This is a genomic window from Myxococcus virescens, from assembly GCF_900101905.1.
GTDB classification, from domain to species: domain Bacteria; phylum Myxococcota; class Myxococcia; order Myxococcales; family Myxococcaceae; genus Myxococcus; species Myxococcus virescens.
In genome coordinates this window covers 277,197-333,729 of the sequence record NZ_FNAJ01000002.1, presented here as the reverse complement: position 1 = coordinate 333,729, position 56,533 = coordinate 277,197, and the positions used below count along the sequence as shown (strand labels likewise).

50 protein-coding genes (2 of these 50 only partly in view) are annotated in these 56,533 nt (G+C 69.6%); 26 read left to right on the top strand and 24 right to left on the bottom strand.

Annotated elements, in window-relative coordinates; translation table 11 throughout:
- The 6 genes from dapE to BLU09_RS38695 all read right to left on the bottom strand — a co-directional run.
- On the bottom strand, positions 1–946 hold the 5' portion of the coding sequence (gene dapE / locus BLU09_RS08040) for a succinyl-diaminopimelate desuccinylase (RefSeq protein ID WP_090487882.1). It extends 143 nt beyond the left edge of the window; 946 of the gene's 1,089 nt are visible here — the first part of the coding sequence; its start codon is at positions 944–946; its stop codon lies off the left edge, out of view.
- A 25-nt stretch (positions 947–971) separates the two neighbouring features.
- Positions 972–1,622 (bottom strand): cupin domain-containing protein, encoded by a 651-nt coding sequence (locus BLU09_RS08035; protein ID WP_090487880.1) that lies wholly within the window; start codon positions 1,620–1,622, stop codon positions 972–974.
- A 40-nt stretch (positions 1,623–1,662) separates the two neighbouring features.
- A complete protein-coding gene (locus tag BLU09_RS08030; RefSeq protein WP_090487878.1) occupies positions 1,663–2,487 on the bottom strand; it encodes a 2,3,4,5-tetrahydropyridine-2,6-dicarboxylate N-succinyltransferase in 825 nt (274 codons plus the stop codon).
- 53 nt (positions 2,488–2,540) lie between these two features.
- A complete protein-coding gene (locus tag BLU09_RS08025) occupies positions 2,541–2,858 on the bottom strand; it encodes a hypothetical protein (RefSeq protein ID WP_244171522.1) in 318 nt (105 codons plus the stop codon).
- A gap of 224 nt (positions 2,859–3,082) precedes the next feature.
- Positions 3,083–3,445 (bottom strand): hypothetical protein, encoded by a 363-nt coding sequence (locus tag BLU09_RS39295; protein ID WP_244171521.1) that lies wholly within the window; start codon positions 3,443–3,445, stop codon positions 3,083–3,085.
- Between the two features lie 273 nt (positions 3,446–3,718).
- On the bottom strand, positions 3,719–3,955 hold the full coding sequence (locus tag BLU09_RS38695; RefSeq protein ID WP_238539988.1) for a SelT/SelW/SelH family protein: 237 nt from the start codon (positions 3,953–3,955) through the stop codon (positions 3,719–3,721).
- 188 nt (positions 3,956–4,143) lie between these two features.
- Between BLU09_RS38695 and BLU09_RS08015 the strand changes: the two genes are divergently transcribed.
- Positions 4,144–5,586 (top strand): pyridoxal phosphate-dependent decarboxylase family protein, encoded by a 1,443-nt coding sequence (locus BLU09_RS08015; RefSeq protein ID WP_090487875.1) that lies wholly within the window; start codon positions 4,144–4,146, stop codon positions 5,584–5,586.
- A gap of 81 nt (positions 5,587–5,667) precedes the next feature.
- The gene (locus BLU09_RS08010; protein WP_090487873.1) at positions 5,668–6,387 is read left to right on the top strand and encodes a glycosyltransferase family 2 protein; all 720 of its coding nucleotides are present in this window, start codon (positions 5,668–5,670) and stop codon (positions 6,385–6,387) included.
- A gap of 41 nt (positions 6,388–6,428) precedes the next feature.
- Here BLU09_RS08010 and BLU09_RS08005 read toward each other — a convergent pair whose 3' ends face one another.
- Complete coding sequence (locus tag BLU09_RS08005) at positions 6,429–8,528, bottom strand: monovalent cation:proton antiporter family protein (protein WP_090487871.1); 2,100 nt, start codon at positions 8,526–8,528, stop codon at positions 6,429–6,431.
- Between the two features lie 139 nt (positions 8,529–8,667).
- The gene (locus BLU09_RS08000) at positions 8,668–9,117 is read right to left on the bottom strand and encodes a hypothetical protein (protein ID WP_244171520.1); all 450 of its coding nucleotides are present in this window, start codon (positions 9,115–9,117) and stop codon (positions 8,668–8,670) included.
- 387 nt (positions 9,118–9,504) lie between these two features.
- Between BLU09_RS08000 and BLU09_RS07995 the strand changes: the two genes are divergently transcribed.
- The 3 genes from BLU09_RS07995 to BLU09_RS07985 all read left to right on the top strand — a co-directional run bounded on the left by BLU09_RS07995 (position 9,505) and on the right by BLU09_RS07985 (position 13,421).
- Complete coding sequence (locus BLU09_RS07995; RefSeq protein WP_090487867.1) at positions 9,505–11,481, top strand: hypothetical protein; 1,977 nt, start codon at positions 9,505–9,507, stop codon at positions 11,479–11,481.
- Positions 11,482–11,665: 184 nt separating this feature from the next.
- The gene (locus BLU09_RS07990) at positions 11,666–12,217 is read left to right on the top strand and encodes a putative ABC transporter permease (protein WP_090487864.1); all 552 of its coding nucleotides are present in this window, start codon (positions 11,666–11,668) and stop codon (positions 12,215–12,217) included.
- 169 nt (positions 12,218–12,386) lie between these two features.
- Complete coding sequence (locus BLU09_RS07985; protein ID WP_011556714.1) at positions 12,387–13,421, top strand: rod shape-determining protein; 1,035 nt, start codon at positions 12,387–12,389, stop codon at positions 13,419–13,421.
- 94 nt (positions 13,422–13,515) lie between these two features.
- Here BLU09_RS07985 and BLU09_RS07980 read toward each other — a convergent pair whose 3' ends face one another.
- Both BLU09_RS07980 and BLU09_RS07975 read right to left on the bottom strand, forming a co-directional pair.
- Positions 13,516–14,250, bottom strand: a complete 735-nt coding sequence (locus BLU09_RS07980) for a glutathione S-transferase family protein (protein WP_186817863.1) — start codon at positions 14,248–14,250, stop codon at positions 13,516–13,518.
- Positions 14,251–14,459: 209 nt separating this feature from the next.
- A complete protein-coding gene (locus tag BLU09_RS07975; RefSeq protein WP_244171519.1) occupies positions 14,460–15,461 on the bottom strand; it encodes a zinc-dependent alcohol dehydrogenase family protein in 1,002 nt (333 codons plus the stop codon).
- Between the two features lie 130 nt (positions 15,462–15,591).
- Between BLU09_RS07975 and BLU09_RS07970 the strand changes: the two genes are divergently transcribed.
- The 3 genes from BLU09_RS07970 to BLU09_RS07955 all read left to right on the top strand — a co-directional run bounded on the left by BLU09_RS07970 (position 15,592) and on the right by BLU09_RS07955 (position 18,403).
- Positions 15,592–16,509 (top strand): LysR family transcriptional regulator, encoded by a 918-nt coding sequence (locus BLU09_RS07970; protein ID WP_090487857.1) that lies wholly within the window; start codon positions 15,592–15,594, stop codon positions 16,507–16,509.
- 134 nt (positions 16,510–16,643) lie between these two features.
- Positions 16,644–16,949 (top strand): DUF378 domain-containing protein, encoded by a 306-nt coding sequence (locus BLU09_RS07965; RefSeq protein ID WP_090487855.1) that lies wholly within the window; start codon positions 16,644–16,646, stop codon positions 16,947–16,949.
- A gap of 530 nt (positions 16,950–17,479) precedes the next feature.
- Entirely contained in the window at positions 17,480–18,403 is a 924-nt protein-coding gene (locus BLU09_RS07955; protein WP_090487853.1) for a bestrophin family protein, read from the top strand.
- Positions 18,404–18,501: 98 nt separating this feature from the next.
- Here BLU09_RS07955 and BLU09_RS07950 read toward each other — a convergent pair whose 3' ends face one another.
- Together BLU09_RS07950 and BLU09_RS07945 are read right to left on the bottom strand one after the other, a co-directional pair.
- Positions 18,502–18,885, bottom strand: a complete 384-nt coding sequence (locus tag BLU09_RS07950; RefSeq protein ID WP_090487851.1) for a VOC family protein — start codon at positions 18,883–18,885, stop codon at positions 18,502–18,504.
- Between the two features lie 100 nt (positions 18,886–18,985).
- The gene (locus tag BLU09_RS07945; RefSeq protein ID WP_090487849.1) at positions 18,986–19,717 is read right to left on the bottom strand and encodes a helix-turn-helix domain-containing protein; all 732 of its coding nucleotides are present in this window, start codon (positions 19,715–19,717) and stop codon (positions 18,986–18,988) included.
- Positions 19,718–19,843: 126 nt separating this feature from the next.
- On the opposite strand from BLU09_RS07945, the gene BLU09_RS07940 reads away from it, so the two are divergent.
- A complete protein-coding gene (locus BLU09_RS07940; RefSeq protein WP_090487847.1) occupies positions 19,844–20,242 on the top strand; it encodes a hypothetical protein in 399 nt (132 codons plus the stop codon).
- Positions 20,243–20,258: 16 nt separating this feature from the next.
- Here BLU09_RS07940 and BLU09_RS07935 read toward each other — a convergent pair whose 3' ends face one another.
- A complete protein-coding gene (locus BLU09_RS07935) occupies positions 20,259–21,005 on the bottom strand; it encodes a hypothetical protein (protein WP_244171518.1) in 747 nt (248 codons plus the stop codon).
- Between the two features lie 238 nt (positions 21,006–21,243).
- On the opposite strand from BLU09_RS07935, the gene BLU09_RS07930 reads away from it, so the two are divergent.
- On the top strand, positions 21,244–22,137 hold the full coding sequence (locus BLU09_RS07930) for a symporter (RefSeq protein WP_244171517.1): 894 nt from the start codon (positions 21,244–21,246) through the stop codon (positions 22,135–22,137).
- Here BLU09_RS07930 and ppsA read toward each other — a convergent pair.
- Entirely contained in the window at positions 22,134–24,473 is a 2,340-nt protein-coding gene (ppsA, locus tag BLU09_RS07925; protein ID WP_090487841.1) for a phosphoenolpyruvate synthase, read from the bottom strand. The genes BLU09_RS07930 and ppsA overlap by 4 nt on opposite strands.
- 301 nt (positions 24,474–24,774) lie before the next feature.
- On the opposite strand from ppsA, the gene BLU09_RS07920 reads away from it, so the two are divergent.
- From BLU09_RS07920 to rpsD, 3 genes are all read left to right on the top strand, one after another.
- Positions 24,775–25,830: an NAD(P)-dependent alcohol dehydrogenase gene (locus tag BLU09_RS07920; protein ID WP_090487839.1), complete on the top strand. Its 1,056-nt coding sequence runs from the start codon at positions 24,775–24,777 to the stop codon at positions 25,828–25,830.
- Between the two features lie 282 nt (positions 25,831–26,112).
- Positions 26,113–27,453 carry an MATE family efflux transporter gene (locus BLU09_RS07910; RefSeq protein WP_244171516.1) on the top strand — a complete coding sequence of 447 codons (1,341 nt, stop codon included), beginning with the start codon at positions 26,113–26,115 and terminating at the stop codon, positions 27,451–27,453.
- Positions 27,454–27,593: 140 nt separating this feature from the next.
- Positions 27,594–28,226 (top strand): 30S ribosomal protein S4, encoded by a 633-nt coding sequence (rpsD, locus tag BLU09_RS07905; protein WP_090488749.1) that lies wholly within the window; start codon positions 27,594–27,596, stop codon positions 28,224–28,226.
- 63 nt (positions 28,227–28,289) lie between these two features.
- Here rpsD and BLU09_RS07900 read toward each other — a convergent pair whose 3' ends face one another.
- On the bottom strand, positions 28,290–29,291 hold the full coding sequence (locus tag BLU09_RS07900) for an alpha/beta fold hydrolase (RefSeq protein ID WP_186817862.1): 1,002 nt from the start codon (positions 29,289–29,291) through the stop codon (positions 28,290–28,292).
- Between the two features lie 250 nt (positions 29,292–29,541).
- Here BLU09_RS07900 and BLU09_RS07895 point away from each other — a divergent pair, with 250 nt between their 5' ends.
- On the top strand, positions 29,542–31,212 hold the full coding sequence (locus BLU09_RS07895) for a carboxylesterase family protein (RefSeq protein WP_090487833.1): 1,671 nt from the start codon (positions 29,542–29,544) through the stop codon (positions 31,210–31,212).
- A gap of 127 nt (positions 31,213–31,339) precedes the next feature.
- On the opposite strand, the gene BLU09_RS07885 is transcribed toward BLU09_RS07895, so the two are convergent.
- From BLU09_RS07885 to BLU09_RS07870, 4 genes are all read right to left on the bottom strand, one after another.
- A complete protein-coding gene (locus tag BLU09_RS07885) occupies positions 31,340–31,795 on the bottom strand; it encodes a hypothetical protein (protein WP_244171515.1) in 456 nt (151 codons plus the stop codon).
- A 47-nt stretch (positions 31,796–31,842) separates the two neighbouring features.
- The gene (locus BLU09_RS07880; protein WP_090487829.1) at positions 31,843–34,407 is read right to left on the bottom strand and encodes a polynucleotide kinase-phosphatase; all 2,565 of its coding nucleotides are present in this window, start codon (positions 34,405–34,407) and stop codon (positions 31,843–31,845) included.
- A complete protein-coding gene (locus BLU09_RS07875) occupies positions 34,404–35,804 on the bottom strand; it encodes a 3' terminal RNA ribose 2'-O-methyltransferase Hen1 (RefSeq protein ID WP_090487827.1) in 1,401 nt (466 codons plus the stop codon). The genes BLU09_RS07880 and BLU09_RS07875 overlap by 4 nt, the downstream gene beginning before the upstream one ends.
- A 129-nt stretch (positions 35,805–35,933) precedes the next feature.
- Positions 35,934–38,021: a prolyl oligopeptidase family serine peptidase gene (locus BLU09_RS07870; RefSeq protein ID WP_090487825.1), complete on the bottom strand. Its 2,088-nt coding sequence runs from the start codon at positions 38,019–38,021 to the stop codon at positions 35,934–35,936.
- Positions 38,022–38,256: 235 nt separating this feature from the next.
- On the opposite strand from BLU09_RS07870, the gene BLU09_RS07865 reads away from it, so the two are divergent.
- The 3 genes from BLU09_RS07865 (at position 38,257) to BLU09_RS07855 (ending at position 40,418) form a co-directional block, all read left to right on the top strand.
- On the top strand, positions 38,257–38,490 hold the full coding sequence (locus tag BLU09_RS07865) for a hypothetical protein (protein ID WP_090487824.1): 234 nt from the start codon (positions 38,257–38,259) through the stop codon (positions 38,488–38,490).
- Between the two features lie 11 nt (positions 38,491–38,501).
- Entirely contained in the window at positions 38,502–39,233 is a 732-nt protein-coding gene (locus tag BLU09_RS07860) for a 2OG-Fe dioxygenase family protein (protein ID WP_090487822.1), read from the top strand.
- 150 nt (positions 39,234–39,383) lie between these two features.
- Positions 39,384–40,418 carry an acyltransferase family protein gene (locus tag BLU09_RS07855; RefSeq protein ID WP_090488747.1) on the top strand — a complete coding sequence of 345 codons (1,035 nt, stop codon included), beginning with the start codon at positions 39,384–39,386 and terminating at the stop codon, positions 40,416–40,418.
- 6 nt (positions 40,419–40,424) lie between these two features.
- On the opposite strand, the gene BLU09_RS39035 is transcribed toward BLU09_RS07855, so the two are convergent.
- The 3 genes from BLU09_RS39035 to BLU09_RS07840 are packed head-to-tail and all read right to left on the bottom strand — an operon-like array spanning position 40,425 to position 43,707.
- Entirely contained in the window at positions 40,425–41,237 is an 813-nt protein-coding gene (locus BLU09_RS39035; protein ID WP_306440800.1) for a c-type cytochrome, read from the bottom strand.
- Positions 41,238–41,263: 26 nt separating this feature from the next.
- Positions 41,264–42,382, bottom strand: a complete 1,119-nt coding sequence (locus tag BLU09_RS07845; RefSeq protein ID WP_090487820.1) for a metallophosphoesterase family protein — start codon at positions 42,380–42,382, stop codon at positions 41,264–41,266.
- An 11-nt stretch (positions 42,383–42,393) separates the two neighbouring features.
- Positions 42,394–43,707: a cytochrome-c peroxidase gene (locus BLU09_RS07840; protein ID WP_090487817.1), complete on the bottom strand. Its 1,314-nt coding sequence runs from the start codon at positions 43,705–43,707 to the stop codon at positions 42,394–42,396.
- 205 nt (positions 43,708–43,912) lie between these two features.
- Between BLU09_RS07840 and BLU09_RS07835 the strand changes: the two genes are divergently transcribed.
- A complete protein-coding gene (locus BLU09_RS07835; protein WP_020477966.1) occupies positions 43,913–44,161 on the top strand; it encodes a hypothetical protein in 249 nt (82 codons plus the stop codon).
- Between the two features lie 3 nt (positions 44,162–44,164).
- Here the strand turns inward: BLU09_RS07835 and BLU09_RS07830 are convergent, their stop codons facing one another.
- On the bottom strand, positions 44,165–45,553 hold the full coding sequence (locus tag BLU09_RS07830; RefSeq protein ID WP_090488743.1) for a bifunctional lysylphosphatidylglycerol flippase/synthetase MprF: 1,389 nt from the start codon (positions 45,551–45,553) through the stop codon (positions 44,165–44,167).
- Positions 45,554–45,787: 234 nt separating this feature from the next.
- On the opposite strand from BLU09_RS07830, the gene BLU09_RS07825 reads away from it, so the two are divergent.
- Genes BLU09_RS07825 through BLU09_RS07805 form a run of 5 tightly spaced genes read left to right on the top strand, consistent with a single transcriptional unit; the run spans position 45,788 to position 51,632 of the window.
- On the top strand, positions 45,788–46,501 hold the full coding sequence (locus BLU09_RS07825; RefSeq protein ID WP_090487815.1) for a hypothetical protein: 714 nt from the start codon (positions 45,788–45,790) through the stop codon (positions 46,499–46,501).
- The gene (locus tag BLU09_RS07820) at positions 46,498–47,085 is read left to right on the top strand and encodes a hypothetical protein (RefSeq protein WP_244171514.1); all 588 of its coding nucleotides are present in this window, start codon (positions 46,498–46,500) and stop codon (positions 47,083–47,085) included. The genes BLU09_RS07825 and BLU09_RS07820 overlap by 4 nt, the downstream gene beginning before the upstream one ends.
- A gap of 47 nt (positions 47,086–47,132) precedes the next feature.
- Positions 47,133–47,711 (top strand): Wss1p-related putative metallopeptidase, encoded by a 579-nt coding sequence (locus tag BLU09_RS07815; RefSeq protein WP_090487811.1) that lies wholly within the window; start codon positions 47,133–47,135, stop codon positions 47,709–47,711.
- A gap of 13 nt (positions 47,712–47,724) precedes the next feature.
- On the top strand, positions 47,725–50,277 hold the full coding sequence (locus tag BLU09_RS07810; protein ID WP_090487809.1) for a M1 family metallopeptidase: 2,553 nt from the start codon (positions 47,725–47,727) through the stop codon (positions 50,275–50,277).
- On the top strand, positions 50,274–51,632 hold the full coding sequence (locus tag BLU09_RS07805) for a DUF6986 family protein (protein ID WP_186817860.1): 1,359 nt from the start codon (positions 50,274–50,276) through the stop codon (positions 51,630–51,632). The genes BLU09_RS07810 and BLU09_RS07805 overlap by 4 nt, the downstream gene beginning before the upstream one ends.
- A gap of 44 nt (positions 51,633–51,676) precedes the next feature.
- Here BLU09_RS07805 and BLU09_RS07800 read toward each other — a convergent pair whose 3' ends face one another.
- Positions 51,677–52,288, bottom strand: a complete 612-nt coding sequence (locus BLU09_RS07800) for a hypothetical protein (protein WP_143043121.1) — start codon at positions 52,286–52,288, stop codon at positions 51,677–51,679.
- A 283-nt stretch (positions 52,289–52,571) separates the two neighbouring features.
- Here BLU09_RS07800 and BLU09_RS07795 point away from each other — a divergent pair, with 283 nt between their 5' ends.
- The 3 genes in view from BLU09_RS07795 to BLU09_RS07790 are tightly spaced (each overlapping or abutting the next) and all read left to right on the top strand, a layout consistent with a single transcriptional unit that may run on beyond the window.
- Positions 52,572–54,452, top strand: coding sequence for a toxin-antitoxin system YwqK family antitoxin (locus tag BLU09_RS07795; RefSeq protein ID WP_090487802.1), 1,881 nt, complete (start codon positions 52,572–52,574; stop codon positions 54,450–54,452).
- A complete protein-coding gene (locus BLU09_RS38690; RefSeq protein ID WP_167371055.1) occupies positions 54,449–55,747 on the top strand; it encodes a peptidase M16 family protein in 1,299 nt (432 codons plus the stop codon). Before BLU09_RS07795 ends, BLU09_RS38690 begins: the two co-directional genes overlap by 4 nt.
- Positions 55,744–56,533, top strand: the 5' portion of a protein-coding gene (locus BLU09_RS07790; RefSeq protein ID WP_167371054.1) for a M16 family metallopeptidase. The gene runs 515 nt beyond the window's last position; only the first 790 of its 1,305 coding nucleotides appear in the window; it begins with the start codon at positions 55,744–55,746; the stop codon falls past the right edge of the window. The genes BLU09_RS38690 and BLU09_RS07790 overlap by 4 nt, the downstream gene beginning before the upstream one ends.

Here is a 56,533-nt window from a genome sequence, read left to right as displayed (position 1 = left end):
GCGCCACGTCCGTCCAGGCCTGCTTGGAGGCCGCGGGCAGGCCGGTGAGGGCCATCAACTTCTGGAACAGCGGGTTGCCCGCCACCACCGGGCCGCTGGGCGACGCATCGGTGAACTCCACCTCGGCCCGCCCGGCGACGAGCGCGTGCACGTCCGCCTTAGCCTGTTCGATGCTCTTGCCCGGCGCGAAGCGGTAGTTGAGGTTCAGCTCGAAGGCCTCGGGGATGACGTTGCGCGCGCGGCCCCCCTTGGCGAGCGTGGCGTTGATGACCTCGTAGAACGGGAAGCCGGCGACGTTGACCTCCACGCGCTGACGCCCGAGCAACTCCGCGAGGAACGGCCCCGCCTTGTGGATGGCGTTCTCCCCCTGCCACGGCCGAGCGGAGTGCGCGCTGCGCCCGGTGAAGCGCACGGTGACCTGCATGGAGCCGACACAGCCCACCTGCACCACGCTGTCGGTGGGCTCCATGGCGATGCCGAACCGCACCTTCGCCAGGTCCGGCCGCTTCTCGTACAGCGGAATGAGGCCGCTTTCGGCGTAGGCGCCCTCTTCGCGCTCATAGAAGAGGAAGGCCAGATTCACGGGCAGCGTGTCGCGGCGCAAATCCTCCGCGAGCGCCATCATCACCGCCAACCCGCCCTTCATGTCCGAGGCGCCCAGCCCGAAGACACGCTCGCCCTCGATGCGCGCCTCACGGCCCGCGTCGCTGGGGTGCGCGGGCACCGTGTCCAGGTGCCCGATGAGGGCCACCGTGGGGCGCGCATCCTCCAGCTTGCCGAGGAGCAGCGTGTGGCCGACCCGGAACACCTCTTCCCGCGGGAAGTGCTGGAGCGCCCAGCGCTCCACATGGTCGGCGATGGGCCCTTCCTGGGTGATGGGACTGGGGATGCGGCACAGCTCGAGCGTGGTGCGAGCCAGCCGCGTGGCGAGGTCGATGGAAGCCATACGCCTTCCACCATAGCCCCGGGCGTCAGCCGTCCGCGAACGCTTCCTCGAAGCGCGTCACGCCCTCCAGGACGGAGGCACACAGACACGCCGGCCCTTCCGTCAGCGCCGTGAAGCCATGCGCGCTGCCGTCCGTCTTCTCCAGCTCCTCACCGGGCAAGACCTCGTGCCCTTCATCCTCGCGGAAGCCGCCCTCCAGCACCAGGTTCCACTCGCGGCCGTGGTGCGTGTGCCGGGGGTAGCGCGCCCCCGGGTGGAGCCGGAGGATGGCGGCCATCGTCCCTTCGCGCGCGGGGCCCGTCTCCACCGGCATCAGCTCCGAGCCCTCCACCGGTCCGGGCATCCACGCCGCCGGGTCGCTCACGGCGTCCAGCAGCGCCAGCGCTCGCTCGCGCGACAGGTCGAAGAAGGCCGCCACCCGGTCCGCGAAGCGGGCAAGCCGCCCCGGACCTTCCATCCGGTCCATCAACCGCGCCAGCACCGCGGGCGGCGGCACCACCAGCGACGCCAGCGCCGCGTGCGTGGACACCAGCCGGTCCGCCACCTCGCGGCACCTCGCGCACTCCGCGAGGTGCTGCTCGACGGACGCCCGGACTGGGGCCTCCAGCATCCCCAGTGCCCATTCGGGCAGGATGTCGTCCAGATGGTGCGCCATCGTCACGTTCCGTGCCGTCACACGCCTTCTACGGCGCGCGCGGGCTGCTGGATTTCAGCCTTTACACCGCCACCGCGAAGTCGCGCAGCGCCGCATTGAGGCTGGTCTTCTGGTCGGTGGACTTCGTCCGCTGACCGATGATGAGCGCGCACGGCACCATGTACTTGCCGGCCGGGAACTGCTTCTCCCGCATGCCGGGAATCACCACGCTGCGCGCGGGGACGCGGCCCTTGAAGACACGCTCCTCGGGGCCGGTGACGTCGATGATTTGAGTGGACGCGGTGAGCACCACGTTGGCGCCCAGCACCGCCTCCTCCTCCACCACCACGCCCTCGACGACGATGGAGCGGCTGCCCAGGAAGGCACCGTCCTCGATGATGACGGGTGACGCGGAGGGCGGCTCCAGCACCCCGCCCAGCCCCACGCCGCCGGACAGGTGGACGTGCTTGCCCACCTGGGCGCAGCTGCCCACCGTGGCCCACGTGTCCACCATGGTGCCCGCGCCCACGCGCGCGCCGATGTTCACATAGCCCGGCATCACCACCGCGCCCTTCTCCACGAAGGCGCCGTAGCGCACCGTGCCCGGGGGCACCACGCGCACGCCCGCCGCCTCCAGGCCCTTCTTCAGCGGCACCTTGTCGTAGAACTCGAAGGGCCCCACCTCCATCACCTTCATCTCCGACACGGCGAAGAAGAGGAGGATGGCCTCCTTCACCCAGGCGTTCACCTTCCAGCCGTCCACGCCCTTCTCCGCCACGCGGAGCTCACCCGAGTCCAACCGCGCCAGCGTCTCGCGCACGGCGGCCACGTGGGCCGCGTCCTTCAACAACGTCCGATCCGCGAACGCGGCGGACACCCTCTGGGACAGCTCTTCGATAGGGGCCATGGCGCCTCCTTGAAGCACAAAACCCCGCGCGGCGCCGCACCTGGTTGAAGGGCTCAGACGGGAGTGGACGCCTCGTCCAGCTCGGCCAGCGGCAGGGTCTGCGTGGGAATCTCCGCGTGTGCGCCCTTGTCGGCCGCCACCACCCGGCCCGGCATCTGCCCCTCCAGGAACACCGAACCTCGGGAGACATGCCGCACGCGGGCCAGCGGGAACTCCGTCCACTGCCGGCTGAAGGGCCAGCGCCGCGCGTAGAGGTGTTCCCGGCCAATGAGGGCCACGTAGCCCAGCATCGCCCCGCTTTCGTCCCGAACCCGCAGTCCACTGGTGAGGGAGCGCCGCTCGTAGGGCGACGCGACTGTCGGCCACGCCATGAGTGTCACCTCCTGTGCTCTAAAGCTGGGTGCCCCAGGCCATGTCCGGGAGCGGTCCACCGGGGCCTGATTGCCGCCCGCCTGCCCGGCCGCCTGCCCCGCGTAGTACTCGATTTTTCCTGCCTTGCTTGGGTTGTCGACTGGACGCTTGCATACCCACGGCGAGGGAGTCGGAACGTGAGCGAGCCGTGAGTGGTGCCGTTCACATTCTTGTGAGAGGCATGTCAGGGAAAACCGTCGAAGGGGATGATGAGCGAGTCCCCCCCGTGGCCTCCATGCGCAACGGGCGTGTCCCTGCCTTTGACTCCATAGATGACCGATACGTTCATCAACGGGGGACGGCCCTTCTCGAGCTCATACCGAGCGCAGCAGACCTGCAGCCACGCGACACCGAGCCTCCAGTCATGGCAGCGCTTATTCAGCCCGCCATACTGCAGTGGGATATGCGGTTTCAAACTGCGTGGCGCGCCGAAATCCTGCTCCAGGTACTGGCGCACGCTCTCCAGCGCCTCCGGACAACTCCCCTGTCGGAACGTGGCAATCGCGCCGACGCTCTGAAGCGCACCTTCGCTCGTGAACGAGGACATGAGATGCCCCTGGTATGCCCCCAGGGATACCTTGTTCCCGAGCTTCTCGACCTCGGCGCGAGTCATTGCAGGATGCAGTCGTGCAAAGACAGACTTCTCATCCGCCGCCAGGGTCGTAACCCCAAGAAGAGCAGCAACGCCCAGGACTCTCGTGGCACAGCGCCGTGCAGACATTGAAGGCCCCCCTGCTCAACCATGGCGAATCTCGTCCGCGCGAAGTGGGCGCGTCGCTCGCGCCCAGCATCGCACGAAGCGGCCAAGGCATCCTGCCCGCTACCGCCCCAGCACCTTCGCCACCGCGTCCACCACCTCGTGGTCCGTGGGAAATGCGAGCGACGCCTTCCGGATGACGACCTTGCCATCCACGGCGACCTCGTAGCTTCCCGAAGGGCCCGGCAACAGCTCCGCCTCTACCTCCAGCTCATCCTTCAATGCGGCCGCCGCACGGGCGGCCCGAGGCCTGTAGCCTCAAGCGGTACAGTAGGTAATCGTCACCTTCGGGTCGGCCATGGCCATCCTCCTCACGTGAGCAGGGCACACGGCATGCGCGCCCCATGCGCCAGACTTAGTGCGCGCCGCCACCACACGCCACCCCGCCTGCTCACTCGCCCCTTCTTACCAAGGGTTCTCCGTACACCCGGTAACGGACGAAGGGACCATTCCGCCCTCGAACCGGCACCGCTAGGGTCCGCCGAGCCATGACGGACTTTCGAGCGCGAATCGCCGCCGCCTACGACGCTGACACCTTCCGCCGTGAATCCCACCAGCTGATGGACATGCTCTCCGACTACCTCGCGCGCACCACCCGCGCCGAAGGTCCCGTGCTCCCCTGGGCTGCCCCCGCGGTGAACGTGGACCGCTTCGCCGCGGCCTTCCCCGAAGCGCCCACGGGCGACTTCGCGGACCTCATCACCCGCGTGCTCTCCGGCTCCAACCACCTGCACCACCCACGCTACGTGGGACACCAGGTGACGGCCCCCGTGCCGCTGGCCGCCCTGTGCGACGCGGTGTCCTCCCTGCTCAACAACGGCATGGCCGTATACGAGATGGGCCCCGTCTCCACCGCCATGGAGCGCAACGTCCTGCGCTGGATGGCCGCGCGGCTCGGCCTGCCCGAAACAACCGACGGCGTGCTCACCTCCGGCGGCTCCCTGGGCAACCTCACCGCCCTGCTCGCCGCGCGGCAGGCCAAGGCCGGCTACGACGCATGGAACAGCGGCGCCCACGCCGGCCCGCCCCTCACCGTGCTGGCCGCCCAGACGACGCACTACAGCCTCGCCCGCGCCACCCGCATCATGGGCTTCGGCGAAGGCGGCGTGACGCCCGTCCCCGTGGACGAACACTTCCGCCTGCGCCCCGAAGCACTCGACGCCGCGCTCGATTCCGCCACGCGCGCGGGACGCAAGCCCATCGCCGTGGTGGCCAACGCCGGCTCCACCGCCACCGGCGCCTTCGACCCACTGGAACCCGTGGCCGACTTCTGCGAACGCCACGGCCTCTGGTTCCACGTCGACGGCGCGCACGGCGCCTCCGCCGTCCTCAGCCCCGCCCACCGGCACCTCGTGCGCGGCATCGACCGGGCGGACTCCGTGGTGTGGGACGCCCACAAGGGGCTGCTGATGCCCGCGCTGGTGACGGCCGTCCTCTTCCGCGATGGCGCCCGCTCCTTCGAGTCCTTCTCCCAGGAGGCCAGCTACATCTTCCACGGCGACGCGGAGCGCCCCTGGAGCGACGTGGCCCTGCGCACCCTGGAGTGCACCAAGGAGATGATGGCCCTCAAGGTGTACGCCTGCCTCGCCGTGCTGGGCACCCGGCTCTTCTCCGACGCGGTGACGGAGTCCTACGAGCAGACCCGCCGCTTCGCCCAGCGCCTCGCCGCCGCCAGCGACTTCGAGGTCGCCGTGCCGCCCGAGTGCAACATCCTCTGCTTCCGCCACACGCCCGCGCACGTCCCCGCCGAGCAGTGGGACACCCTCCAGACGAAGCTGCGCGAGCGCCTGGTGACTCGCGGAGATTTCTACCTGGTGCAGACAAAGCTGCCCCGAGGCGTCTATCTCCGTGTCACCCTCATCAACCCGCTCACCACCGACGCGGACCTGGACGCCCTCATGGACACGCTCCGGGCCGCGGCGCTCCGCTGAACGCCGCGCCCCACCCGGCCCACACCTTCCGTGCCAGAAGGTCGCCCCGTGACGCAAAATGCGGTACAGCCGCAAAACGCCATGCTCGTCTCACTCGTCATCCCCGTCTACAACGAGATTCCCACCCTCGCCGAACTGCTGCGCCGCTGCGTCGCCGTCGACTTCCCGAAGGAGCTCGTCCTCATCGACGACTGCTCCAAGGACGGCAGCCGCGAATTCCTGCGCCAGCTTCAGGAGCAGGGCGTGGGCCTGTTGGGCGGTACACCGCGCAATCGCAACGAGGTGCGCGTCCTCTTCCAGGAGAAGAACCAGGGCAAGGGCGCGGCGCTGCGGCGAGGCTTCACCGAAGCCACGGGTGACATCATCATCGTCCAGGACGCGGACCTGGAATACGACCCGCGCGACATCCCCAACGTCATCCAGCCCATCATCGACGGGGTCGCGGACGTCGTCTTCGGCAGCCGCTTCACCGGCACGCCCCGGCGCGTCCTCTATTACTGGCACACCGTGCTGAACAACGTGCTCACCACGCTGTCCAACATGACCAGCGGCCTGAACCTCACCGACATGGAGACCTGCTACAAGGCCTTCCGCGCCGAGGTGCTGCGCTCCGTGCAGGTGGAGGAGGACCGCTTCGGCTTCGAGCCGGAAATCACCGCCAAGGTGGCCCGTGGCCGCTGGCGCGTCTTCGAGGTGCCCATCAGCTACCACGGGCGCACTTACGAAGAGGGCAAGAAGATTGGCTGGAAGGACGGCGTCCGCGCCCTCTACGCCATCGCCAAGTACAGCGTGAAGCGGTAGGCCCCGGGGGCGGAGCGTACGCCGCCCCCAGGCCCGTGTCCCTACACCTGGGCGCCCGTCGGCTCCGGCTCCGAGGCGGGCGCCGGTGCGCCGGTGAGCAGGCTCTTGGCGGCCTCCACCGCGTCCTGCGTGCCCGTCAGCGCCAGCACGTCACCCGGCTGCAGCACCTCCTGCGCGGACGGCACGGACACGCTCGAGTCCCCGCGCCGGATGGCCAGCACCGTGGCCCCCGTGAGGCCGCGGAGGTTCACCTCGGCCAGCGTCTTCCCCGCCGCGGGACTGGAGGCCTCCAGCCGCACGGGCACGGGCTCGCCCAGGCCCGGGAGCACCTTGGAGACGTGGTCCAGCGCGTGCTCATCCGCGCCCGGCTCTCGCGAGTGGGACTGCGCCGCCAGCGCCTCCACGATGACCTGCGCGCCCGCGCGGACGTGGCCGTGCAGGTTGGTGGCGCCTCGCCAGAACGTCACGCCCAGCGCACCAATCAGGGCCAGCACGACGAGCGGGCCCATGGCGCCCCGGAGGAAGGGCTGCGTAATCGCCACCACGGGCACGCTCACCAGCAGGATGATGCCCAGTTGCAGCGTCACCAGCAGCACGCGCCGGGGCGCCGCCGCCAGGTCCACCCGCCCGTCCTTCCGCCCGGGCAGCGCCGCCTCCGCCAGCTCCTCGCCCAACCGGCGCGCCACCTGCACCACGCCCACCAGGAACGGGATGGAGAGCAGCACCGCGCCGCCCAGGATGATGTAGCGGGACAGGTTCTCATCGATGCCCAGCCGCTGCTCGATGAGGGAGCCCAGCTTGCCCGCCGTCAACGACGTGCCAATCACCAGGACAATCAGCAGCACGGCGTCCAGCACCATCAACCGCGCCAGCCGCCGCACCGAGGCCCCGAACGTCTGGCGCCGGGGCGCGTCGCGCAGCCGCTCGACCCAGGTGCCGTACAACGTCGCGAACGTCTGCAGCGGCTTGGGCAGCTTGCGGTCCACATAGCTGGCCACCGGCCCCGACACGCGAATCAGCAGGGGCGTCGTGAGCGTCGTAATCGCGGAGACGGCCACCGCCACCGGGTAGATGAAGTTGCCCGTGGCCTTCAGCGACAGGCCCAGGCCCGCGATGATGAAGGAGAACTCGCCAATCTGCGCCAGGCTCATGCCCGCCTGCACGGAGGTCCGGGTGCTGTGCCCCGTGAGGAACGCGCCCAGCGTCACGCTGAAGAGCTTGCCAACGATGACCACGACCGTGAGCACCAGGATGGCGGCCCAGTGCTCCGCGATGAGCGCCGGGTTGATGAGCATGCCCACGGACACGAAGAAGATGGCCGCGAAGATGTCCTTCACCGGCTGCACCAGGTGCTCCACCACCTTCTCCTCGCCGGACTCCGCCACCAGCGAGCCCGCCAGGAAGGCCCCCAGCGCCACCGAATACCCGAAGGCCTGCGCCAGCAGCGCCACCGCGAAGCAGATGCCCACGCTGGCGACCAGGGTCGTCTCCGGCTTGTTGAGCTTCACCACGTAGCGCACCGCGCGGGGGATGATGAACAGCCCCACCACCACCAGCCCGACGAGGAACGCCACCAGGCGGCCCGTCGTCAACGACAGCTCCCCCACGGACAGGCCGGTGCCGGAGGAGATGGCCGTCAGCGTCGCCATCAGGAGGACGGCGATGAGGTCCTCGACGATGAGGACGCCCACCACCAGCTCCCGCAGCCGGCCCCGGATGTTCTGCTCGTCGAAGGCCTTGGCGATGATGGTGGTGCTGGACACGGAGATGAGCGCGCCCGTGAAGAGGCTCTCCAGGGTGGTCCACCCGAAGGCGCGCCCCACCACGAAGCCCAGCCAAATCATGATGCTGCATTGGATGACGGCGGTGACACCCGCCGTGGGGCCCACGGCGAACAGCTTGCGGAGGCTGAACTCCAACCCCAACGAGAACATCAGGAGGATGACGCCCAGCTCCGAGAGCGTCGTCACCACCTCCGGGTTGGCGACGAGCGGAATCGGCAGGTACGGGCCGACGACGAGGCCGGCCAGGATGTAGCCCAGCACCACGGGCTGGCGAAGCTTCTGGAAGAGGACCGTCGTCACTGCCGCGACGCACAGGACGACGGCAATGGCTTGGAGGACCTCGTGGGCTCCATGCATCGGTACACCTCGAAAAAAACAACCTAGCGGAAGATTGAGGTTCGGCCCGGCCCGGCGGTATGCGTCGGACCGCGCATCATGCGGGAGGAAACAAAGAAGGCAGGCGCGTTACCCGCCGGCCCGACTCCGAGCGAAGTCTTCAGCCGCGCCCGGGAGGCCCGCGCAACGACTGGGTGACGAGCGTCGGCCGGTCACCGGCGTTGCCTGCTCGCACCATCCGGGCCGCGGAGCGCAGCAGCCGGACGGTGTCGGTGGCAACGGCCCGCCGCCGTTCTCGAGCCTGACGGTGGGCTTCATGGAAGCCCGGCTGGAAGGACTCTCGTACCCGGCCCAGGGTCGGTTTCGTCTTCACCCCGGCCGAGGCGCTCATCACCGCGGCCCAGGTGTCGCTCCCCACCCCAGCCAGGCGCCCACAGCGCAACTGGCGGGTGCGCTTGCCCACGAAGGCCACGCCGCGCCGGTCCACCCGCGCGCCGTTTCTCTCAGAGGGCCCGTACTCGGCGTGGGCCTCGGCGGCCACCACCCATTCCAGCGCGTTGATCCCCGGCACGGACGCAAGCGCCGTGCCCAGGGCGATGGCCAGCAGCATCCCGCGCGCGCGTCGCCCGGGTGGGGATAGCGGGGCTGTCGGGCTCGCGGGGCACATCCGCTTCTCCTGTATTACGCGGGTGCCACCCAGTAAAGCGCTCCCCCGCGGCGGGAAAACGCCAATCCAGCGCTCGGCGGCCAGGTTTCTGCCGCGCCGACGAAACTCTTCCGCCTCATTTCCTGAGAATCCCCGCAGCCCTCACAGCGTACCCGCTCTTTCTAAAGGGCAGGAATCGTCCATGCCTGCTTTCAAGACTCGACACTGCTGAGGGCTTCGGCTGGCCCGCCACAAGGCCCCAGCCGGCACCACACCCTGAAGCGCGCACGCGCCGCGTCCCGCCCCCGCGAGACGACCCACGGCCGTGACAGCCTGGAGAAGGAAGCCCCCATGGGAATCGGAAAACTGATTGGCGGAGCGGCGGACGCGGCGAAGCGGGCCGCCGAGGCCGCGGCGAAGCGTGCGGCGGAGGCGGCCCGGCGCGCGGCGGAGGCGGCGGCGCGCAAGGCCGCGGAGGCCGCGGAGCAGGCGGCGGCCAAGGCGCAGGAGGCCAAGGAGAAGGTCTCCAACGCGGCCCAGGAGCGGGCCCGGGACGTCTTCGAGGGCGCCAAGGACAAGGCCGGTGACGCCGTGGGCGGCGTGGCCAACGCCACCAAGAACGTCGTGGGTGGCGTGGCCAACGCGACGCAGAACGTCGTCGAGGGCGCCAAGGACAAGGCCGGTGACGCCGTGGGCGGCGTGGCCAACGCCACCAAGAACGTCGTGGGCGGCGTGGCCAACGCGACGCAGAACGTCGTCGAAGGAACCAAGGACCGGGTGCAGGACGCGGCGGGCAACGTGCGCAACGCCGCCGGTGACGTGTTCGAGGCGGGCCGCACCGCGACCCAGCGCACGCTGAGCGCCACGGGCACCGCGGCCGCCGTCACCGCGAATGGCCTGGGCAATGTCCTCAAGGATGCGGCGGAGCGGGCGGGCCCGGTGCTCGACAAGGCGACCGACATCGCCGCGGACGGCCTGGACGTGGCGGGCCGGGCCATCCAGGACGCGCCCACGCTCAACCCCCTGCAGGGCATCACCAACGACATCATCGGCGGGGCGCTCCAGGGCACCGCGGACGTGGTGCGGGACCCGGTGGACACGGCCCGGGCCATTGGCGACGCGGTCAACCTCAACCGGCAGGTGGACCAGCTCAAGCCGGGTGAGAGCACCTCCATCAGCCTCTACGCCGAGGCCAACGGCGCCACGCTGGCCGGCAAGGTGAAGGGCACCCTGGGCGTCAGCCGCAGTGAGGAAGAGGGCGGCGGCTACACGGTGTCCGTCACCGGCGAGGTGGGCGCGGGCGTCGCGGCCAAGCTGGGCGCCAAGGGCGCGGCGGACGCGGGCGCGGAGGCCTTCGGCACCGCCGGGGCCACGGTGGAGTTCAAGTTCGACACGGCCGAGGAGGCCAAGAACGCCACCCGCATCATCGCGGCCTCCACCGCCACCGCGGGCGCCACCGCGAGCAACCCCGTGCTGGGCGCCGGCGTGAACCACGTCCTTGGGGATCCGCTGTCGGACCTGGCGGGCCTGACGAAGAACATGAGCGCCGTGGAGTTCAAGCTGGGCGCCGAGGCCAGCGTCAACGCCGAGCTGGGCATGAAGGGCCTGCCGGAGGCCATCAGCGCGGGCGCCGGCGCGAGTGCCGGAGTCAACCAGAGCACCACGGCCCGCATCGAGATGGAGGGCGGCAAGCCCCAGAAGCTGACCCTCAAGCAGAGCCTCGAAATCAACGCCAACGCCAGCGCGTCCGCGGGCGTGGGCATCCCCACCGGTGGCGGGGACTCCGTGTCGCTGCCCACCAACGCATCCGCGGGGGTGTCCGGTTCGCTCGGCGTGGAGCTGGAGCAGAGCGTGGAGCTGCCCGAGGGCTTCAACCCGACCGACTTCATCAAGGACCCGAAGGGCACCGCTCGCGAGATTGGCGCCAGCGTGCGTGACACCCATGAGGCCAAGCTGACGCTGACCGACTCGCGTCAGGCCAACGCGTCCGCGCTGGGCCTGGGCGGCGCGACGGGCCGCGAGGTGAAGGCGGAAATCAGCGGCAACATCAACGACATCGCCACCAGCGGCGCCTTCGGCAGCATCGCCCGGGGCGACGTGGGCCAGGCGCTGAACCAGCTCAAGGACAAGGTCGAAATCAAGGCCACCGTCCAGGACAAGCACAAGGTCACCGGCGACTTTGGCGTGGGCGTCCACGCGGGCGTGGGCGGCGGCGAGGTGGGCCTGTCCACCGAGCGCACCTACGCGGGCGAGTCGCAGGACCTCAACGCGGCCCAGCTCGCCGAGCTGTACCTCACGCAGCGCTGGTCGGCCGGCATCCCGGGCTGAGCCGGCGCTGTCGGGGGCCCGCCCGCCCTGGGCGGGCTCCTGGGCGTGTGGGCCCGTGTCGTCCGAGTTGGAGTCCCCCTGGGGACAGGCACACCGTCCGCCATGGCACAGCCGAGGCAGGCGGCCAGCACCGACCCCAGGGGGCGGGAGTGCCCCTTCTGCGGGGCAGCCTTAGCTTTCCGAAGTGCTTTCAAGATTCCTCGTCTATGGGTGCGTGGGCTGGGTGCTCGAGGTGATGTTCACCGGCACGGGGGCCGCGCTGAAGAAGGACCGGAACGCCACGGCGCGCACCTACCTGTGGATGCACCCCATCTACGGAGGCACGGCGCTGGCGCTGGAAGAGGTCTCCGCCCGGCTCAAGCCCCTGCCCCGGCCGCTGCGGGCCCTGGTCTACACGGGGCTCATCTTCGGCGCGGAGTACGGCACGGGCTGGTTGCTCAAGCGCCTGCTCGGCCGCTGCCCGTGGGACTACGCGCCGCACAGGTGGAGCGTACACGGCCTCATCCGCCTGGATTACGCCCCGGCCTGGTACCTTACCGCCCTGCTGTTCGAGCCCGTGCGTGACACGCTGCTCCACGTCACCAGCGAGGCCCTGCGCCAGACGCCGGAGTACCGCGACGCCGAGGCCCAGGGGACGCTGCCGCCCACGGCGCTCCCCGAGGAGAAGCCGCTGGAGGCGGGGCTGGTGGCGGCGCGCTTCGAGTCGGCGCAGGCCGAGCCCACCCCCATCCCCTGAGCGCTGGAAGCGCCGCGCCTGCGTCCGCTGGCCGACTGCCCCCCAGGCGGATGTGAACGCCGCTACCGGCTTTTCTTCCTCCGTGCTGCGTCGCGTAGTACCTTGGCCCGCGCCTGCCCCCGCGATGACGGGGAAATTCCGCCGACCCCCCGAAAGTTCCCGCCCCCGTATGTTTGACTGGCTTCACACCCTCTTCTCGCGTGACCTCGCCATCGACCTCGGCACGGCGAACACGCTCATCTACATCCGCGGCCAGGGCATCGTCTCCAACGAGCCCTCGGTGGTGGCCGTCCAGCAGGACGCGCGCGGGGGCAAGAAGGTCCTCGCGGTGGGCAAGGAAGCCAAGGAAATGCTCGGGCGCACCCCGGGCAACATCGTGGCCATCCGTCCGATGAAGGACGGCGTCATCGCGGACTTTGAAATCACGGCCGCGATGCTGCGCTACTTCATCCAGAGCGCGCACAACCGCAAGACGCTCGTCAATCCGCGCATCATCATCGGCATCCCCTCCGGCATCACCGAGGTGGAGCGCCGCGCGGTGCGCGAGGCGGCGGCCAACGCGGGCGCCCGCGAGGTCTACCTCATCGAGCAGCCCATGGCGGCGGCCATTGGCGCGGGCCTTCCGGTGACGGAGCCCAGCGGCAACATGATAGTGGACATCGGCGGTGGCACGTCCGACGTCGCGGTCATCAGCCTCGCCGGCATCGTGTTCGCCAAGAGCGTGCGCATCGGCGGCGACAAGCTGGACGAGGCCATCATCCAGTACGTCAAGCGCAAGTACAACCTGCTCATCGGTGAGCGCACGGCGGAGCTCATCAAGATGGGCATTGGCACCGCGTACCCGACGGACGAGGTCATGACCATGGAGATCAAGGGTCGCGACCTGGTGGCCGGCGTGCCGCGCACGCTGACGGTGTCCAGCGACGAAGTGCGTGACGCGCTGGCGGAGCCCGTCAACGGCATCGTCGAGGCGGTGAAGCTCACGCTGGAGCGCACCCCGCCCGAGCTCGCCGGCGACATCGCCGACCGCGGCATCGTCCTGGCCGGTGGCGGCGCGCTGCTGAAGAACCTGGACACGCTGCTGCGCGAGGAGACGGGCCTGCCCGTGTTCCTGGCCGAGGACCCGCTCTCCGCCGTCGTGATTGGCGCGGGCAAGGCGCTGGAGTCGCTCGACATCCTCCGGCAGGTCTGCCAGCCGGGCTGAGCCTCCGGGCTTCGGCTCCACGGCGCCACCTCTCACGAGGCTGGCGCCGTTTCGCGTTTCAGGGTGCTGTCTGGCAGGTCCGCGCGCGCGTGGTTCAGGGGCGGCGGTGCTTCGCGTAGAGGCCGTCCCGCCACTCGAGCAGGTCCGGGAAGCGGGCGGCGAGCGCCGCGTCGCTCCACACCGCTCGCGTCCCAGGCCCCAGGGGAAGGTAGCCGTCGTCCACCGCCCTCACGAACTGGAGCATCAGCGCGGCCGTGATGTCCGCGTAGCTGAAGCGCGACAGCAGGTAGTCCCGGCCGCCCAGGGCTTCACGCAGGCGCTCCAGCGTGGGGATGACCTTCTCATGGACGGCGGCGGCGATGTCCACGGGAGCCTGGTGCTTGCGGGCCACGAAGCGCGCGCCCAGCCTCGCGGACGGTGCCAGGACCGACCGGAGCCCCGCGGGCAGGAAGGCGGGAAGGCTCTCCACCTGGGCCTGACGACTCTCCAGCAACGCCGCTACCACCTTGGCGCGCGCCGCGGAGAGCACCTGCTCGCTGTCGTCCTCCCAGCGCTGAATCACCGGGAGGTCCGCGGCGGGAAAGAGTGGCTCCCCCTGCCCCAGCTCCTCCGCGCGCCGCGCGATGACGAACGAGCCGGGAAAGGCCTCGCCCTCGTCGATGAGCAAGGGAACGGCGGGCCGCACGCCACGCGGCGTACGCCAGCGCAGCAGCGGCTCGCCGATGAGCGGCAGGTGTTCGCGGTAGCGATAGGCGACACGGTGGTGGTCCAACGCCCAACGGGTCTTCTCCGTCCAGGGCGAGTAACTGAGTCCATGGAGTGTGCGCATGCCGCCCGGGACAGTACGCCCGGGCGCCTGCGCCACTCCAGGCCCGCTGACGCTTCAACCCCTCGCAGCGCCGCCTGAACCCATCGTTATGTCTTCCACCAACGCATGGCGTGGTCTTTCACCCTCGCACGCGTCTGTCTTTCGTCCTGGAGCACCACCACCGGCCCCCCCCGGTCGCGTCGGGGCGCACGATTCGCCGTGGGTCCAGGTCAAGCCGTGATGACCAGCTTGCCAAACGGTCCGCGGTCCAGGTGTTCGAGCGCCGTGGGCAGCGCATCGAGTGAATAGACAGTGTCGACCACGGGCTTCAATGCCAGCCGGTCCACCGCGCGCACCAGGTTCTCCAGCCCGCGCCGGTGTCCGACGAAGATGCCCTGGATGACGCCGGAGCTCAGGAACAAGGGCTGCACCGGGAAGCGGCTCTCGAAGCCCTCGAACACGCCGATGAGCGAGACGCGCCCATCCGACGCGAGCGCCTTCACCGACCGGCCCAGGTTCTCCCCGCCCACCAACTCCAGGATGTGGTCGGCCCCCGCGCCTCGCGTCAGCTCGAGCACCGCCGTATGCCACTCCGGAGTGTGGCGACGATGGATGCCGTGCGCGGCGCCCAGGGCCTTCACGCGGGCCAGCTTGTCCTCGTCCCCCGAGAGCACGATGACCTCCGCGCCCATGGCGGCGGCAAGCTGCACCGCGAACAGGGACACGCCGCCCGTGCCCTGCGTCACCACCGTGTGCCCCGGACGCAGCCCGCCCAGCTCCACCAGGGACGTCCACGCGGTGAGGCCGGCGCACGGCAACGTGCTCGCCTGCACGTCATCGAGTGTTTCGGGAGACGCCACCAGCCACTGCTCCGGCATGACGACGTACTCGGCCAGCACGCCCGGCGCGTTTCCGCCCAGGCTGCGCACCGTCCCACGCGGCACGGGCCCGTCCACCCAATCCGTCTGGAAGTTGGCGATGACGCGCGCCCCTTCCTTGAAGCGCTGCACGCCCGCGCCCGCCGCGACCACCACGCCCGCCATGTCCGAAGCCGGCGTGAAGGGCTGGTGCGCCGTCAGGGAGCCACCTCCGTCGAGCATCAGCTTCTCGCGGTAGTTGAGGGAGACCGCCGACACGCGAATCAACACCTCACCAGCACCCGGAGAGGGAATCGCCACCTCCGCCAGTTCCAGGTGCGCCCGTCCCGCCTGCTTCGCCTGCCAACGCTTCATCGTCGCGCCCATCGTCCGCTCCGCGTCCTGCATGAAAGTGATGCGGGAGCTATACGGACGAGGCAGCGTCGTCAGTGGCGACACTTTGTCGAGTCACTGGAGACGCGCAGGCACCAATAGGAGCAGCGTCATGAGGGACCGCCTTGGGGGCGTCTTCGCCTTCGTCCAGGCCGTGGAGGCAGGGAGCTTCGCGCTCGCCGCGGAGCGCATGGGGCTCTCACGCTCGGCCGTGGGGAAGAGCATCGCGCGGCTGGAGGAGCGTCTGGAGACCCGGCTGTTCCAGCGCACCACGCGTCGGCAGAGCCTCACCGAGGACGGCCAGGCCTTCTACGAGCGCTGCGTGCGCGCATTGGCGGAGCTCGAGGCGGCGGAGACGGCGCTGGACTCCGGACGGCGCGCGCCCACGGGCCGCCTGCGCGTCAGCGCGCCCGTGATGTTCGGCCGGCACTGCGCCGCGCCGCTGCTGCGCGAGCTGGTCCTCCAGCATCCGGGACTGGAGCTGGAAATCGCCTTCAGCGACCGGATGGTCGACCTCGTCGAGGAAGGCTACGACCTGGCCCTCCGCGTCGCGCCGCTGGCGGACCACGCGGGACTGACGGCGCGCCGGCTGGGCGTCCAGACGATGTCCGTCTGCGCCGCGCCCGGCTACCTGAAGCGCCACGGCCGCCCGAAGACACTGGAAGACCTGGGCGAGCACGACGCGGTCGTCTACGGCCGCAACGGCGTCAACAAGCCCTGGCGATTCCCGGACGGACAGGGCGGCGAGCAGCGCATCGCCGTCCAGGCGCGCCTGCGCTTCGACGACGTGGAGACCATCATGGACGCCGCGGTGCAGGGGGCCGGGCTGGCGTGGCTTCCTCGCTGGCTCATCGCCGAGCACCTGAGCAGCGGCAGGCTCGTCGAGGTGCTGGAGACTCAGCGCCCCTATGGCAACGAAATCTACGCGGTGTGGCCTCAGAGCAAACACCTGACCTCGAAGGTGCGCGCGGCCATCGACCTCCTCGTCGCGCGCATTCCCGAGCGACTGGTGGATACCCACTCCCGCTGAGCCGCATGGCGTCCGGAGCACCGAGCCGGACAATCGGTGCCGGAGGAGTAGCCAGGACGCGTCCGGGCAACACCTTATCCGGGAGGCATCACCCACCTGCACGGGTGGAACACACCTAGCCAAGGATACGAGCCATGGAACGAGCGGATGCGGACCGAACCAGAGGAGGGCTCGCCAAGGTGATGGCCGTCCTGGCCATCATCGGCGCCATCAACTGGGGCCTGATTGGCTTCTTCAATTGGAACCTCGTGAACGCGCTTTTCGGCGGCGAGACACGGACGGCGATGAGCGCGCTCAGTCGCCTCATCTACTCCATCGTGGGTCTGTCGGGCGTCGCGCTGGCGCTCACCTTCCCGTGGAAGAAGAGCATTGGAACCACCACGACCACCACGCCGAGAACGGACGTGGGGCTCCACCGCAGAACCGAAGTGCGTCCCTGACGCTGGAGGGCCCGCGGTACCCACGGCCCCCTGAGTCCACCTCGGGCGATACGTTCGGCGCCCCGCAACGCAGCGGTTCCGCCTCGGCCCACCAGGACAGGGCCGGGGCCTCCGCACGAGGAAGCCGTCACCATCGAAGACCTCGCCGGCAACAGCCGCGAGGACTTCATCGCGGTGGCCTCCGATGGATACGCCGCCCCCTTCAATACGCCGCTCGACGGAGCGCGTGACTCCTGGGGCATCGCGGCGCACCAGGGGATGCTCTACGTCGCGCATGTGGCTGGCATCGACCATGCGTCCGGGCAGACGCTGCGCGCCTGGAACTCCCGAAAGAAGCGCCGTTGCAGTTCACCGTCCTGCGAGGTGCCTGCGACGGCGTCTGATCGTTCGCGGACCACACCATCGAGCGGATTCACGACGGACCGTGGCACACGCTTACCAGCGGGCCCCGCTCCCCCTAATCGCCTGAACAGGCCCCCAAGAGGAGCGCTTGCGACCCGGAGGCATTTGGCGCAGGAAGGTCCCTGCTCGTGATTGTCCGTCCTCGCCTCAGCTCGCTTCGGCTCCTCTTCGTTGTGCGCGGGACCATCCTCCCGCGCGTCCTGCCCCACGTCCTGGGCATCGCGGCGCTCTCCGCGCTCGTCGTCTGGGCGTACCGGCAAGGCTATCTGGATCTGCAGATCTCCTCACCGGCGCCGCTGTCCCTGCTGGGCATCGCGCTCTCCATCTTCCTCGGCTTCCGGAACAACGCCTGCTACGACCGGTGGTGGGAGGCCCGGAAGCACTGGGGCGCGCTCATCATCGAACTGCGTTCATTCTCCCATGAGGCCATCGCGCTCCTGGGGGACGACGGCAGCGGAGCGCAACAGGCGATGCGCAGGCTGGTGAGGCGGAACATCGCCTTCGCCCACGCGATGGCCGCACACCTGCGCGGGCATGACGCCCGGGAGGACATCAGCCGCCTGCTGCCAGAGCCGGAGGCCGCGCGCGTACTGGCCAGCCAGAACCGCCCCAACGCCCTGCTTCGGGAGCACGACCGGGAGCTGGCCTCGCTCCTCCGGGAGAAGCATCTCACCGACATCACCTGGAGCGAGCTGCGGACGCACGTCCATGGCTTGATGAACGTGCTCTCCGCGTGTGAGCGCATCCGCTTCACGCCCCTGCCCTTCACGTACACGGTGCTGCTGCACCGCACCGCCTACCTGTTCTGCCTGCTGCTGCCCTTTGGTCTCGCGGAGGCGCTGGGCTGGTTCACGCCCTGGCTCGCGGCGATGATTGCCTACACCTTCTTCGGGCTCGACCGGCTGAGCGACGAACTGGAGGAGCCCTTCGGCACGGAGCCCAACGACCTCTCCTTGCTGGCGATGGCGCGCAGCGTGGAGATGAACTTGATGGAGGCGCTGGGCGAACCGCAGCCCGAGCCGCTGAAGCCACGCGACTTCGTCCTCCCATGACGGGCCCGCGTCACGCGTCCATCACATCGGCTCCGTAGGGTGGCTTTCGCAGTCCTTCCTCGATTGCTCGCCCCAGAGTCCCCAGGACAGCACACTGCTCAGGCCGGGCCCTGGCCCTGCAAGACGGACAGCACGTTGCCTGAAGGGTCCTTGAACCAGGCAATGGGCGGCCCCGCGTCACCCCGGACGATGCCCTTCGCATCCGCGTCGAAGCCGTCGTACCGCTCGAAACGCACGCCGCGTTGGGACAGCGCGTCCACCGCCTTGTCGATGTCCTCCACGGGGAAGTTGAGAATCGTGAACGACGCCGGGGTGTGGTTGTCCTTGGGATAGACGAGGATGTCCCTGCCGCCCGCGATGTGCAGCGTCAACATGCCGTCCGACTCGGACGTCTTCAGGCCCAGCGTCTCGCCGTAGAACTTCCGGGCCGCCGCCACGTCTCGCACTGAGAAGCCGCTGAACGCCTTCGTATCTCCGAACATGCCTGACTCCCTGACTGGATGGCCGCCGTACCCGGCGCTCTCCTTCAGGTGGACATGGACCGAGCCCGACGCAACGACGCGGCCCGCGGGGAATAATCCATCACATCGGGTGGAACTGCTCGATGGTGATTTCCTCCACCAGGGCATCCTGGGGGGCGCCGAAGCTGGTGAGCGTGGTGTACCAGTGCGTCGTCGCGCCATCGCGGGTGAAGGTCAAGGGCACCAGCACCGAGCCGGCGTTGGCGGGCCGCAGCGCGGTCAACGCCTCGACACCTGGCTGAGCCAGGACACGGGCCAGGACCGATGCCACGGGTGAGCGGGGGCCCCGCATGCGAGCGCCCTCCCGCAGCCGGTGGAGCAGATACCCGGCAATCTCCTCCCAGTTGCCAATGGCCGAGCGCACGGGTCCGGGCACGAAGACGAGGTCCATCAGGTTGACCTGTCCGAGCGCCTCACGCGGCTGCCCCATCATCGCGAGCGCGCCCGCATTGGCCTCGAGCACCGTCGAGGACGAATCCACCACGATGGCGGGATACGGCTCATGCGACGCGAGGATGAGCCCCGCGGCCCGCCGGACCTCCGCCAGCTCCGCGCTGTGCCAGCCGCGCTCGCCGAACTGAGGCGCGAACCCCGCCGCCACCAGCAGGGCGTTGCGGTCCCTCAGCCCCAGCCCCAGGGCCTCCGCCAGCCGCAGCACCAGTTCCTGGCTGGCCCCGGAGCGGCCCGACTCCAGGAATGACAGGTGACGCGCCGATACCTGCGCCTCCAGCGACAGGGCCAGCTGGCTCTTGCCGCGCAGCGTTCTCCATTCCTTGAGCAGGGGTCCAATCATCGCCGTGTCCCTTTCCGAGCCCAGACTGCCCCAGGCCGTGACGCGGGACGATGACCTTCGAGGTAATTGAGAACATTCCCTGCCAGGAACACTGTGCTCCCGTTCCCAGCCACCCGGAGAGCCCAGATGATGCCCCAGCTGCTTCGCAATCCCCGCTTCGTCTACCGCTTCGACGCCGCCGCCTCACTCCTCATGGGCGCGGCCTTGTTGCTCCTTGCTCCCACCCTCACCCAGCTCGCGGGCTGGCCCCTGCCGTCCACCTTCCTGTTCAGCGTGGGCCTCTTCCTGCTGCCGTGGTCGGCCTTCAACCTCTGGGTCGGGTTCAAGCAGCCCGTCCTGGGAGCAGCCCTGGTGCATGTCCTGGTGGACGCCGCATGGGTGGTGGGCAGCGTGCTGCTCATCGTCATGCACGCCCAGGAGCTCACGCCCCTGGGGACCGCGCTGCTCGCCGGGCAGGCCTTCGCCGTGGCGGGCGTGCTGGCGCTCAAGGCCGTGGGTCTCACGTCGCTTCGCGCGGCGGCGTGAGCACCGCGGCGGAGCGTCAGCCCGTGATGACCTTGAGGGCGGGCTTCCCGTCCTCGTGTGTGGCACCGTCTGAAGACGGTGACTCGTCACGCACCGTCTTGGACACTTCCAGGCTCCGGGTCACCAGCGTCTTCAGCGCCCAGACCTGGGGCACCGATTCGATGAAGACGCGGCTGGTGCCCAAACCCGCGGGCGCCGCCTCCACCTCGAAGCCCGCGGCAATGGCGCGGGCCTCGTCCACCGGCACCCAGGTGACGATGCTCTTGCGCTTGCCATTGCTGAAGAACCGGGCGAACCACTTCGTGGGCCGCTTGAAGGACACGTTGAAGTAGGACGCCGTGTCCCGGTAGAGGATATCCTCGACGGCGGCGCCGTTCTTGACGCAGATGTCCCGCACCACGCCGAAGAACTCCAACTCCGTCTCGGTGGTCTCCGCGGCGGCGCGGCCCTTCTCATCGGGCGCGGCACGGCCATCCGCCTCGAAGGGCCTGGCCGAATCCGGCTTCACCCCATTGGCGCCCTCCTGCGCCACCGCGGGCTCCGCGCCCTCGTTGAGCCGCTGGATGCGCTCCTTGAGCTTGTTCAGGAAGTCGTCGCCCATGACCCGCAGCAGCGTCGGCTCGATGGCCTCCTTCGCGACGTCCGCGAGCCGCTCCATCACCGCGGTGGTCCGCTTTCCCTTGTAGATGTCCTCCGTGAGCCACTTGAGGAAGGCTTCGTGCTCACCGGGCGCCTTCAGGGCGGACGCGAGCTTGTCGATCATCCCCTGCCGGTAGTTTGACCAACTCCAGCAGATGGTTCGCGTCCATGGCACGTCCCCTTGCCCGGGCATGCGAGGCGTCCGGGCGCGAAGGTGATTTCAAGGCGCGGGGGCCTTGGCGGCCATCCCCCCAGGGGTGAGTGAGGCCCGACCCTGTCACGCCGCGACCGCTTCGAGGAACGCGCGCACGGCTGGCCGCCCCAACGTGCCCGACGAGGCGCTCCGTGCGCATCCTCCATCCATGGACGCCGAGGTGACCGCCGCGCTGAGCGTGCGGGACGGAGTCGAGTTCGCGGTCCGGCACCTCGTCGTGCTCATGGGGTTCGTCCTCGGGCTCGCCGTCGACGTGAGCGCCGTGAAGCACGCCATGCGGCTGCCTGCCTACGCGCGAGGTCTTCCCCTCATCCTGTTGGGAGTCCCGCTGCTCGCCCTGCTCGTGGTGAACCTCCTGCCCCTGCCCCCCATCGCCGCCGGCATCCTGCTGTTGATGGCCGTCAGCCCTGGCGTGCCCAGCGTCGCGGTCGCGGCCTACCGGCAGCGCGGCGACTTGAGCCTCACGGTGGCGCTGTCTCTCACCCTGTCCCTGGCGGCCATCGTGTGCCTGCCGCTCTCACTCCGGTTGCTCAGCGACTTCTTCCCCGCCGTGTTCAAGGCCCCCACCACCGTCCAGCTCCTCGAGCGGGTCATGCTGCCCTTCCTCGTGCCGCTCGCGGCGGGCTGGGCACTGCGCGCCTGGCGGCCAATGCTGGCCAGGCGACTGCTGCATCCCATGCTGTGGCTCTTCAAGGTGGTGTTCGTCGTCGCCATCCTGCTCCTGCTGTTCATCAGCGGCCCGAGGCTGCGCGACGTGGACGGCTGGATGGTGCTGGGCATGCTGGTGATGACCCTGGGCTCCGCGCTACTGGGCCATGTGGCGGGAGGGCCTCGGCCTGAAGACAGGACCGCGCTCGCGCTCGCGGCGGTCTTCGGCAATCCCTCCATCGCGCTGGCCGTCGCGACGGCCACCTACCAGGACTTGCGGCTGACGCCCTTCCTGGCGGTCTATCTGATGCTGCGCACGTTGGCGCTGCTCCCCTACCTGCTCTGGAACAAGCACCACCTCCGGCACGGAATGCCCCACCCTGGCAGGACCTAACAGCCCTGGAGCGTCGCCCGCTTCGAGGCCGCCAGCAGCAGCCGCTGCTCCGCGGCGGCAATCACCCGCTGCGTCGCGAGCACCGCCGCCGGGTCCACGGAGATGGACGTAATCCCCGCGCGCACCAAGTGCTCCGCGAAGTCCGGCCGGTTCGACGGCGCCTGTCCACACAGCGAGGACGTCAGGCCCGCTTCCTCGCACCCGCGAATGATGTCGCCAATGGCGGCCAGCACCGCGGCGTCCGCTTCGTCGAACAGCTCGGCGCATGACTCGGAGTCCCGGTCCACGCCCAGCATGAGCTGCGTCAAATCATTCGAGCCGATGGACACGCCATCAATCCCACACTTCGCATAGTCGTGGAGGCGGTAGACGATGGAAGGCACCTCCGCCATCACCCACGTCTTCAACCCCCGCTGCCGCCCCAGCGGGCTGCGGGCGATGAGCTCCAGACACGCCTCCAGCTCCCAGAGCGTGCGGACGAAGGGCAGCATCACCTGGAGATTGGGCGTCTGCTCACGAACCCGCGCGAGCACCTCCAGCTCCAGGTTGAACACGTCGGGCTCGCGCAGGTACCGGTAGGCGCCCCGGAAGCCAATCATCGGGTTGGACTCCTCGGGCTCGAACTCAGCGCCGCCTTCCAGTCCGCGGAACTCGTTCGTCCGGAAGTCCGTCGTCCGGTACACCACAGGGCGCGGATGGAAGGCTCGCGTCGTCTGGAGCAGGGCCCCCGCCATGCGCTCGACGAACTCACCCCGCCGGCCCTCCGCAATCAGCTTGCGTGGATGCACGCCCCCCAGGGCCTCCGTGAGCATGAACTCGGCGCGCAGCAGGCCCACACCATCCACCGGGAGCGCCGCGGCCTCGCGAGCCTGCGCGGGCAGGGCCAGGTTGACGTAGAGGCGCGTGGCCAGCACCGGGGCCGTTCCCACCGTGGATGCGGTGGCCGTGGCCTCCACCGCGCGTGGACGTGGCGCCTCCTGTCCCTCCCGGACTTCTCCCGTCGAGCCATCCACCGTCACCGGCTCGCCGGCTCGCAGCGTGCGTGTGGCGGTGCGTGTGCCCACCACGCAGGGTTTGCGCAGCTCCCGGCTGACGATGGCGGCGTGGCACGTCATGCCGCCCCGGTCCGTGACAATGGCGGCGGCCCGCCGCATGGTGGGGACCCAGTCCGGCGACGTCATCTCAGCCACCAGCACCTCGCCCGGCTGGAGCTGCCGTCCCTCCGCCGGTGACGCCAGCACCCGCACGCGGCCGGCCGCCACACCGGGCGACGCCCCCAGGCCCTGCACCAGCGCCTTGCCCGCATGGCCTTCCTCTGACGGAGGCACGGCGGACTTTCCCAGCGTGGTAATCGGGCGCGTCTGCACCAGGAACAAACGTCCGCGCTCCTCCGCCCACTCGATGTCCTGCGGCGCACCGTAGTGCTGCTCCACCCGCAATCCCAACCGCGCCAGCTCCAGCACCGCCACGTCGCTCAGCACGCGCTCATGGGCCTGTTCCGGACCCAGTGTCTCGCGCTGCGTGTGTCCTTCGGCATCGCGCACCAGACGGACACTCTTGTCGCCCACCCGGACCTCGCACACGCGAGGCTCCTTCTTGGAGACACTGTACGTATCCGGCTCCACCTGCCCGCCCACCACGACTTCTCCCAGCCCCCAGGCCGCCTCGATGACGATGCGGCCGGTATCTCCCGAAGACGGGTCCGCGGTGAACATGACGCCCGCGCAAGCCGCATCCACCATGGCCTGAACCACCACGGCGATGGCGGGTTCCTCGGTGAGCCCTTCCGCCTTGCGGTAGGCCACCACGCGCTCGCCGTAGGCCGAAGCCCAACATGCCCGGAGCGCGTCCATCAAGGCGTCATCACCCAACACGTGGGTGAAGGATTCGTGCATGCCCGCGAAGGACGTGGCCGCCGAGTCCTCCGAGGTCGCCGAGGAACGCACCGCCACGGCCCGGTCCGCGCCCAATTGCTGATACGCCTCCAGGATGGCGGCGCGCAGCCGCTCCGGGACGGGCGCGCTCCGCACGCGCTCACGGAGCTGCTGCGTGACCTGGGTCAGCGACGAAGGGTCATCCGGGTCCACCTGCGCCCAGAGGCGGCTCAGTTGGGCACGTACCGGCGCCATGGCCTCCTGGAAGGCGGCGGCGGTGATGACGAAGCCCGGCGGAACAGGCAGCCCCGCCCGCGTCATCTCGCCCAGGTTCGCGCCCTTGCCCCCCGCCAGCGCGACGTCCTCGCGGGACAGCTCGCTGAACCAGAGCAGACGCGGCGCGGCGGCCACCTCCGGATGCTCGGCTTCCCGTGGCTTCTCCGTGTCCGGTGAGACGTTCATGGTACCGCCCCCTGAAGCAAACGCCTGATTGCGCGGACGCTGCGCACCGGCGCTCGCGCACGAGGTCCTCATTCCCGCGTGAAGCGGGCGCGACTCACCGAGGACGATGCGGCCGGTGCGAGGTGATGACATCCATCCGGGCCCGGAGCGCGCGGGCCCGAGCCGCCGTTACGGCCACATGCGCCCGAGCATGCGCTCGGCATGAACTCCACCGCCGCCGCTCCACGCCCGCGCGGATGACGCCCTCCGACACCGTGCCGAGACTTCACGAGTGGACACCCACGAACCCCCGGGAGGGAGCATGCGAGCCAATGTCTTTCAGGCTGTGAACCGCTTCGGCATCGAAGAGGTGGAGCGCCCACGCGCGGGAGCCGGCGAGGCGGTCATCCGGATGACGATGACCACGGTCTGCGGCACGGACCTGCACATCGTCCGTGGCGAGTACCCGGTCCGCCCGGGGCTCGTCATCGGTCACGAGCCCGTGGGTGTCATCGAGGAGCTTGGCCCCGGCGTGACGGACTACCGCCTGGGACAGCGTGTCCTCGTGGGTGCCATCACCCCGTGTGGACAATGCGGGGCCTGCCTGTCCGGTCACCTTCCACAGTGCGGCCACGGCGGTGGCTATAAAGCCCTGGGAGGCTGGCGCATGGGCAACACCCAGGATGGAGCCCAGGCCGAGTACATCCGCATTCCCGCCGCGCAGGCCAACCTCGCGCCCATTCCAGATGGACTCACCGACGAGCAGGTCGTCCTCCTGTCGGACATCGCCTCCACGGGCTTCAGCGGCGCGGAGGCAGGCGGCGTACGCATCGGCGATGCCGTGGTCGTCTTCGCGCAGGGACCCATCGGCCTGTGCGCCTCCATTGGTGCGCGGTTGATGGGCGCCTCGCTCGTGGTCGGCGTGGACGGCGATGAGGCGCGGCTGAAGCTGGCGCGGAAGATGGGTGTGGACGTGGTGCTCGACCACCGTCAGCAGGACGTCGTCGCCGAGGTGAAACGGCTCACGGGCGGCGGCGCCGACGTGGCCATCGAGGCGCTGGGCACCCAGCAGACTTTCGAGAGCGCGCTGCGCTGCCTGCGGCCCGCGGGCACGCTGTCCAGCCTGGGGGTGTACTCGGGCAAGCTCCAGTTGCCCTACGACGCGTTCGCCGCCGGCCTGGGGGACTACCGCATCGTCACCACCCTGTGCCCAGGAGGCAAGGAGCGCATGCGCCGCCTCATGGACCTGGTGCACCACAAGCGCATCGACCTGTCGCCGCTCATCACCCATCGCTTCAAGCTCGCGGACATCCAGGAGGCCTACGCCCTCTTCGGCGAGCGCCGTGACGGCGTCTTCAAGGTGGCCATCCAACCGTGAGCCCCGCCCCACTCCGTGGGGCAGCCACGCGAAGGCGAATCCTACAGACGTGGTGAGTCTCACGCTGGCTGCGCTGAATGCCAGCAAGGAGGAAGTGCTCGCCGATGCCGTGAGCCGCATGGCCAAACAAGGCTTGTCCTCCGGTGGCGTTCCTGGTGCGCTGAGCGCGTGAGGTGACGTCCCATGGGTGACGCAGCCAGCAGCGACGCAACCCCGGTACAGGATGCAGCGCCCGGGTCCACACCTTCCGCGCTCCCCGGACGCGCATCACTTCAAGACGCGATGCTGCGGGGCCCTCTGCTGAAGCCCCTGCTCCAGCTCGCCGTGCCCACCACGCTGGTCCTGATTGCCCAATCGTTGGTGGGCGTGGCGGAGAACTGGTACGCGAGCTTCCTGGGCACGGAGGCGCTGGCGGGCGTCTCCCTCGTCTTTCCCGTCGTGATGTTGATGACGATGATGTCCAACGGAGGCGTTGGCAGCGGCGTGGCCTCCGCGGTGGCGCGAGCCCTGGGCGCGAACCGGCGGGACGATGCGAATGCCCTGGTCTGGCATGCCGTGGTGCTGGCGTTGGCCATTGGCCTTGTCTTCAGCGTCCTCGCCTGGATGACCGGCCCCGCGTTGTACACGGCGCTGGGTGGACAGGCGGGCGCGTTGGACGCCGCGCTCCAGTATTCGAACTACGTGTTCGCGGGCTCGATTCCCTTCTGGCTGGTGAACCTGCTCGCGGCGGCGCTGCGCGGCGCGGGCGAAGTGCGCGTCCCGGCGCTGGTGACCCTGGTGGGCGCCGCTGTCTTCCTCGTCGTGACGCCAGGGGTCATCTTCGGCTTCGGCCCGGTGCCCGCGATGGGGCTGGCGGGCGCTGGGCTCGCGATGACGTTGTTCTACGTGGGCGCGGCGCTCTGGCTGCTGCGCTACATGGCGTCCGGACGGGCCGCGGTCCGCCTCACGAAAGGGCCGCTGGAGCCGCGGCTGCTTCGCGACATCCTGCGCGTGGGCCTGATGACGGCGTTGAGCTCGCTACAGCCCAACCTGATGGTGATGGTCATCACCGGTGCCGTGGGCCTGTTCGGCGTGGAGGCGCTGGCCGGCTATGGCATGGCGTCGCGCCTGGACTACCTCATCATCCCGATTCTCTTTGGCCTGGGCACGGCCGTGCTGACGCTGGTGGGCACCAACGTGGGTGCGGGACAGCACGAGCGCGCCCGGCGCATCGCCTGGTTGGGCGGAGGGCTGGGCTTCGTGGCCGCGGGAGCCATTGGACTGGCCGCGGCGCTGGCGCCCGAAGTCTGGCTCCATGCCTTCAGCCGCGAGCCCGCTGTCGTGGCGCCGGGCCTGGACTACCTGCGAATCGTGGCGCCGTTCTACGGACTGCTGGGCCTGGGCTTCGTGCTCGCGTTCGCCGCACAGGGCGCGGGCCACGTGCTGTGGCCCTTCCTGGCGGGCACCTCGCGTCTGGTCATCAGCGCGGGCGTCGGATGGTTCGTCGCCGCGCGGCTCGATGCGGGGCTCTCCGCCTTGTTCGCCATGGTGGCCGCGGGACTGGTGGCCTATGCCGGCGTCACCGTCGTGGCGGTGCTCGCAGGCGCCATCTTCCGACGAGAGGCGGCGCCGCGCGGCACCTGAGCAGCGCCGTCCATCCCACGCCCGCATCCCCCACTTCGAATTCCGGACTTGACCGCCGGCCCGACCTGGAGATATTGAAATTGATACTGATTATCAACTTCATCTCCATTTCAGGCACCGGGAGATGGTCGGAGGAACACGTGGCACGCGACTTGGGACCGCGGGGGAAGATGTGTCGTCGGCTGGGGATTCCGCTTTCGCGCATCACCGCGAAGGACCCGGACAAGGACCCGGTGCTGCGCCGGCCCTATCCCCCTGGCCAGCACGGTGCCACCGCGCGCACCAGCGTGAGCGACTTCGCGCGCCGCCTGCGAGAGAAGCAGAAGCTGAAGCTGTACTACGGCCTGATGGAGAAGCAGTGCCGCGCGGCCTTCCAGGAAGCGAGCCGGGCGCCGGGCAACACCGGCACGGTGCTGCTGCAACTCCTGGAGAGCCGGTTGGACTCGCTGGTGCTTCGCGCCGGTCTGGCGACCAGCATCCGCCAGGCCCGGCAGTTCGTGCGCCACGGCTACCTTCATGTGGACGGCAAGCGGGCGGACATCCCGAGCTTCCGCGTCAAGCCTGGCAGCGAAGTCCGCTTCCACACGGCGCAACTGAAGCTCGCCGTGGTGCAGGAGTCCTTCAGCCGGATGAAGTCGCGGTCCGTGCCCGCCTACGTCCAGGTACTGGGTGAGGGGGAAGGGCTGCGCTACGTGCGCCTGCCGGAGCGGGAGGAAATCCCCGTGGACGTGAACGAGCCCTTCATCGTGGAGTACTACGCGCAGCGGAGCTGAGCTGTTCTCCGCGGCTGTCTGTCCGGGCATGTGGCTCGGACAGACAACGCTGGCGGGGGCGTGCTACGGCGCGGCGGTGGCGGCGAAGAAGTCGCGCATCCGCGTCACCACCTCCGCCCGGTTCGTCAGCCAGATGTAGTGCCCCGCGCCTTCCAGTTGCAGGTGCCTCCAGCCGGGATGACGCCGCAGCGCGTCCTCCAGGTCCGTCTCGTGCTGCTGGATGTCGGGCAGGAAGTCGCGGGCTTTCTCCCGGAACTCCAGCGGCAGCGACTCGGCCGCCACCAGGGCCTCTACCCAACCCGCGAAACCCTGCCCATCCGACAGGGACAACACGGGCCCCTGCACGCGCCCGAGGTCCATGATGGCCGCGCCCCGGACGGACTGCTCCGTGGCACCAGGATGGCGGCGCTCGCGCAGGTAGGCCCCTGTCGCGGCGTCAAACACATACGCCTGTTCGACTTCGTGCGCGGGAAGCCCTCCGCCCAAATCTCGCGCCAGCCGCTCCGCTACCGCCTGCCGCGAAGGAAGGCCGTCGAGCACGGAGAACGGCAGCGGCGGCAACGGCTCGCCCTCCAGGAACGCGGCAATCTCGCCCCGGCTGTCGGTGGCGTCCAGGTAGACGAGTGCCTCCACGCGCTCGGGGTGGTGGAGCGCCAGCCACGTCAGCTCGTCCCCCGCCAGGGAGTGGCCCGCGAACGACGCCTTCGACAGCCCCAGCGTGTCCAGCGCCCCCAGGACGTCCGTGGCCAGCGTGGCGGTGTCATAGCCGGTGTCGGGCCAATCCGAGGCGCCGTAGCCACGGCGGGTGAGCGCGTAGACGTGGTGCGTGTCCCGGAACTCGAGCGCCAGTTCGTCGAAGATGTGGGCCGTGCTGCCCATGCCCGCGAGGAACATGAGCGCCGGGCCCTTGCCGCCATAGTCGAGCACCTCCAGCTCGACGCCCCGGGCGGCCTCCACACGCGTCACCTGGTGCAGGGAGGGCGTGTCATCGGGCCCAGGGGCCAACGGAGCGGAATCACAACCAGCCCACAAGAGAAGCGCGGCACCCACGAGGTTCGTTCGCATGCGCTTGGGAATACTGACGAGCGCCTTCGCCAAGCACCAGCGCACGCCGGGGCTACCTCTCCCCTTGCCCGCATGGGGCGGGTGATGGTGCCGCCATGCCTTCTGGCCTTGCGGGGATGAGCCCCCCTCAAGGTGCGGAGCCAGGCTCACACCCCAGAAACACAGATATACGAGTATTCCAAGATTTCAGCTTTGACACTACCATTGCTCCGGCCAACGGTTCCCACTCACAGCCGCCATTGGATTTTTCATGCATATTCATGACCGCATCAAAAAGGCAGTCTTCGCGCTCGCAATGATTGCCGGGTGTGGCAGTCCCGAAGCCGTGGACCCTTCCGGCGACACCACCGCGACGGCGCCGCTCCTCACGAGCAGCAAGCTGACCCTCACCGCGTCCATGGTGCAGCCCGACGGCGTTCGTCCCGTCGCGGGTCCTTACCAGAACCTCTTCGATGAGCAGGCGCTCATTGGAGACCCTCGCGCGGGAACGGGCGCCGCGCCCGTCACGACCTGGGGTGACGTCATCTTCGACGATTCCGCGTACCCCATGGGTCTCATCATCGACCTGGGCGCGCTGTATGACATCACGGAGATTGGCGTCTTCGACACCTTCGACAGCGGCAGCGTCTCCTTCGCGGCCGGCGAGCCGGGGGCCTGGACGCCCGTGACGAACATCACCCTGACCCGGTGGCAAGCCTGGTGGGTCGTGCCCGTCACCCAGCGCACGCGGTACCTCCACCTTTCGAGGACCCGCTATGCGGGCATGAACGAAGTCGTCATCTACGGCGCCCCCGTGACGGGCGAGCCGCCCGCCAACCTTCCGCCCACGGTCTCCGCCGGAGCGGACCAGACGGTGATGCTGCCCACGAATGCCGCGCCCCTCACGGGCACCGCGACGGACAGCGATGGAACAGTCGTGACGCGGCAGTGGACCCAGGTGTCCGGTCCCAATACCGCGACCCTGACGGGCGCCACGACGCTCTCCGCGACGGCGTCCGGGCTGGTGCAGGGGCTCTACGAGTTCGAGCTGACGGTGACGGACGATGACGGCGCTACCGCCAGCGACAGAGTGAAGGTCCAGGTGACACCCGCGCCCACGGGCCGTGGCACCACGCAGGAGGTCTACAAGTCACCCTCGACGCCGGGCGGCTACGGCTATGTCGTGTACCTGCCTCCCGGTTACGAAGAAGGCTCGAACTGGCCCGTCGTCTTCTTCCTCCACGGGATGGGCGAGCAGGGAGATGGAGGCGTCAACCAGCTCAAGAAGGTCCGTGCGCACGGGCCTCAGGCGTACATCGATCAGGAGGGGAAGGACTATCCCTTCATCCTGGTCTCTCCGCAGACGAGCACGTCGGGATTCTGGAGCGCCTACGAAGCCCAATACAACCTGGACCCCTTCTTCGAGCACATCCTGGCGACGTTCAAGACAGACAGGAAGCGCGTCTACCTGACGGGCCTCAGCATGGGCGGCGCGGGGACGTTCAACTACGCATCGCTCTTCCCCTCGAAGCTCGCCGCCGCCATCCCCGTCTGCAACGGAGGCTACGGTTCGAGCGCCGCGGATGCCCTGAAGATGGTTCAGGCGAACCTTCCCATCTGGGGCTCACACGGCCTGCTCGACAACGACATCTACTACACCGCGACCGCCGGCTGGTTCACGCACCTGGGACACGCCATGGGCGGCACCGGTGGCGTCATGGATACCTTTCCCTCCCCGGCGCGTACAGCGACGGCGCTCTTCCGGCCCGGGAGCGGGCAGTGGGAATGGATTGATGGACAGACGAACACCGACACCACGGGCGCCGAGCCGGCGAAGCCCGTGCTCTTCACCCTCTTCCACGATGGCAATCACTACATCTGGGACCGGGTCTACAAAGAGCCCAAGGTGTTCGCCTGGATGCTGGCCCAGCAGCGCCCCTGAGGGGCGCACCGCCACGGACTTCAGCGCGGCTCGCGCGGCGTAGGAGGCTCCTCGCGAGCGTCATACGCGGCGCGAGCCTGCTGCACCGCATCCCGGCGGTGCAGTGCCCAGGTCGCCAGAGCAGCTCTCAGACTTCCTCGCAGACATCTGGCGGGAGCCGGGCCAGGAGCACGTCCCGCGCATCCCTGGGCGACTGAGCCCGACGCGCATAGGCAATGCCGCCCACGAGCGCCACCAGGGCCAATCCAAACCAAGGCCACCGGATGAAGTACGAGAACGACGGCTGCCCCTCCATCACCACACAGTGAGGAACGAGCGAGTCGGTCGCCACCATCCCAGCCGTGACGAACACCATGGGGCCGATGAAGGCAGTCGCCATCACGGCCCACGCCACAGCATCCCAAACCCGCCGGAGACGGCCGATGACAGGTGCAGGTGCCACCGTCAGAACATCCCCAGGCTGACGTGGGCCCCACAGCAGCCAGTACCACACGCCCAGCCCGGCGGACATCGCCAGCGCGAGCACCCACCACAGGTTGGACTCCCACCAGAGGAACGGGGATGGCTCGTCGTAGAAGTTCATCCACATCCCTCCAGTGGGCGACTGTCGCTCCCGCCCCCGAGCCTACATCAAAGCCGAGGGTCCACCGGCTCACTCTCCAGGGCGAGGACACCAAAGACACACTCATGTACACGGCGCAGCGGCTCGCCTCGCGCGAACCGCTCCAGTCCTTCGACCCCCAGCGCGAACTCACGCAGCGCCAGGGAGCGCTTCGTGGACAGGCCCCGCTGCCGCAGCCGCTCCAGGTTCGCGGGCGCGGTGTACTCCGGGCCGTAGATGATGCGCAGGTACTCCGGACCTCGTGACTTGATGGCCGGCTGGAGCAGCCCCTTTCGCCCACGCACCGCGAAGTCGAGCGGCTTGACCACCATGCCCTCGCCTCCGCGCGCCGTGAGCTCCTCCCACCAGCGCACGCCCTCCGCCACCGCGGCTTCATCCTCCAGCGCCACCACCCGGAACGGGGTCGCCACCAGCAAGGTCGCATCCGCCTGGCACACCCGGGCGAGCGCCTCCATGTGCCACACATGGTCCTTGTCCATGTGCGCCACCCCTTCCGTCGCCAGCAGGTGGAACGGCGCGAACCGCACGTCCTCCAGCGAATGCACGGGCCAGCAGTAGCGTCGGTATGCCTCCACGTACCGCTCCACGCTGCGCGCCTTCTCGCCGAAGCGTGCGGCCAGCTCCCCTACTTCCAGCCCGCGCCCCACCGCCTGCTCCAGCACCGACACCACGTCCGTGAGCGCCGCGCGTGAAGCCGCCCCCACCGACGCGTATTGGTCGCGCAGCAACTCCTGGGCCTTGAAGGACCAGGGCATCAGCTCCCCGTCGAGGCACGCCCAGTCCGTCTGGTGCGCCTCCCAGAAACCCGACGCGGTGAGCGCCGCGCGCACCCGTTCGAGGAACGCCGCTTCGAGCCCTGTGTCCGAGAAGAAGCGGCGCCCCGTGCGCGTGTAGCAGATGCCCAGCTCGCCCGTCGTGACGCCGAAGCGTCGGCGCGCCGCGGCCTCGTCGCGGGCGACCACGACCACCGCGCGCGAGCCCATGTGCTTCTCCTCGCACACGACCTTCGCCACCCCCTCCTTGCGGTAGTAGGCGAACGCCTCCGCCGGGTGCTCGAGGTAGCCCGGCGCCTTGCTCGTCTCCGAGGGCGACATCGTCGGCGGCAGGTAGATGAGCCACTTCGGGTCGATGGCGAACCGGCTCATCGCCTCCAGCGCCGCCGTGGCGTTCTCCTCGCGCACCGTCACGTTCTGGCTCAGCCGCGTCGTCACCACGCGCTTGCCCCGCACGTCGTCGATGTCCAGCAGGTCGTCATGCACCTGCTGCGCGCTCAGCCCGCCCCCTGGCGTGACGGCACCGCCCAGCGGCCGGATGGACTCCGCGTAGGCGCGCGCCGCGGGCACCGAGACGAGCGCTCGCTCCGGATAACGCAGCGCCGTCAGCTTGCCGCCATACACACAGCCCGTGTCCACGCAGAGCGTGTTGTTGAGCCAGTCCGCCTCCAGCACTGGCGTGTGCCCGTACACCACCGCCGCCTTGCCCCGGTACTCCGCGGCCCAGTTGAAGCGCACGGGCAGACCGAACTCATCCGTCTCGCCCGTCGTCTCCCCGTACAGGGCGAACTCACGCACCCGGCCGGAACCACGGCCCTGCATGGACGCCTTGAGGCCCGCGTGCGCCACCACCAGCCGCCCTTCGTCGAGGACGTAGTGCGAGACGAGCCCATCGATGAAGTCCACCACCGCCTTGTGGAACTCAGCCGGCTCGCGCTCGAGCTGCTCCAGCGACTGGGCAAGCCCGTGGGACACCTTCACGTCCCGGCCGCGCAGCTTGCGCATCAGCTTCACTTCGTGATTGCCCGGGACGCACAGCGCGCTGCCCGCCGCCACCATGTCCATGACGAGCCGGAGCACGCCCGGGGTATCCGGCCCCCGGTCCACCAGGTCTCCCACGAAGATGGCCTTGCGGCCCTCGGGCGGACGCACGTCGAACCCTGGCGTCCCATCCGCCCGTGGACGCACCTCGTAGCCCAGCTTGCCCAGCAGCGCCTCCAACTCCTCCCGGCACCCATGGACGTCGCCGATGATGTCGAAGGGCCCGTGCTCGTGCTTGCGGTTGTTCCACAGCGGCTGCCGCACGAACTCGATGGCCTCCAGCACCTCCGGCTTCAGCACGTGAACGTGGCGAAAGCCCTCGCGCTCCAGCCCTCGCAGCGAGCGGTGCATCTGCTGGAGCTGGTTGCGCACCACGTGAGCACCGAAGGCCCGGTCGGGCCGCTGGCTGTTGCGCTCCTGGCACGTCTTTTCGGGGACGTCGAGCACCACCGCCACTGGCAGCACGTGGAACTCGCGCGCGAGCTCCACCAGGGGCTTGCGCGCCTCCGGCTGCACGCTGGTCGCGTCGATGACGGTGAGCAGCCCCCGCGCCAGCCGCTTGGCCGCGACGAAGCGCAGCGTCTCGAACGCGTCCTTCGTGGCCTCCATGCTGTTCTCGTCATCGGAGACGATGCCCCGGTAGGTGTCCGACGACAGGACCTCGGTCGGCTTGAAATGCCGGCGCGCGAAGGTGGACTTGCCCGCGCCGGATGGACCGATGAGCAGGACCAGGGAGAGTTCAGGAATCGTGAGCTTCATCGCGCGAACACCGCCATCTGGGTCGGCGCACCGACGTCCGGGTCCAGGGGACCCACGGGGAGGAAACGAACGCTGTAGCCGAAGCGCTCGCAGATGCCTTGGGCCCAGGATTCGAACTCGGCCCGGGTCCACTCGAAGCGGTGGTCGCGGTGGCGGAAGGTGCCCGCGGGGAGCGATTCGAAGCGCACGTTGTATTCGGCGTTGGGCGTGGTGAGCGCCACCACGTTGGGCCGGGCGGACTCGAAGAGGACGCGCTCGAAGGCCGCGAGGCGCGGCGGGTCCAGGTGCTCGATGACCTCGATGACAGAGGCGGCCTCGTACCCGGCCAGCCGCGCGTCCCGATACATGAGGGAGCCGTGGAGCAGCTGTATCCGGCGGCGCTGAAGCTCCGGCATCCGGTCCAGGTCCAGCCTGTCCCGGGCAATCTCCAGCGAACGGAAGGACACATCCATGCCGAGGATGTCGGTGAACTGCCGCTCCTTGAGCAGGGCCCGGAGCAGCTTGCCCTCGCCGCAGCCCAGGTCCACCACGCGCGTGGCACCGCTCTCCTTGAGGACGGCGACCACCGCCTGGAGCCGCTGCTCGTTGAGGCTCAGCCGCGACTCGAGCGCGGCTTCCTCCTGGTTGCGCGCCTGCGTCCCCTCCTCCGGCTCGGGCGCTTCGTCACCGGAGAGCCGCTCCAGCGCTTCGCGCGCGAGGCTCCTGCGGTGACGCAGGTAGCGCCGGGTGATGATGTCCCGTTCCGGGTGCGCCGCCAGCCAGCCCTCCCCGTGCCGCAGGAGCTTCTCCACCTCCTCGTCGCCCACCCAGTAGTGCTTGTCGTCATCCAGCACGGGAATCAGCACATAGAGGTGCGTGAGCAGGTCGCTCAGGCGCGTGTGGGCCTCCAGCGTGACGGTGAAGTAGCGGCTGTGGCCCCAGTCTGGGACCGTCTCGTCCAGCGCATGCCGCGTGGCGGTGACGGTGTAGCCCAGAGGCTCGAAGAGTTTCCGCAGGAAGGGCTCGCCACCGCGACAGGGGAGCACGGAGAGGCGGGCCACCAGTGGCAGCGGCTGCCTGGCCAGGTCCGGCCGCTCCTTGCTGCTGCCTGACATCGCGTTGCGAAAGGTGCGTGCGAGCGCGACGCTCAGGAACGACGAGGCCACGTAGGGCCGGTCATTCACGTACTGCGCCAGCACACCGCCTTCGCCCGAAGGGCCGCGACGCTCCCTGACGAGCCCGACGGGGTCGACCTCCAGCAGCAACGCCACCGTGGTGCGCGCCTCCGTCGCCTCGGGATAGAAGACGTGCGCGTGTCCGAAGGACAGCTCGAAGGACTGCGGGCGATGCGGGTTCTTGTGGAGCAGGTACCCGAGGTCGGTCGCGGGATGATGCGTCGTCGAGAGCGTCAGCAGCATGGCCTTCCCAGCTTCGGTTCCACGGCGTCAGGGAGGTTTTCCATGACGCGGGAATGTAGCGCGGTGAAGACCAGGGGCTCCGGACGTTCCTGACAGCCTAAGCCTGCCCGGCCGCATGCCCCCGGGCGTTCAGTCCATCAACTGCCGTGACAGGTACACGTGGTGCAGTGCCCACCGGCGTGCGTTGAGCATCGGGTCCGAGTCGTTGGAGTGCCCGCCGTCGGTGTTCTCGTAATACAGGTACGGCAGCCCCATGGCCTCCAGGCGCGCCGCGAACTTGCGCGCGTGGCCCGGGTGGACGCGGTCATCCTTCGTGTTCGTGGTGATGTACGGCGCGGGGTAGCGCACGCCCTCGCGGAGGTTCTGGTACGCGGAGTACTTCGAGATGAACGCCGCGTCCCCGGGCACCTCCGGGTTGCCGAACTCCCCTACCCACGACGCGCCCGCTGGCAGCAGGTGGTAGCGCATCATGTCGATGAGCGGGCTTTCGATGACGGCCGCGTTGAACAGGTCCGGGCGCTGCGTCATCGCCACGCTGGTGAGGACACCGCCGTTGGAGCGGCCGTAGATGCCCATGTGGCGCGGGGAGCTGACCTTCCTCCGCACCAGGTCTTCCATCACCGCCGCGAAGTCGTCGAACGCGCGCTGGCGGTGCTCCCGCAAGGCCGCCTGGTGCCAGCGCGGACCGAACTCGCCTCCGCCCCGGATGTTGGCGACGACGTAGGCCCCGCCGCGCTCCATCCACAACTTGCCCTCCTCCGGCAGGTAGACGGGCGGCTTGGACACCTGGAAGCCGCCATAGCCATACACCAGCGTCGGCAGCGTGCCGTCGAGCTTCCGCGCCTTCGGCCGCACCAGGAAGTACGGAATCCGGGTGCCGTCCTTCGACTTCGCCCAGAACTGGTCCACCTGGAGCTTCGAGGCATCGAAGCGCGCGGGCAGCGACTTCACCTTCTTCACCGTGCCCGCCTTCGCATCCGCCAGCCACAGCGACGTCGGCGCGAGGAAGCCCTGGGACTTCACGAAGAAGCGGTCATGCGATGACGACGTCGCGGTGATGGCGACCGAGGCGTTCTTCGGCAGCGCCAGCCGTTTGCGGCTCCAACGGTTCTTCCCCGGCGTGTAGACATCCAGCGCGCCCTTCACGTCCTCATAGAGGCTCACCAGCACCTGGCCCCGCGTCGCCGCCACCGATTCGATGGCCTGACGCGCTCCCGGCTGGAAGAGCAGCGTGGGCTTCGCCTTCGCCGGGTCCGTCTTCAGCGCGGACAACGGGTATGCCAACAGGGCGCCCTGCTTGAAGCGGCCCCAGTCCTCTTCAATCGTGAAGACGACCTGCCCGTCCACGAAGGCCTGGAGGGAGGACTTCCGGGGAAACGGGAGGCGCACGGGCGCCGCGTCTCCCAGCAGGTAGTACTCCGACTCGAAGAAGGTCACCGCGCGGTTGACCAGCACCGCCTGCAACGCGCCGTCCGCGTCCCGCAACAGGAAGGGAGACGCGGAGACGTCGGTGCGCTCACCCCGGAAGGCTTCCTGCGCCTCCGTCAACGGCGTGCCACGCGTCCAACGTTTGAGCACAAAGGGATAGCCCGACTCCGTGAGCGTGTCCCCGCCCCAGTCGCGCCCCACCAGCAGCGTGTCCGAGTCCAGCCAGGACGCGGACAGCTTGCCCTCCGGGACCCGGAAACCGCCTTCCACGAAGTGCTTCGCGGCGGCGTCGAACTCGCGCAGCTCGACGGCGTCCTTGCCTCCGTTGGACAGGGAGACGAGGCAGCGCTGGTCCGCGGGAGGCAGGCAGTTGCTGCCCTTCCAAATCCAGTTGGCCTTCTCGGCCTTCGCCAGCGCGTCCACGTCCAGCACCGTCTCCCACGGTGTCTGGGCGCGCGTGTAGCCGTCCAGCGAGGTGTGCCGCCAGATGCCTCGGGGATTGCCGCGGTCCTGCCAGAAGTTGTCCACTCCGCCAGCCCGGAAGCCGGGCGAGGGAATGCGGTCGGTGGAGGTGAGCAGCTCGAGCGCCTGGGCGTGGAAGGTCTCGAAGCGCGGGTCCTTCTCCAACACCGCGAGCGTCCGCGCGTTCTGCGCGCGAACCCATTCGAGTGCCTTCTCGCCCTGGACCTCCTCGAGCCACAGGAAGGGGTCCTGGGGTGGGGCCTCGGCCGTCGCCACGGAGGAGGTCAACAGCCCGGTCAGCAACGACGCCACGTACGCCCTTCTCATGTCCTCATCTCCCGATGCCCGAGGTGGCCACCCAACAGACCGAGCCGCCGCCCATTCCCCCGACCATAACGCCTGAGCCACGGCGACCGTGCTGGCGGGGCCGCGAGCGCCCGTCGCGCGTCATCGCCTCGGGACTGGCGGTGATGGCCTGCAAGGGAGTATGGGTCCCGCCACATACGCCCCCCGGAACGGCCGGCTCCGCGCGTGGTGACCTCAGGAGTGGAAGCAGGTGGTGATGACAGGACCCAGCGACAAGGGGGAGCGGCTCTGGCCCCGGGTGGGCGCGGCGGGAGAACGCCTTACGCCGCCGCGCTTCCAGCGCCTGGGCGACCGCGTCACCTGCGGCGTGGTGGTTGGCTTCACCGTGTGCGTCCCCGCCCGGGACAGCGACTTCCGCGAGGCCTTGAAACGCGCGCCTCCGGCTCCCTTCTCCCAGCCCCTCCCCGCTTCCGCGGGCCCGTCTCACTGAGTCCGACGCCCATGAGCTTCCAGCCCCCCGTCACCCCCACGTCCGAAGTCCCCACGGCCCTCCGCGAGCATGGCTACGCCGTGCTCACCCGCGACGGCCTCTGCGAGTTCGCGGGCATCGACTCGCCCGCGCTGGACGCACTGCGGCCGTCCTGGAACGAGCTGCCGCTGGATGGCTTCCTCCGGGATGGTGGCCGCTACCGTTCACGACGGCACTCCTGCTTCATCGTGGACGGCGGCTCGGTGACACAGGTGCCGCACCGCGCGCACTGGCAGCCGGTGGAATACAACGCGCTTCACGGCGGCATGGAGCGCTGGTTCGAGCCCGTGCAGCCCGACATCGTGTCCCAGCCGGTGTGGGCGGGGCTGATTCGAGGCATCGCCGCGTGCTGCTCCCAGCTCAAGGGCGAGCGCCCCTGGTACGTCGAGGCCCACCAGTTCCGCATCGACACCACCGACGGTATCGGCCGGCCCACCCCCGAGGGCGCGCACCGGGACGGCGTGGACTTCGTGGCGGTGCTGCTCGTGGGCCGCGAGGGCATCAAGGGCGGTGAGACGCGCGTCTTCGAAGCCGACGGTCCCAACGGCCTGCGCTTCACGCTGACGGAGCCCTGGTCCGCGCTGCTGCTGGATGATGCGCGCGTGATTCACGAGAGCACGCCCATCCAACCGCAGGGAGACACCGGCCACCGGGACACGCTGGTCCTCACGTTCCGGGCCGGGGGGTTCCAGGGCCCCGAGTAGCGCCCGGGAGCGCCGCTGCTCGCTCCAGGACACTTGCCTCTCCGGTCCGCGTGCTTGCCTGACACACGCGCGCGGGCGAGCGGGGTGCGTGTGCCGAAACGGAGCGCCCCCCTCCCATTCAGCCTCGAGATGGGCTTCTCTCCTGAGGTTGTGACGACCGCTGGCCGCATCCCGCTGTTCGAGAACGTGCGAGGCATCCTCATCACCCTGGTGGTGATGGGGCATGCGCTCGAGCCCCTGCTCGGCCGAGAGCCGCTCGCGAAGGCGCTCTACTCCGGCCTGTACCTGTTCCACATCCCCGCCTTCGCGTTCCTCTCCGGACACCTGTCCCGCGCGGACAGCGGGCCCCGCGCGCTGAGCGCCATCGCCTGGGGGCAGCTCGCGCCGCTGGCCGTGTTCCAGGTGCTGTACGTCGCCTTCGACGCGTGGGTGCTCGGCCGGGGCTGGAGTTCCCACTGGCTGGTGCAGCCGTACTGGCTGCTGTGGTTCCTGCTGAGCCTCGGGTGCTGGCGGCTGATGCTGCCCCTGCTCCTCCGCCTGCCCAAGCCGCTGATGTGGGCCGTGGCGCTGGCGCTCGTCGCGGGCCTGCTGCCCTGGGTGGGCTACCTGTTCGGCCTGTCGCGGACGTTCGTGTTCCTGCCCTGCTTCGTCGCCGGTCACCTGACGCGAAGGGAGTGGCTGCTGGCCCCTCGAAACACCCGGGGCTGGCGCCTCGTGCTCGCGGCGTCCCTGGCCGGGGGCCTGGGCGCATGTGTCGGGGCGGTGGCCACGGGAGCACTGCCCGCGCCCGCGCCGCAGTGGCTCTACGGGAGCAGCGGCTACGCGGTGCTCGGAGCCACGGCGCTCACGGGCATGGCGGCGCGCGCGGCGCTCTTCTGCGGTGCACTGGCGCTGACATGGGCACTCTTCACGCTCAGCCCGCGTCAGGAAAGCGCGCTCACGCGGCTGGGCGGACGGAGCCTGGCGCCCTTCCTCCTGCACGGCTTCGTCGTGCGAGCCGCCGAGCACGTGGGCGCGTACGCGTTCCTCCAGGGGCCCGTGGGCGTCGCGCTCGCGCTGGGAGCGGGGGCGCTGCTCACGGTGCTGCTGGGCCAGGCTTCCGTCGTCCAGGCCACGCGCCCGCTGTGGGAGCCTCGGTGGCTCTTCCAGCGGAAGCGTGACGCCGTGCCGGGCCTGGGGCGCTGAGCGGGCCTACTTCTTCCCGTAGTCCAGCTTCACGCCCTTGCGCTTGGCGTAGATGTACGCCTCCATGGCGCGCATCCGCGGGTCACCATCCGCCAGCGGCTTGCCGCGCGCCGGGTTCTCGATGCACCAGTTGATCATGTCGCGCAGCAACGCCACGCGGCCCAGCTGCACCTGGTACTTCGGATACGTCTCTGGATGCGTGTTGGACGCGTCCGGGTGGCACATGTCACAGGAGATGCCCACCGTGCCGCCAATGGCCTGGGCGTCATGGAAGACGCGGTGGCCTTCGTCCACGAACTGCTCCGTGGAGGCGGCCCAGATGGCCTCGTCCCGGTCGGAGAACGCGCCGTAGGTGTGGCCGTCCTGGATGGGCGTGGCAATCTGCTTCTTCACCTGCGAGCCGCCGCTCTCCGGTGTCACGCCGCCCGGACGCACCGACGCACCGACCGAAGGCGCGGGTGTGCGCGGCTGCTGCGTGCGCGGCGTGGTGGAGCCCGGCGCGGGCGCCTGCGCCATCATGGGCGCCGGGTCCCAGTTGGCGTTCGGGTTCTTGCGCAGCCACTCCTCCATCAGCGCGCCCGACACATGCTGCGCCTGCGCGCGCGTCAGGGACTGGCCGGCCTTGACGCCCTTCACCTCCATGGACGTCTCGCCGTCACACAAGCCCACCACGAGGTTGCCGTCCTTCGACACCGGCAGCTCGTGCTTCTTCACCTCGGAGCCCTGAGCGGCCGTTTTCGGCGGCGACACGGGGCCGGTGGCCAGCGCCGCGCCTCCCACGAACGACAGCACGGCACCCGTTCCCACAAGCAGCTTCATCCGGAAGGTCATGGTGTCCCTCGTGCTCAGTAGCTCGGCAGCTTGGTCCGGGGCGGCACATCCTGCTTCCCACCCGACGCGAGATAGCTCGCGCGCACGGTGATGGGGTTGCGCTCCCAGAGGTTGTACAGCTTGTCCACCATCCCCGCCTCCAGCACGTCCATCCGCCCGTCTCCGCAGCCGTCGAACTGGCTGAAGGGGTCGGAGCGGTTCATCTGCACCGTCAGCCGCGGCAGGCCCTCCGGCGCGTAGGGCCAGGGCCACGCGGTGGACAACATGCCGTGGAAGCTCATGTTGCCAATGCGGTTGCTGAGGAGCTGGTGCGTGTGGCCGTGAATGACGGTCACCGTCTGGAACGGCTTGAACAGCGCCTGCACCTCGTCCGCGTCGTCCGTCCAGAAGTTCCAGGGCCGGTAGTACTTGTAGAGCGGTGAGTGGCTGAAGACGATGATGGGCGTCGCCTTGTTCACCTTCGCCAGGTCCTGACGCAGCCACTCGCGCTGCGGCGCGCCAACCTCGAAGCGGGATTGGATGCCGTTGTCCAGGCCCGCGACAATCTGCATCCGCTCCTCGGGCGTGAGCCTGCGCTCCGTCCAGAAGTCCTTCTCCAGGATGGAGTTGAGCACCACGAAGTGCACGCCCTTGTGGTCGAACGAATAGTTCGGCGGGCCGAACAGGTCCGTCCACAGCTCGCCCATGTCGAGGAACCAGTCGTGTTCGCCCACCATCAGCCGCACGGGCGCCTTCACGGCCTTCAGGATCTCCGCGCCCAGCTTCAGCTCGCCCGGCTTGCCCAGCTGCGCCAGGTCGCCCCCGAAGAGGACGAAGTCCGGCTGCGGATCCAACCCGTTCACGTCATCCACGGCCTTGAGGATGGCGCGCACGAAGCGGTCGTTGAGCTTCTTCTCGTACAGGTGCGTGTCGGAGATATACGCGAAGGAGAAGCGCGGCTTCGCCTCCTGCGCCTCCGCGACGTTGACCCACTGGAAGCTGTGCGGCGTGCGCAGGCCCATGCCCGCGGCGATGCCAGCGGAGATGCCGGCCACGCGCAGGAAGGCGCGGCGGTCCAGCTTCTTGAGGTCGTCGAAGAAGGCGTCGCGCTCTGCGTGGTGCTTCGTCTCGATGCTGCGGAACTTGTTCCCCATGGCGGCGTCTCCTAGGGCTTGGACGTCGAGGCGGGCTTCACGAGCGTCTCGGTGCCGTACACACCGATGTCCGCCGGGTTCTTCACCGACAGGTCCGGGTTGGGCGCCAGGTCTCCCAGGCTCCCCTTCTTCCCCATCGCCACCGCGGTGTCTCGCTCCGGGCGCTTGTTCTTCAGTCCGCGCTGCCGGGCCTGCTCCTTGGTGGCGTACTTCGCGAACTGCTCGTCGGTGAGGGTGTTCAGGAAGGCCACCACGTCGTCAATCTCCCCCTCCGTCAGCCCCAATCGCTGCATGCCGCCATCCAGGTATGGGTTGGGCACGCCGCCCTTGTTGTAGTGGTCCATGACGTCCCACAGCGTCGCCAGGGAGCCGTCGTGCATGTACGGACCGGTAATGGCGATGTTGCGCAGCGTGGGCGTCTTGAAGGCGCCCACGTCGTTCTCCTGCTTCGTCACCAGGAAGCGACCCAGCTCGGAGAAGCGCGTCTCCAGCGCCAGCTCGTCAATCTGCTGCTCGTCGCCGGTGCGGACCACCTTCAGGGCCTCGCGAGCGAGCTTCACGAAGTCCTGCTTGTGCGCCGCGATGCCGATGTTGTGGAACTTCTGGTCGCTGAACAGCGGCGACACCACGTTGCCTGCGTGACAGGCATTGCAGCGGGCCTTGCCGTTGAAGAGCGCCCAGCCCCGGCGCTCCGCGGCGGTAAGCGCCTTCGCGTCGCCGGTGATGAAGCGGTCGAACCGGGCGTTGCCGGAGTACAGCGTGCGCTCGAAAGCGGCGATGGCCGTCGCCAGGTCGTCGAAGTTCACCTCGCGGCCGAAGACCTTCTGGAAGTCCCTCACGTACTCCGGAATGGCCTTCACCTTGGCCACCACCGCCGCCTCGTCGGGCATGCCCATCTCCCGCGGGTTGAGGATGGGCAGCTTCGCCTGGTCCTCCAGCGTGGACGCGCGGCCGTCCCAGAACTGGGAGGCGCTGAAGAGCGCGTTGAGGAGGGTGGGGCTGTTGCGCGTCACCTTCTGGCCCTTCACGCCCTCCGACACCGGCTTCGCGTCCGTGAAGCCGAAGCGGGCATCGTGGCAGGTGGCGCAGGACACGGTGTCGTCCACCGACAGGCGCTGGTCGTTGAAGAGCTTCTCGCCCAGCAGCACCCGCTCCGGCGTGGGCGCGAGGCGGGCTGGGACGGACAGCTTCCACAGCACCGCGGACACGCCTGGTGCCAGGTCGGCGGGCGGAGGCGCCGCTTCCTTCGCGGCGGTCTGGGCCTGCCCGGCTTGGGCGAACAGCAGGACGGCGAGCGACAGTGCAACGCCAGACGGCGGGCGCATGGTCTCCCCTCCCCACCAACCACGTTGCACGCCACGAGGAATCGAGACGCCGGGCTGGGTCAGTTCTTTCCGGAAACCACCACTATTCCCGCGCCGCGGTCCAGCTTGTGTTCGCTGGAATGTCCATCAATGGAGCAATGGCAGACACCTTGCGTGGGCTGCCGAACATCCCGGGCGCGTGCATCTTTCGCGAAAGGAGGGCGTCATGTGGGACCCAGGAGAGCTGCGCGAGGGCATGGCCGTGAGGGACGAACACGGGCGGAGGCTCGGCACGGTGGTGCATATCGGAGACACGCACTTCGAGCTGGAGCAGGGCTGGCCGCCCAGCCGCGACTTCATGGTGAGCTTCCACCTGGTGGCGCGGGTGGACCATGGTGAGGTGTTCCTCCACCCCGGCCATGGCGCCACCGTCCCCACGGAGGATGAGATGCCCGACAGCGGCGCGTACATCTGACGGCTAGCGTCCGGGCAGGCGCAGGTCGCGGGAGCTGAAGAGCAACCCGGACGCCGTCGCTGGCGCGAGCACGGCCAGGGCGATGAGGGCCCCGTCCAGCGGGCTCCGGGCGAGCGGCACGTTGTAGGTGACGGCCTGGACGAACGTCAGACACGCGTCCGCCGCCGTCAGCCCGCCCAGCACCGTGGCCAGGGCGTCCCGCCAACGCCGCACCAGCGAGAAGAGTCCCACCGTCAGCCCCACGTCGAACACCACCCACGCCCACTGCACCTGGACGGACGGGAACCAGCGCGCCGTGGAGGGCAGCGCCAGCAGCGCGGTCCACGGAACGAGCAGCACGGCGAGCGCGTGCACCAGCAGGCGCGGGCGCCGCAGCAGCGTGGCGATGCCGAAGCGCAACAGGCCGCCCTGCGCGAAGGCCCGCAGCGCGTCGTACACCGCCGCCAGCCCGCCCCCGGGCTCGGGATAGGACAGATGGATGGGCACCCAGGCGTCGGGGCGGAACTTCCCCTTGAAGGTGCGCAGCCCCTCGAAATCGAAGAGCGGCCGGCCGCACGCCCGCGCCAGTCGCAGCCAGGGCCGCACCGGCCCCGCGAGCGGCGCCAGCCCCAGCGTCACGTAGCGCCGCCCGGTGGCGGCCGCCGCGCGCATGGCGGCGTCCACCAGCGCCTCCGCGGTGCCATTGGGCGCCTCCGGGTCCCGGAGCAGGTCCTGGAGGAACCAGCCTTCGCGGGCATACACGGGCGACACCGACAGGAAGCCCACCACCTCGCCCTCCACCTCGGCGACGAAGGCGTGCCGCTCGCTCGCGAAGGCATGCGGACGAAGCTGGACCAGGAAGCCCATGGGCGCCATGCGACGGGACGCCAGCCAGCGGGCCTTCAGCAGCTCCACCGCTCGCCGCGTGGGGTGCAGCGGGTCCCCCAGCTCCGTGACGGGCACCTCACGGACCTTCACGCCTCGCGCGCGGGCACGACGCAACTGCTCGCGCAGGCTGCGGCTGCCCCGCACCACGTCGTCCCAGTGGACCGGGTCCCAGACGGGCTGCTCGCCGATGGGCAGCGACGCCATGGGGGCCAGCTCCATGAAGCGCGGCTCGGTGGCGAAGAAGCACACGCGCCGGTCCACGGCTCGCGCGGCCACGCGGAAGCCCTCCGCCACCGAAGCCAGCCGCTCCGGCGCGGCAATGGGCACCCCGGCCGCCACCCAGGCACCGCCCGTGTCCACGTACGCCACGCACGCGTCGCCCGCCGGGTCGAACCAGTACCGGAAGCCGGGCTGCAGCACCTGGAACGAGGTGGCGTTCCAGCCGTACTGGCGTAGCAGCGCCAGCACCCGCTCGCGCGGCTCCGGGTCAGCCGGGGCCTTCTTCTCTTGAGAACGTCCTTCCACGCGCGGCAGAAGGTATGTGCCCCACCCCGTGGGCCGCAAACGAGAACACGGCCCGTCCTGCCGTGGAACACGTGGCTCATACCGCGTGCGTGTGCGGGCGCGACGCGGGGAGGTCTCCGGGGACCGCTCGCGCGCACCATCCGACGGTCGAATCGCGCGAGGGCAGGCAGGCACTCGCATCAAGAGAAAGTCGGCCTAACGTGCGGGCCCATTCCTCCACCAGGAGCCCGTGGATTGAAACCTCCCTCGATCGCCGCCTGCGCGCTCGCGATTCTGCTCTCTCCCAGTCTGGCCGCCGCCGATGAAGACAATGCCGGTGGCGTTCGCACCAACACCGCGCGCCTGCTGACGACCGATGCGGCGGAGCTCATCGACGCGCCCGTGCTGGGGCTCCAGCGCGCGGCGCTGCCGCTGTTCGCGGGACTGGCCGTGGACACGTCGATGTATGCCAATGCCTTGCTGGCCCCCAACGTGGGGCTGCGCTGGGCGATGGCCGCCGGTCCACACCGCGTCGTCGTGGGGGCGCGCTACACGCACTTCGTGGGCGCCTCCGTCTACTCGGACATCGTGACGTCGGAGGCGGACACGCCGGCGCTCCAGCGCTTCGAGCCCGAGCTGTCCGGCCCGTCCTTCTACGGCGTCTATGGCCTGGCGCTGGGCGCCGTGCTGGTGCAGGGCGAGGCGCGCTACGGCGTCTACACGTCCGACTACCTGTCCTTCACCGGCGCGCTGGCCTTCAACTTCGCGGGCCACTGGTCCGTGGTGGGCGAGGCCGGCGTCCGCGTGAAGGGCGGCGCCACCCTGCGCGCCGCGGCGGGCATCCGCTACGGCGGAGAGCACCTCGGCCTGGGCCTGGGCGCCACCTACGTGGACATGAGCGACCCGGCCCTTCCAGGAGAGAGCCTGCCCGTCCTTCCCGTCGTCGACCTGTCGTGGAGCTTCCGATGATGATGCGCGCCCTGCTGCTTCCCTGTGTGCTGCTGCTGTCCGCGTGCTCGGCGGAGATCGCCATCCAGACGGAGCCCTTCGACCAGGTGGTGCCCGTCACCTCGCTGCTCGAGCCCGTCTACGCGGAGGTGGCGCTCGACCTGCCGGAGGAGTCCGTCAACACGCAGGACCTGGACATCATCGTCAACGAGGTCGCCGCCACCCTCGTGGTGGTCAACCCGTCCCCCACGCTCACCGTGCGCACGTCCGCGCGCCTGTCACTCACGGGCAGCGCCACGCCGGACAACCCGCGGCTCTACACGGACTTCAACCGGCCGGCCTACTACGACAGGGCGGCGGAAATCCTCGCAGAGCGGACCTTCCAGCCCGACTCTCGCACGCCGGTGCGCATCGACTCGCCGGCGCTCAAGGAGGCCATTGGCCGGCGGCGCGTCTGGGTCATCGTCAGCAACACGGTGGTCCGCTCCGGCCTCACCCTGCCCCAGCTCCCGGCGCAGATTCGCCTGGAGGACATCGTCTTCCAGGCCCTGCTCACCAAGCCCTTCCCCGGGCTGGGCGGCGCGCTGGAGGCCGGCGGCCTGTAGCCAGTGGAGGGCGCGGGTGGGAAGCTTCCGGCTGGACCGACTCGCCCGTGCCCTTCGCCTACTACGACAACCTCACGCCCGCCCAGCAGCGCGTCTACCGGATGAGTGATTCGGTGAGCGCGCTCCGGCTCCGCGAGCCGCGGACACTGGAGCCCCTGGTGGCCTCGCTGCGCGAAGCCCTGGCCACGGGCCGGCAACCGGAGACCGAGCACGCCACCGCCCGGCTGAGTGATGCCCTCTGCGAGCGGCTGGACCTGTTCGCGCCGCGGGTGGAGGTGCTGGAGGTCCGCCCCTCCTCCACCACCGGCGAGCTGCACGGCATGTACACCCTGGAGCGGGGCCATCGCCCTCGCATCCAGCTGTGGATGCGGACCGCGAGGCACGCGCGGGTGGTGGCCTTCCGCACCTACCTGCGCACCCTGCTGCACGAGCTGTGTCACCACCTGGACTTTCTTCTGCTGGAGCTGCCCGCTTCCTTCCACACGGAAGGCTTCTTCCAGCGGGAATCCAGCCTCTTCCACCAGCTGGTGCCCCGCCCGGCCCGGCCCCGGCGTTCCGGGGCCAGGAAGGGTGTGACGGCGGACACCCCTGACATAAGTCCAGGCAGGCGGCGGCGCGGAGGCTAGATTCCGCATCCCTATGGCGCATCCGACCGAAGACAAGAACTTCCGCCTGCCGACCTCCATCCGTCCCCGCCGCTACGCGGCCACGCTGACCCTGGACCTGGACGCGAAGTCCTTCTCCGGCCAGCAGACCATCGACCTGGACGTGGCGGCGCCGTCGAACGAAATCATCCTGCACGGCATCGCCCTGGCGCTGAGCGATGTGACGTTCCGCGCCGGTGGCCAGCAGCGCAAGCCGGCCTCCATCCAGCCCGCGCAGGCGAGCGAGACGGTGGTGCTCCGCTTCGATGAAGCGCTGCCCACGGGCGCCGCGTCGCTGGACGTCGCGTGGACGGGGCGCTTCACGGAAGGGCTGCGCGGCCTGTACCAGGCGGGCAAGGTGGCGGCCACCCAGTTCGAGGCCGCCGACGCGCGCCGACTCTTCCCCTGCTTCGACGAGCCCGCCTTCAAGGCGCGCTGGGCCCTCACCGTCCGAGTCCCGGCGGGGCTCACCGTGCTGGGCAACGGCCCGGTGGTGAAGGACACGCAGGAGGGCAACCTGCGCGCGGTGACGTTCCAGGAGACGGAGGTGCTCAGCAGCTACCTCATCGCCCTGGTGGTGGGCCCGCTGGTGGGCACGGACGCGCAGGACGTGCAGGGCGTGCCGGTGCGGACCTGGGCGCTGCCGGAGAAGGCGCACCTGACGCGCTTCGGCCAGGACGTGGCGCTGGCGGTGCTGCCCAGGCTCCAGGACTACTTCGGGCTGCCGTATGCCTTCACCAAGCTGGACCAGGTGGGCATCCCCGACTTCGAGGCCGGCGCCATGGAGAACGCCGGCCTGATTACCTACCGCGAGGTGGCGCTGCTGCTGGACCCGGCCACCGCGCCGCTGTCGGTGAAGAAGCGCGTGGCGGAGGTGGTGACGCACGAACTGGCGCACCAGTGGTTCGGCAACTGGGTCACCATGGTGTGGTGGGATGACCTGTGGCTCAACGAGGCGTTCGCCACGTGGATGGCCTTCAAGATTGTCGACCAGTGGCGCCCCGAGTGGCGCATGTGGCTGGACTTCGACGCGCACCGCGCCAGCGCGCTGCACCTGGACGCGCTCAAGTCCACGCACCCCATCCACGGCGAGGTGCGCAACGCGGGCGAGGCCGGTGAGAGCTTCGACGCGATTACGTACGAGAAGGGCGGCGCGGTGCTGCGGATGATTGAGGGCTTCCTCGGGGAAAGCCCCTTCCGCGAGGGCATCCGCCAGTACATGCGCAAGCACGCGCGCGCCAACGCGGTGAAGGAAGACTTGTGGAACGCGCTGGGCGACGCCGCGAAGCAGCCGGTGGAGGAGCTGGCCACCGCGTGGGTGGGCCAGAGCGGCTTCCCGTTGGTGACGGCGGCGCTGGACGGGCGCGGGCTGTCGCTGTCGCAGCGGCGCTTCTACACCGAGCCCGGTGTGCAGAGCGCTGAGGTGTGGCCGGTGCCGGTGGTGCTGCGCTACGAGGACAGCACCGGCGTGCGCGAGCAGCGCGTGCTGCTGCGGGACGCCCAGGCCACGGTGAAGCTGGAGGGCGAAGGCGCGGTGAAGTGGCTGACGGCCAACGCGGGCTCCACCGGCTTCTACCGGGTCGCCTACGACAAGCCGGGCCTGGAGAAGCTGGCGACGAACCTGAAGTCGCTGGCCCCCGCCGAGCGCACCGCCCTGCTGGCGGACCAGTGGGCGCTGGTGCGCGCGGGACAGGCGTCGGTGGCGGACCTGCTGGACCTGACGGGCCGCTTCGGTGACGAGGAGGACGACTCCGTCCTGGACGAGCTGGTGGGCCGGCTGGCCTACATCGAAGGCCGGCTGACGGACGGCGAGGACCAGGTCCGCTTCCGCGCGTGGGTGGAGAAGCTGCTGGCGCCGGGGCTGAAGAAGCTGGGCTGGCAGTCCGCGCCGAACGAGGCGGACCGGGTGAAGCTGCGGCGCGCGTCGCTGGTGCGCGCGGTGGGTGGCCTGGCGCGCAGCCAGGACGCGCTCGCCGAGGCCCGGCCCCGCGTGGAGCGCATGCTCCAGGGACAGCGGGACGCGCTGGAGCCCAACCTGCTGGACGCCGCGGTGGGCATGGTGGCGCGCGCGGGCGACGCGGCGCTCTTCGACACCTTCCTCCAGAAGATTCCGTCCGAGCCCGACCCAGCCACGCAGCGCCGCTACCTCATGGCGCTCACCGCCTTCGAGGCCCCGGAACTCACCGAGCGCGCGCGCGGGCTGCTCTACACGGACACGGTGAAGACGCAGGACGTGGCCAGCTTCGTGGCGGGGCTGCTGGGCAACCGCGCCGGCCGTGACGCGTGGTGGGCGCAGATGCGCACGCAATGGAAGGACGTGGTGGCCCGCACCGGCGGCGCCCCCATGCTGCTGCGCCGCATCGTGGAGGCCATGGGCATGCTGCGCACGCGCGAGCACCTGGAGCAGATGCAGGCCCTGCTCAAGGCCCAGCCCATCCCCGAGGCGCAGCAGGCCACGGCGCAGACGCTGGAGCGGCTGTCCCAGGATGTGGCGCTGCGTGAGCGCTGCGTGCCCGAGGTCTCCGCGTGGTTGAAGCGCCAGCCGTGAAGACGACGCTGACAGAAGCGAGCCTCTCGGGTGTGCGGGAGGCCCTGCGGCAGGCCAACGCGGGGTTCGAGCGCGCCTACCCCGGGGACTCGACCCAACGGCAGCCGGTGCACGTGGTGTACGGCGGCGCGCACCTCTTCCGGGCGGAGACGGCCCGGAAGCTGGGCGGCATCGCGCTGAACACGCTCAAGTCGTACGCACCGGATGCGCCCGTGCTGGCCCACGGGCTGGGACTGCCCCAGCGCGGCCGCTTCGCCCAGCGCGTCTACGCGCGCGTGGTGGCCAAGCTGGAGCACGAGCCGGTGGAGGACCTGCGCATCGACTTCGAGGATGGCTACGGGCACCGCTCCGACGCGGAGGAGGACGGGCACGCCGTGTCCGCCGCGGAGGAGATGGCGCGCGGGCTGGCCCAGGAGCTGCTGCCGCCCTTCATCGGCATCCGGGTGAAGTCCTTCACCGAGGAGCTGTTCGACCGCGCCACGCGCACGTTGGATTTGTTCCTCACCACGCTGCTGGAGCGCTCGGGTGGGAAGCTGCCACCCGGCTTCGTCGTCACGCTGCCCAAGGTGTCGCTGCCGGAGCAGGTGGCGGCGCTCGCTCGCGCCCTGGAGGTGCTGGAGACGCGGCACGGGCTGCCGGTGGGCACGGTGGGCATCGAGCTGATGGTGGAGACACCCCAGGCGCTCTTCGACCCGCAGGGCCGGCTGCACCTGCCCACGCTGGTGGCCGCGAGCGCGGGCCGCTGCACCAGCGTCCACCTGGGCGTGTACGACTACACCGCCGCGCTGGGCGTCAGCGCGCATGCGCAAACGATGCGGCACCCGGCCTGCGACTTCCTGCGGGATTTGGTGCAGGTGTCGCTGGCGGGCACGGGCATCCGGCTGGCGGATGGCGCCACCAACGTCATGCCGGTGCCACCGCACCGGGTGAAGCAGGACGAGCCGCTGCTGCCCACCGAGCGCCGGGAGAACATGGAGGCGGTTCACCGGGTCTGGCAGTTGTCGTACCGGCACATCCGGCACTCGTTGGAGCGGGGCTGGTACCAGGGGTGGGACTTGCACCCGGGCCAGCTCCCCGTCCGCTACGCGGCGGTGTATGCGTTCTTCCTGGAGGGGCTGGACGCGGCCTCGCGCAGGCTCAGGGCCTTCATGGAGAAGGCCGCGCAGGCCACGCTGGTGGGAGACGTCTTCGACGACGCGGCCACCGGGCAGGGCCTGCTCAACTTCTTCCTGCGGGGCCTGAGCTGCGGCGCGCTCACCCAGGACGAGGTGCTGGCCGCGGGCCTCACGCTGGAGGAACTGCGCAGCCGCTCCTTCCGCGACATCGTCGCGTCACGCCGCGCCCGGGCCACCTGACGGAAGCGCCCGGAGGAAGGGGGCCTCGCCCTTCCTCCGGTGACTCAGAGCAGTTCGATGGAGAGCGTCAGGTCGCACGTGGAGTACGAAACCTTGGAGCGAGACATCTCCAGGACGATTCGGATGCCCTCTTCGCTGGTCCCCGTCACCATGCGGCGCGGGTCGTAGGAATGAACCCGCGAGTCGTTCCAGCTCCAGGTCGGCTTGCACGAATCCATGAGATAGGCGGAGTAGACGTGGAAGCTGTCCTGCTGCGTTCCACACTCCAGGTTGGACTGGACGCAGTAGACGTAGTCACCCAACGTCCGGGTTCGGTAGACGAAGCAGCGGAAGTCCTGGGGCCCCTGCTTCGACTTCCAGATGGAGACTTCGTCCGTCGAGTTCCGCTCCGCGGCCCCTCGCAGGGAAACAAAGCCGTTCGAAGCAGCGCCCAACAAGCCCTTCACCGACTTGCAGAACGCCCCCCGCGCCGGGAGCGCCGAGCGTGAAGCACCCGAGGAGTCCCCCACCTGCACGCCCCGATTGGGCAATTGCTTGTACGGGACGACCGCGCGAGGTCGGGCGTTCGAATAGGACTGAGCATTGACTGCCGGGCTCACCAGGAGCAGCGCACTCAGTGCGAGCAACCGAGCACCGGGCTTGAGTTGCAATGGCATACCTGAACTCCCCCTCGTCCCTGAAGTCGGGTCGCATTGACCCCAGCCACCCCAGGCCGTGCACGAGCGCAGCCCTATACGTAGCCCGCGTTGCCGAGTCAATGTCACGACCTGGAGGACAACGAGACACCCCCTGACTGAAGGTGATTCATGTCCTGACAAGCTTTTCGGTTACAGTCCGCGTGCTCCACCCGAGGGGGAAATGTTGTCAGGGCCCGACCCAATTCAAGCAATTCAAGACACACCTTCCAGTCCCTCAACCCCTCGGTTCAAGCAGACAGCCATGCTGCTGAAGTTGCTGCTCGGGGTCGAGGCGGCATTCGTCGGCGCGCGGTTGCTGCAAATCGTGTTTCCTTTGCAGGTTCCTCGCGTCCTCCAGGCCTGGGTGCTGTGGCCCACGCTCTGGGACACCCCCCTGGACCCGCGCCGGGTTTCGCCATTCACGGCCTTGATTCCCTGGCTCTTGTGGGCCGCCGTGCTCGTGCTCTGGCTGGAGGTGTTGCGGAGGGCCAGTGGCCAACGCGTGTTCACCCGGATGCAGGCCCTCGCCGTGGCGCTCGTGCCGGGATACGCCGTCGTGGGCTTGCCGCGGCTCATGGCCCTGATGGCGGCCGTCCTGGGCCCGCTGGCGGCCGGCTTCAAGGCGGGCGCTCGCGCCATCGTCGGGCTCCACGTCCTGGTGGCCTTCGCGCTCGTGGTGGAAGCCCGGAGGGACACACCCGCCTGGGGACTCGTGGTGCTCTGCGCGGATGGCGCGCTGCTGCTGGCGCAGTGGCTGACGCTGCGCACCGTCGCCCGGGCGCTGCTTGCCCGCACGGCCCATCCCCCGGAGGTGGCGCAGGGCCACGACACGTCCGCACCACTCCAGCAGGCGCCCCCGGCTCCCGACACGGGACTCGACTGTCCAGAGTGCCCCGCGCCCGCGCCGCTGCGACAGGACGCGGGCCAGCCCGGCCATCACTGCGGTCGCTGCGAAGGCGATCTGCTCTCTCCCACGGAGAGGCGACTCCTCCAGCCCCCGCCGGGAGAATCCGCGGCGATGGAGACGACGGGGCGGCACGTGAAGTGCGCCTCCTGTGGAGAAAGCGCGGCCACGATGTTGTTCCGGGGCGCGGCCGTCTCCGCTTGCGCGAGCTGCGGCGTCGTGTGGATGCGCGCGGGCGTGCTCCACCGGCTCACCCAGGGCCAGCACGGCCGCCCCAGGGCCCGCCCTGGAGTCCCCCCCGCCGCGACCCGCCCCCCCTCGCTGCTCTCACCGCGTGTCGGTGGACTGGCGATGGTGGGCGTCATCCTCGTCGGCGCGCAATCCATGTACGTCTCGCAGAGCTCCCCCTGCACACCCACCACGCAGGCGCACCGCGTGGTGCGACCTGATGGCTGGGTGCTCGACAGGTGCGCGTATACCGAGGACAAGAACGAGGGCACTTCATGGCTCCGGGACGAACGAGGCCGGTTGCGCGAGGAGACCACCTGGACGCAGGGCGAGCGAAAGGGCCCCTATCGCCGCTGGGATGCCACCGGGCGACTGCAGGTGGAAGGTCAATACCGGGGCGACCAGCCCGCTGGCGAATGGCTCCATTACGCCGAATCGGGCGCCCTGGTGATGAGGCAGGCATTCGCCGGGGGCAAGCTCCACGGCGCGACGCAGACGCTGGCGGAAGACGGTGTCCTCCTGGAGCTCCAGAACTATGAGCACGGGCGCCTTCACGGCCCCTACGCCCTCTTCTTCCCCACCGGACGCAAGCGGGTGGAAGGCCACTACGAGCAAGGGAGGCGGAGCGGAGACTGGACGACCTACGACGCCACCGGGCAACGGGTGGACGCCACGACCTGGCACGAAGGTCAGCGTACCCTCGTGTGGGTGAACGGCGCGAAGACGCAGGACGCGCCCGCCGCCGCGGCGAGTGGAAGCGAGGTTGCCGAAGCCCCCGCCCTCCCCGCGCCCCAGGACGCCCTCTTCAGTGGGCATGACCTCGAATGGTGGGCGCAGCGGCTCAGACACCTCTGGCCTCGCAGGCAGGACCCCGAATGGGCCGCGCGTTACGCGCTCACGGTGCACCGTGCGAGCCTCAACGGCCTGACGGTCGAGGAGACCGCCGCGGGCCCCCGGGTGACGCGAAGCCCCTCCCCGGACGGCGCACAGGCGGTTCGAGGCACACCATGAAACGCGCTTCACTCACTGCGGCCCTCTGCATGCTGTTGTCCGCGGGGCTCGCCACAGCCGCCCCCTTCGAGGTCCTGCGCTCACGCGAGTCCCCCGAACACGCCCAGCTCATCCTGGCGCCCCGCGAAGGCGCCCGGACGGCCACGCTGGTCGTGGCCTTCCAGAGCGGCCGGTTCGACGAAGCGGGAAGCCACGGGCTCACCCGCCTCACCCAGCACGCCATGCTGGAGGCGAACCGGCGTGGCCGCTACGACGACCTGGTGCGGGACTTGTTCGGGGCGGGCGCCTCGCTCGAGCTCGTCACCGGACTGCGGCAGAGCGCCTTCATCCTCGAAGTCCATCACCGCGACTTCGACCGGCTCGCCCAGCGGCTGCTGGGCATGTTGCTGGACGCCAGGCTGGACGCCTCGAAGTTGGAGCAGGCCATCGAGCGGACCGCGCAGGACCCCGGCCTGACGGACATGCACGACTTCCTGGAGGCACGACTCGCTTCAGCCCTCTCCAGTGACACGCGCTATGCGGCGCCGCCTCCCCCGTTTCCCTCCAGCGTGCAGAGCCTCACGGAACGACATGTGGCCATCCACATGTCGAGCGCCTTCACTCCCCGGAACGCGACCGTCATCGCGGCGGGGGCCTTCGACGCCCCCGCGCTCCGCCGGGCCGTGGCGAGTTATCGCGGCGGCATAGCCGCTCCGGTGGCCCGACTCACACCGAAGCTGCCCAGCAAGGCGCGGCTCCCTGCGATGAGCGACGTGAACGTCCTCGCCTACCCGGTCCACATCACCCAACCCGAAGAGGCCGCCGTCCTGCGGGTGGTGGGGCCGCTGCTCCAACGCCGCATGGAGCGCAGGTTCCGGACCATGGGCGTCGGCTACGCCCAGGAGGCGGCGCCCATGCTGACTCCCTGGATGGATGCGCTGGTGCTGACACTCCCCGCGAATGACCCTTCGGCCCTGGACCTGGGGCCGTTCCTTCTGCAGGAAGTGGCCGCGGTGCGCGAAGGCCGGGTGACACCCGAGGAGTACGCGACCAGCCATGGCGCGGCGCTGGCCCGCCTCCGGCTCGAAGACCCGAACCCGCGGGCGGTGGCCCTCCAGCTCGCCAGCAGCATCCAGACACCGGCATGGTACTCCCCGGAAGTGGAGACCTCGCTCGCCGCGCTCTCGGCCGAGGAGTTCTCCCGGCGCGTCCAACCCTGGCTGAGCGAGAGTCGGCTCGTTCATCTGCTCTTCACGCCGTATCAGACGCCGCGGCCCGCTTCGAAATCACGCATCCGTGGAGGGGGACGGCGATGAACATGCCCCGCGCTCGTCATTGGGCCTGCTTGCTCGCGCTGCTCTGCGCGGCACCTTCCGCCGAGGGCCGGACCCCACCCGTGGCCGATGCCCCGGCCCTCACCGCCGAGTGGCTGCCCGACGGCACGGAGTTCGTGGTGGTGCCCCAGACAGGGGTGGCCACCGCGTCCCTGCGCCTCGTGGTGCGCACGGGCGCATCGCGTGACCCCGTCGGGAAGGAGGGGCTCGCGCACCTGCTGGAACATCTGGTGTTCCATGGCAGCCACGACCTGTCGGGCACCGAACTGCGGAACCGGGTCGAGGCGACGGGCGGCACACTCAACGCGTTCACCTCGGCGCAGTCCACCGTCTACGCGCTCGACGTGCCCGCCAAGGAATTCCCTGCGCTCGCGCGCGACGTGCTGCGCATGGTGACCAGTCCCGAGATTCCCGGGGGCAAGCGCCTGGAGCGCGAGCTGGGCATCATCAAGACGGAGAGCATCTACCACTTCTCCCGGGAGAGCCTGTCCACACAGGTGGAGGAGGCGATGTTCCAGAGCGTGTCGATGGAGAACGCCCTCATTGGAACCATCGAGTCGCGCGCGCGCATCACCCGTGACGACCTCCTGGCGTTCTACACCCGGCATTACGTCACCTCGAACATCTCGCTCGTCTTCACGGGCGCAACGACCGTCGAGGAGGCGCGCCGGCTGGTGGACACGGCCTATCGCCTCCCTCCCGCGCTGCCCGAGGAAGCCGTGTCCTCCGTGACCGAGACGGCCATCTACCCCGTCGAGCAGCACACCC

Excerpts from the sequence above, each read along its gene's own strand:
- BLU09_RS39295 (WP_244171521.1), bottom strand. The coding sequence starts at position 3,445 with ATGTCCTCGTTCACGAGCGAAGGTGCGCTTCAGAGCGTCGGCGCGATT.
- BLU09_RS07945 (WP_090487849.1), bottom strand. The coding sequence starts at position 19,717 with ATGATTGGACCCCTGCTCAAGGAATGGAGAACGCTGCGCGGCAAGAGC.
- BLU09_RS07820 (WP_244171514.1), top strand. The coding sequence starts at position 46,498 with ATGATGATGCGCGCCCTGCTGCTTCCCTGTGTGCTGCTGCTGTCCGCG.
- BLU09_RS07935 (WP_244171518.1), bottom strand. The coding sequence starts at position 21,005 with ATGATCGACAAGCTCGCGTCCGCCCTGAAGGCGCCCGGTGAGCACGAA.
- ppsA (WP_090487841.1), bottom strand. The coding sequence starts at position 24,473 with ATGAACGTCTCACCGGACACGGAGAAGCCACGGGAAGCCGAGCATCCG.
- BLU09_RS07980 (WP_186817863.1), bottom strand. The coding sequence starts at position 14,250 with ATGCGCACACTCCATGGACTCAGTTACTCGCCCTGGACGGAGAAGACC.
- BLU09_RS07930 (WP_244171517.1), top strand. The coding sequence starts at position 21,244 with ATGGACGCCGAGGTGACCGCCGCGCTGAGCGTGCGGGACGGAGTCGAG.
- BLU09_RS08005 (WP_090487871.1), bottom strand. The coding sequence starts at position 8,528 with ATGCATGGAGCCCACGAGGTCCTCCAAGCCATTGCCGTCGTCCTGTGC.
- BLU09_RS07860 (WP_090487822.1), top strand. The coding sequence starts at position 38,502 with ATGAGCTTCCAGCCCCCCGTCACCCCCACGTCCGAAGTCCCCACGGCC.
- BLU09_RS07875 (WP_090487827.1), bottom strand. The coding sequence starts at position 35,804 with ATGCTGCTGACGCTCTCGACGACGCATCATCCCGCGACCGACCTCGGG.
- BLU09_RS07985 (WP_011556714.1), top strand. The coding sequence starts at position 12,387 with ATGTTTGACTGGCTTCACACCCTCTTCTCGCGTGACCTCGCCATCGAC.
- BLU09_RS38690 (WP_167371055.1), top strand. The coding sequence starts at position 54,449 with ATGAAACGCGCTTCACTCACTGCGGCCCTCTGCATGCTGTTGTCCGCG.
- BLU09_RS08010 (WP_090487873.1), top strand. The coding sequence starts at position 5,668 with ATGCTCGTCTCACTCGTCATCCCCGTCTACAACGAGATTCCCACCCTC.
- BLU09_RS39035 (WP_306440800.1), bottom strand. The coding sequence starts at position 41,237 with ATGAAGCTGCTTGTGGGAACGGGTGCCGTGCTGTCGTTCGTGGGAGGC.
- BLU09_RS07975 (WP_244171519.1), bottom strand. The coding sequence starts at position 15,461 with ATGAAGCGTTGGCAGGCGAAGCAGGCGGGACGGGCGCACCTGGAACTG.
- BLU09_RS07900 (WP_186817862.1), bottom strand. The coding sequence starts at position 29,291 with ATGCGAACGAACCTCGTGGGTGCCGCGCTTCTCTTGTGGGCTGGTTGT.
- BLU09_RS07800 (WP_143043121.1), bottom strand. The coding sequence starts at position 52,288 with ATGCCATTGCAACTCAAGCCCGGTGCTCGGTTGCTCGCACTGAGTGCG.
- BLU09_RS07940 (WP_090487847.1), top strand. The coding sequence starts at position 19,844 with ATGATGCCCCAGCTGCTTCGCAATCCCCGCTTCGTCTACCGCTTCGAC.
- BLU09_RS07970 (WP_090487857.1), top strand. The coding sequence starts at position 15,592 with ATGAGGGACCGCCTTGGGGGCGTCTTCGCCTTCGTCCAGGCCGTGGAG.
- BLU09_RS07950 (WP_090487851.1), bottom strand. The coding sequence starts at position 18,885 with ATGTTCGGAGATACGAAGGCGTTCAGCGGCTTCTCAGTGCGAGACGTG.
- BLU09_RS08025 (WP_244171522.1), bottom strand. The coding sequence starts at position 2,858 with ATGGCGTGGCCGACAGTCGCGTCGCCCTACGAGCGGCGCTCCCTCACC.
- BLU09_RS07870 (WP_090487825.1), bottom strand. The coding sequence starts at position 38,021 with ATGAGAAGGGCGTACGTGGCGTCGTTGCTGACCGGGCTGTTGACCTCC.
- BLU09_RS07845 (WP_090487820.1), bottom strand. The coding sequence starts at position 42,382 with ATGGGGAACAAGTTCCGCAGCATCGAGACGAAGCACCACGCAGAGCGC.
- BLU09_RS07885 (WP_244171515.1), bottom strand. The coding sequence starts at position 31,795 with ATGAACTTCTACGACGAGCCATCCCCGTTCCTCTGGTGGGAGTCCAAC.
- BLU09_RS07995 (WP_090487867.1), top strand. The coding sequence starts at position 9,505 with ATGGGAATCGGAAAACTGATTGGCGGAGCGGCGGACGCGGCGAAGCGG.
- BLU09_RS08030 (WP_090487878.1), bottom strand. The coding sequence starts at position 2,487 with ATGGCCCCTATCGAAGAGCTGTCCCAGAGGGTGTCCGCCGCGTTCGCG.
- BLU09_RS07965 (WP_090487855.1), top strand. The coding sequence starts at position 16,644 with ATGGAACGAGCGGATGCGGACCGAACCAGAGGAGGGCTCGCCAAGGTG.
- BLU09_RS07840 (WP_090487817.1), bottom strand. The coding sequence starts at position 43,707 with ATGCGCCCGCCGTCTGGCGTTGCACTGTCGCTCGCCGTCCTGCTGTTC.
- BLU09_RS07835 (WP_020477966.1), top strand. The coding sequence starts at position 43,913 with ATGTGGGACCCAGGAGAGCTGCGCGAGGGCATGGCCGTGAGGGACGAA.
- BLU09_RS07910 (WP_244171516.1), top strand. The coding sequence starts at position 26,113 with ATGCTGCGGGGCCCTCTGCTGAAGCCCCTGCTCCAGCTCGCCGTGCCC.
- BLU09_RS07865 (WP_090487824.1), top strand. The coding sequence starts at position 38,257 with ATGACAGGACCCAGCGACAAGGGGGAGCGGCTCTGGCCCCGGGTGGGC.
- BLU09_RS07895 (WP_090487833.1), top strand. The coding sequence starts at position 29,542 with ATGCATATTCATGACCGCATCAAAAAGGCAGTCTTCGCGCTCGCAATG.
- BLU09_RS07920 (WP_090487839.1), top strand. The coding sequence starts at position 24,775 with ATGCGAGCCAATGTCTTTCAGGCTGTGAACCGCTTCGGCATCGAAGAG.
- BLU09_RS07795 (WP_090487802.1), top strand. The coding sequence starts at position 52,572 with ATGCTGCTGAAGTTGCTGCTCGGGGTCGAGGCGGCATTCGTCGGCGCG.
- BLU09_RS07810 (WP_090487809.1), top strand. The coding sequence starts at position 47,725 with ATGGCGCATCCGACCGAAGACAAGAACTTCCGCCTGCCGACCTCCATC.
- BLU09_RS08000 (WP_244171520.1), bottom strand. The coding sequence starts at position 9,117 with ATGCTGCTGGCCATCGCCCTGGGCACGGCGCTTGCGTCCGTGCCGGGG.
- BLU09_RS08015 (WP_090487875.1), top strand. The coding sequence starts at position 4,144 with ATGACGGACTTTCGAGCGCGAATCGCCGCCGCCTACGACGCTGACACC.
- BLU09_RS07880 (WP_090487829.1), bottom strand. The coding sequence starts at position 34,407 with ATGAAGCTCACGATTCCTGAACTCTCCCTGGTCCTGCTCATCGGTCCA.